This window comes from Shewanella sp., assembly GCF_047975355.1.
Taxonomy (GTDB): Bacteria; Pseudomonadota; Gammaproteobacteria; order Enterobacterales; family Shewanellaceae; genus Shewanella.
In genome coordinates this window covers 57672-107837 of sequence record NZ_JBKEDJ010000040.1, presented here as the reverse complement: position 1 = coordinate 107837, position 50166 = coordinate 57672, and the positions used below count along the sequence as shown (strand labels likewise).

General features: G+C 49.1%; 44 protein-coding genes and 1 rRNA gene (1 of these 45 cut by a window edge). 13 read left to right on the top strand and 32 right to left on the bottom strand.

Going from position 1 to position 50166, the window contains the following annotated elements; genetic code table 11:
* The 3 genes from ACK5NH_RS12435 to ACK5NH_RS12425 form a co-directional block, all read right to left on the bottom strand.
* Window positions 1-149: ribosomal RNA gene (locus ACK5NH_RS12435) — 16S ribosomal RNA — on the bottom strand; the annotation flags it as partial.
* Between the two features lie 648 nt (window positions 150-797).
* A complete protein-coding gene (gene secA, locus ACK5NH_RS12430; protein ID WP_011718491.1) occupies window positions 798-3524 on the bottom strand; it encodes a preprotein translocase subunit SecA in 2727 nt (908 codons plus the stop codon).
* A gap of 60 nt (window positions 3525-3584) precedes the next feature.
* Complete coding sequence (locus tag ACK5NH_RS12425) at window positions 3585-4484, bottom strand: M23 family metallopeptidase (protein WP_011624932.1); 900 nt, start codon at window positions 4482-4484, stop codon at window positions 3585-3587.
* Between the two features lie 27 nt (window positions 4485-4511).
* On the opposite strand from ACK5NH_RS12425, the gene ACK5NH_RS12420 reads away from it, so the two are divergent.
* Window positions 4512-4958: a DUF721 domain-containing protein gene (locus ACK5NH_RS12420; protein ID WP_011718492.1), complete on the top strand. Its 447-nt coding sequence runs from the start codon at window positions 4512-4514 to the stop codon at window positions 4956-4958.
* 13 nt (window positions 4959-4971) lie between these two features.
* Here the strand turns inward: ACK5NH_RS12420 and lpxC are convergent, their stop codons facing one another.
* The 15 genes from lpxC to mraZ all read right to left on the bottom strand — a co-directional run bounded on the left by lpxC (window position 4972) and on the right by mraZ (window position 21945).
* Window positions 4972-5892 carry a UDP-3-O-acyl-N-acetylglucosamine deacetylase gene (gene lpxC / locus ACK5NH_RS12415; protein ID WP_374923586.1) on the bottom strand — a complete coding sequence of 307 codons (921 nt, stop codon included), beginning with the start codon at window positions 5890-5892 and terminating at the stop codon, window positions 4972-4974.
* Between the two features lie 180 nt (window positions 5893-6072).
* Entirely contained in the window at window positions 6073-7254 is a 1182-nt protein-coding gene (ftsZ, locus tag ACK5NH_RS12410; protein ID WP_416920496.1) for a cell division protein FtsZ, read from the bottom strand.
* Window positions 7255-7281: 27 nt separating this feature from the next.
* Window positions 7282-8517: a cell division protein FtsA gene (gene ftsA / locus ACK5NH_RS12405; RefSeq protein WP_011073897.1), complete on the bottom strand. Its 1236-nt coding sequence runs from the start codon at window positions 8515-8517 to the stop codon at window positions 7282-7284.
* The gene (locus ACK5NH_RS12400; protein ID WP_416920493.1) at window positions 8498-9247 is read right to left on the bottom strand and encodes a cell division protein FtsQ/DivIB; all 750 of its coding nucleotides are present in this window, start codon (window positions 9245-9247) and stop codon (window positions 8498-8500) included. Before ACK5NH_RS12400 ends, ftsA begins: the two co-directional genes overlap by 20 nt.
* A gap of 151 nt (window positions 9248-9398) precedes the next feature.
* Window positions 9399-10865 carry a UDP-N-acetylmuramate--L-alanine ligase gene (gene murC / locus ACK5NH_RS12395; protein ID WP_416920491.1) on the bottom strand — a complete coding sequence of 489 codons (1467 nt, stop codon included), beginning with the start codon at window positions 10863-10865 and terminating at the stop codon, window positions 9399-9401.
* A gap of 2 nt (window positions 10866-10867) precedes the next feature.
* Complete coding sequence (gene murG / locus ACK5NH_RS12390; protein ID WP_416920489.1) at window positions 10868-11956, bottom strand: undecaprenyldiphospho-muramoylpentapeptide beta-N-acetylglucosaminyltransferase; 1089 nt, start codon at window positions 11954-11956, stop codon at window positions 10868-10870.
* Entirely contained in the window at window positions 11956-13167 is a 1212-nt protein-coding gene (ftsW, locus tag ACK5NH_RS12385) for a cell division protein FtsW (protein WP_011624927.1), read from the bottom strand. Before ftsW ends, murG begins: the two co-directional genes overlap by 1 nt.
* A complete protein-coding gene (gene murD, locus ACK5NH_RS12380) occupies window positions 13157-14476 on the bottom strand; it encodes a UDP-N-acetylmuramoyl-L-alanine--D-glutamate ligase (RefSeq protein WP_011624299.1) in 1320 nt (439 codons plus the stop codon). The genes ftsW and murD overlap by 11 nt, the downstream gene beginning before the upstream one ends.
* A 6-nt stretch (window positions 14477-14482) precedes the next feature.
* Window positions 14483-15565: a phospho-N-acetylmuramoyl-pentapeptide-transferase gene (gene mraY / locus ACK5NH_RS12375; RefSeq protein ID WP_011624300.1), complete on the bottom strand. Its 1083-nt coding sequence runs from the start codon at window positions 15563-15565 to the stop codon at window positions 14483-14485.
* Window positions 15566-16948, bottom strand: a complete 1383-nt coding sequence (locus ACK5NH_RS12370) for a UDP-N-acetylmuramoyl-tripeptide--D-alanyl-D-alanine ligase (protein WP_279770429.1) — start codon at window positions 16946-16948, stop codon at window positions 15566-15568.
* Window positions 16945-18426, bottom strand: coding sequence for a UDP-N-acetylmuramoyl-L-alanyl-D-glutamate--2,6-diaminopimelate ligase (gene murE, locus ACK5NH_RS12365; RefSeq protein WP_416920486.1), 1482 nt, complete (start codon window positions 18424-18426; stop codon window positions 16945-16947). Before murE ends, ACK5NH_RS12370 begins: the two co-directional genes overlap by 4 nt.
* Window positions 18423-20174 (bottom strand): peptidoglycan D,D-transpeptidase FtsI family protein, encoded by a 1752-nt coding sequence (locus ACK5NH_RS12360; protein ID WP_416920484.1) that lies wholly within the window; start codon window positions 20172-20174, stop codon window positions 18423-18425. Before ACK5NH_RS12360 ends, murE begins: the two co-directional genes overlap by 4 nt.
* Before the next feature lie 13 nt (window positions 20175-20187).
* Window positions 20188-20502, bottom strand: a complete 315-nt coding sequence (gene ftsL / locus ACK5NH_RS12355; RefSeq protein ID WP_011624304.1) for a cell division protein FtsL — start codon at window positions 20500-20502, stop codon at window positions 20188-20190.
* A 12-nt stretch (window positions 20503-20514) separates the two neighbouring features.
* On the bottom strand, window positions 20515-21456 hold the full coding sequence (gene rsmH, locus ACK5NH_RS12350; protein ID WP_011624305.1) for a 16S rRNA (cytosine(1402)-N(4))-methyltransferase RsmH: 942 nt from the start codon (window positions 21454-21456) through the stop codon (window positions 20515-20517).
* A gap of 30 nt (window positions 21457-21486) precedes the next feature.
* The gene (gene mraZ, locus ACK5NH_RS12345) at window positions 21487-21945 is read right to left on the bottom strand and encodes a division/cell wall cluster transcriptional repressor MraZ (protein WP_011624920.1); all 459 of its coding nucleotides are present in this window, start codon (window positions 21943-21945) and stop codon (window positions 21487-21489) included.
* A 518-nt stretch (window positions 21946-22463) separates the two neighbouring features.
* Here mraZ and ACK5NH_RS12340 point away from each other — a divergent pair.
* From ACK5NH_RS12340 to ACK5NH_RS12330, 3 genes are all read left to right on the top strand, one after another.
* The gene (locus ACK5NH_RS12340; RefSeq protein ID WP_416920481.1) at window positions 22464-23171 is read left to right on the top strand and encodes a peptidase; all 708 of its coding nucleotides are present in this window, start codon (window positions 22464-22466) and stop codon (window positions 23169-23171) included.
* The gene (locus ACK5NH_RS12335) at window positions 23168-24247 is read left to right on the top strand and encodes a PepSY domain-containing protein (protein ID WP_416920479.1); all 1080 of its coding nucleotides are present in this window, start codon (window positions 23168-23170) and stop codon (window positions 24245-24247) included. Before ACK5NH_RS12340 ends, ACK5NH_RS12335 begins: the two co-directional genes overlap by 4 nt.
* A 96-nt stretch (window positions 24248-24343) precedes the next feature.
* On the top strand, window positions 24344-24664 hold the full coding sequence (locus ACK5NH_RS12330) for a hypothetical protein (protein ID WP_416920477.1): 321 nt from the start codon (window positions 24344-24346) through the stop codon (window positions 24662-24664).
* Between the two features lie 73 nt (window positions 24665-24737).
* Here ACK5NH_RS12330 and glpK read toward each other — a convergent pair whose 3' ends face one another.
* The 6 genes from glpK to leuA all read right to left on the bottom strand — a co-directional run bounded on the left by glpK (window position 24738) and on the right by leuA (window position 33055).
* Window positions 24738-26222, bottom strand: a complete 1485-nt coding sequence (glpK, locus tag ACK5NH_RS12325) for a glycerol kinase GlpK (RefSeq protein WP_416920475.1) — start codon at window positions 26220-26222, stop codon at window positions 24738-24740.
* A 187-nt stretch (window positions 26223-26409) separates the two neighbouring features.
* On the bottom strand, window positions 26410-27759 hold the full coding sequence (locus ACK5NH_RS12320; protein ID WP_416920473.1) for an outer membrane protein transport protein: 1350 nt from the start codon (window positions 27757-27759) through the stop codon (window positions 26410-26412).
* 527 nt (window positions 27760-28286) lie between these two features.
* Window positions 28287-28892: a 3-isopropylmalate dehydratase small subunit gene (gene leuD, locus ACK5NH_RS12315; protein WP_416920471.1), complete on the bottom strand. Its 606-nt coding sequence runs from the start codon at window positions 28890-28892 to the stop codon at window positions 28287-28289.
* Window positions 28893-28916: 24 nt separating this feature from the next.
* Window positions 28917-30341, bottom strand: a complete 1425-nt coding sequence (gene leuC, locus ACK5NH_RS12310) for a 3-isopropylmalate dehydratase large subunit (protein ID WP_416920469.1) — start codon at window positions 30339-30341, stop codon at window positions 28917-28919.
* Window positions 30341-31435 carry a 3-isopropylmalate dehydrogenase gene (gene leuB, locus ACK5NH_RS12305; RefSeq protein ID WP_220054048.1) on the bottom strand — a complete coding sequence of 365 codons (1095 nt, stop codon included), beginning with the start codon at window positions 31433-31435 and terminating at the stop codon, window positions 30341-30343. The genes leuC and leuB overlap by 1 nt, the downstream gene beginning before the upstream one ends.
* Window positions 31436-31486: 51 nt before the next feature.
* Window positions 31487-33055 carry a 2-isopropylmalate synthase gene (gene leuA, locus ACK5NH_RS12300; protein WP_011718510.1) on the bottom strand — a complete coding sequence of 523 codons (1569 nt, stop codon included), beginning with the start codon at window positions 33053-33055 and terminating at the stop codon, window positions 31487-31489.
* A 496-nt stretch (window positions 33056-33551) separates the two neighbouring features.
* On the opposite strand from leuA, the gene ACK5NH_RS12295 reads away from it, so the two are divergent.
* Complete coding sequence (locus ACK5NH_RS12295) at window positions 33552-35339, top strand: hypothetical protein (protein WP_416920466.1); 1788 nt, start codon at window positions 33552-33554, stop codon at window positions 35337-35339.
* Here the strand turns inward: ACK5NH_RS12295 and recQ are convergent.
* Complete coding sequence (gene recQ / locus ACK5NH_RS12290; protein ID WP_416920464.1) at window positions 35321-37144, bottom strand: DNA helicase RecQ; 1824 nt, start codon at window positions 37142-37144, stop codon at window positions 35321-35323. The two genes, ACK5NH_RS12295 and recQ, sit on opposite strands and share 19 nt — an antisense overlap.
* 263 nt (window positions 37145-37407) lie before the next feature.
* Here recQ and ACK5NH_RS12285 point away from each other — a divergent pair, with 263 nt between their 5' ends.
* Both ACK5NH_RS12285 and rarD read left to right on the top strand, forming a co-directional pair.
* A complete protein-coding gene (locus tag ACK5NH_RS12285) occupies window positions 37408-37872 on the top strand; it encodes a thioesterase family protein (protein WP_416920462.1) in 465 nt (154 codons plus the stop codon).
* A gap of 215 nt (window positions 37873-38087) precedes the next feature.
* Complete coding sequence (rarD, locus tag ACK5NH_RS12280) at window positions 38088-38975, top strand: EamA family transporter RarD (protein ID WP_416920460.1); 888 nt, start codon at window positions 38088-38090, stop codon at window positions 38973-38975.
* Window positions 38976-39033: 58 nt separating this feature from the next.
* Here rarD and ACK5NH_RS12275 read toward each other — a convergent pair whose 3' ends face one another.
* The 5 genes from ACK5NH_RS12275 to radC all read right to left on the bottom strand — a co-directional run bounded on the left by ACK5NH_RS12275 (window position 39034) and on the right by radC (window position 42514).
* Window positions 39034-39552, bottom strand: a complete 519-nt coding sequence (locus ACK5NH_RS12275) for a PH domain-containing protein (RefSeq protein ID WP_416920458.1) — start codon at window positions 39550-39552, stop codon at window positions 39034-39036.
* A 102-nt stretch (window positions 39553-39654) separates the two neighbouring features.
* Entirely contained in the window at window positions 39655-40974 is a 1320-nt protein-coding gene (gene argA, locus ACK5NH_RS12270; RefSeq protein ID WP_416920456.1) for an amino-acid N-acetyltransferase, read from the bottom strand.
* Between the two features lie 323 nt (window positions 40975-41297).
* The gene (gene rpmG, locus ACK5NH_RS12265; protein ID WP_006079871.1) at window positions 41298-41471 is read right to left on the bottom strand and encodes a 50S ribosomal protein L33; all 174 of its coding nucleotides are present in this window, start codon (window positions 41469-41471) and stop codon (window positions 41298-41300) included.
* Window positions 41472-41477: 6 nt separating this feature from the next.
* Complete coding sequence (gene rpmB, locus ACK5NH_RS12260; protein ID WP_006079870.1) at window positions 41478-41714, bottom strand: 50S ribosomal protein L28; 237 nt, start codon at window positions 41712-41714, stop codon at window positions 41478-41480.
* Window positions 41715-41836: 122 nt separating this feature from the next.
* Window positions 41837-42514, bottom strand: coding sequence for a RadC family protein (gene radC / locus ACK5NH_RS12255; RefSeq protein ID WP_011624904.1), 678 nt, complete (start codon window positions 42512-42514; stop codon window positions 41837-41839).
* Window positions 42515-42634: 120 nt separating this feature from the next.
* On the opposite strand from radC, the gene coaBC reads away from it, so the two are divergent.
* The 5 genes from coaBC to folE all read left to right on the top strand — a co-directional run bounded on the left by coaBC (window position 42635) and on the right by folE (window position 47990).
* Window positions 42635-43864: a bifunctional phosphopantothenoylcysteine decarboxylase/phosphopantothenate--cysteine ligase CoaBC gene (gene coaBC, locus ACK5NH_RS12250; RefSeq protein WP_416920499.1), complete on the top strand. Its 1230-nt coding sequence runs from the start codon at window positions 42635-42637 to the stop codon at window positions 43862-43864.
* On the top strand, window positions 43865-44323 hold the full coding sequence (gene dut / locus ACK5NH_RS12245; RefSeq protein WP_416920452.1) for a dUTP diphosphatase: 459 nt from the start codon (window positions 43865-43867) through the stop codon (window positions 44321-44323). It begins immediately after the preceding gene.
* A 31-nt stretch (window positions 44324-44354) separates the two neighbouring features.
* The gene (slmA, locus tag ACK5NH_RS12240) at window positions 44355-44948 is read left to right on the top strand and encodes a nucleoid occlusion factor SlmA (protein ID WP_416920450.1); all 594 of its coding nucleotides are present in this window, start codon (window positions 44355-44357) and stop codon (window positions 44946-44948) included.
* Between the two features lie 135 nt (window positions 44949-45083).
* Complete coding sequence (locus ACK5NH_RS12235; protein ID WP_416920448.1) at window positions 45084-47072, top strand: alpha/beta hydrolase family protein; 1989 nt, start codon at window positions 45084-45086, stop codon at window positions 47070-47072.
* 267 nt (window positions 47073-47339) lie between these two features.
* Window positions 47340-47990: a GTP cyclohydrolase I FolE gene (folE, locus tag ACK5NH_RS12230; protein WP_416920446.1), complete on the top strand. Its 651-nt coding sequence runs from the start codon at window positions 47340-47342 to the stop codon at window positions 47988-47990.
* A 95-nt stretch (window positions 47991-48085) separates the two neighbouring features.
* Here the strand turns inward: folE and pyrE are convergent, their stop codons facing one another.
* Complete coding sequence (pyrE, locus tag ACK5NH_RS12225; RefSeq protein WP_011624328.1) at window positions 48086-48733, bottom strand: orotate phosphoribosyltransferase; 648 nt, start codon at window positions 48731-48733, stop codon at window positions 48086-48088.
* Between the two features lie 97 nt (window positions 48734-48830).
* On the bottom strand, window positions 48831-49544 hold the full coding sequence (gene rph, locus ACK5NH_RS12220; protein WP_416920443.1) for a ribonuclease PH: 714 nt from the start codon (window positions 49542-49544) through the stop codon (window positions 48831-48833).
* A gap of 213 nt (window positions 49545-49757) precedes the next feature.
* On the opposite strand from rph, the gene ACK5NH_RS12215 reads away from it, so the two are divergent.
* Window positions 49758-50166, top strand: the 5' end (the start) of a protein-coding gene (locus ACK5NH_RS12215) for a YicC/YloC family endoribonuclease (protein ID WP_416920441.1). 455 nt of this gene lie beyond the right edge of the window; 409 of the gene's 864 nt are visible here — the first part of the coding sequence; it begins with the start codon at window positions 49758-49760; the stop codon falls past the right edge of the window.

Below are 50166 nucleotides of genomic sequence, written 5' to 3'. Positions count from 1 at the left end.
TCCCCCTCGACTGGGCAGATCCCTAGGCATTACTCACCCGTCCGCCGCTCGCCACCTCAGAAGTAAACTCCCTTGTGCTGCCGCTCGACTTGCATGTGTTAGGCCTGCCGCCAGCGTTCAATCTGAGCCATGATCAAACTCTTCAATTAAAAGTTTTGTGAACCCTAAGGTTCGACTCAATGAATTCTGATTTGTCGTTTCAACTCGAAAGTCAAAACAAACTGTACATATTGCTATGAACACTCATTCATTGATTTAAATTTTGATTACTCGCCAAACGGCAGAGTAATTTCGATTAACTCAACACCTGTGAGTGTCCACACAGATTTGCTTGATAAATTGTTAAAGAGCGTTGACCATCGCCTTATCACAAGTGATTTCAGCGGGTCAGGGCTGCGTATTCTACGCATTCCCGTTTTTGCGTCAAGTAGTTTTTGAAACTTTCTTTTCGCTCATCGAGGAGTGAATCACTCGATGAACTGGCACTTGAAATTGCGTATCGCTGTCCGCCGTGTCAGTGGATGCGCATTATAGGCAGCAGAACTTTTTGTGCAAGGGCTTTTTTCGGTTTTTTTGATCTTTTTTCAATAGTTTCAGTTAGTCACAAAATACCCACTATTTATCCTCAAACTTATCCACAAAACAGATAAAAGCGATTAATTTTAGTGCAGCTGAACTCGTTAGAATTTATAGCCGAAGGGTTTTATCGTCGGTGGAGAGTTAAAGCACTTGTTAAGCTGCAGGTATGAAAAAGGCGACTATCACAGTCGCCTTTTAGAATGAGTTCACGGATTGAATTAACTTAGCTTGCCGTGACACTGCTTATACTTACGGCCTGAGCCACAAGGACAAGGATCGTTACGACCCACTTTATCGCCATCGCGGATCATTGGCGTGTGAGCCATCATCTCGTCGCTACCATCATCTCCACCGACTAAGGCTTCGGCTGCTGCATGTTGATAGTCGCGTTGGATCTTGGCATCTTCTTCACGACGACGCGCTTCCATCTCTTCTACGTCTGACTGTGCTTGTACTTGTACCTTAGATAGCACGCTAATGACATCATGCTTTAAGGTCGACAGTAATTGTTGGAACAGTTCGAACGACTCGCGCTTATATTCTTGCTTTGGATTCTTCTGCGCGTAACCACGTAAGTGGATACCTTGGCGTAAGTGATCCATTGCCGCTAAGTGTTCTTTCCACAGACCATCGAGGGTTTGTAGCATGACGGCTTTTTCGAACTGGCGCAGTACTGGCGCACCGACCATTTCTTCTTTTGCTTTATATGCATCAGACCAAGAAGTGATGATACGCTCACGCAATGTTTCTTCGTGTAAGTCGTCTTCTTTATCCAGCCATTCTTGGATTGGCAGTTTCAGCATAAATTCTTGCTGTAAACGTTGCTCTAAACCAGGAACATCCCATAACTCCTCCACTGATTGTGGTGGAATGTATTGGTCAATCACCGCACTGATCACATCGTCTTGGATGTTTTTAATGGTGTCTTCGATGCTTTCGGCATCCATTAACTCGTTGCGCTGTGCGTAAACCACTTGACGCTGGTCGTTTGCGACGTCGTCAAATTCGAGCAGTTGCTTACGGATATCAAAGTTACGCGCTTCCACTTTACGTTGTGCGTTTTCAATCGCACGGGAAACCCATGGATGTTCGATCGCTTCACCTTCTTCCATCCCCAGTTTCTTCATCATGCCTGAGACACGATCCGAGGCGAAGATACGCATTAAGCTATCTTCCATAGAAAGGTAAAAACGTGAAGAACCCGCGTCACCTTGACGACCCGCACGACCACGTAGCTGGTTGTCGATACGGCGAGATTCGTGGCGCTCAGTACCTAAAATGTGTAAACCACCGGCGGCGACCACGGCATCGTGGCGCTCTTGCCAGTCGGCCTTAATTTTAGCTTTTTGCTCAGCGGTTGGATTCTCGAGGGCTTCGATTTCCATATTCCAGTTGCCGCCTAACACAATGTCGGTACCACGACCCGCCATGTTAGTAGCAATAGTCACAGCGCCAGTACGACCCGCTTGGGCAACAATTTCGGCTTCTTTTTCGTGGAACTTAGCGTTAAGCACTTGGTGCGGGATCTTCTCCTTCACCATTAAGCGCGCTAACAGCTCAGACTGTTCGATAGACACTGTACCCACTAGGACAGGTTGGCCACGTTCACGGCAATCTTTGATGTCTTTAATGATCGCTTGGTATTTTTCATTGGCGGTGAGGTAAACCAAATCCGCCATATCCTTACGCACCATAGGACGGTTGGTTGGCACAACCACAGTATCTAGACCATAGATGTGTTGGAACTCAAACGCTTCGGTATCGGCAGTACCTGTCATACCCGCTAACTTCTCATATAAACGGAAGTAGTTTTGGAAGGTAATCGATGCCAGGGTTTGGTTTTCGTTTTGAATACGAACGCCTTCTTTGGCTTCAACGGCTTGGTGTAAACCTTCTGACCAGCGACGACCTGGCATAGTACGGCCAGTGTGTTCGTCAACGATGATCACTTCGCCATCTTGAACGATATAGTCAACGTCACGCTCAAACAGGGTATGCGCACGCAGTGCGGCGTTCACATGGTGCAGCAGAGAAATGTTGGCCGCTGAATAGAGTGAGTCGCCTTCGGCTAACATGCCGCGCTCAATCAACAGGTTCTCAACCTTCTCTTGCCCACGCTCGGTGAAGTGCACTTGTTTGGCTTTTTCATCGATGCTGTAGTCACCCTCACCCACATACTCTTCTGAGTCTTCTTTATCTTGACGGATAAGACTTGGGATTAAGGTGTTGATCTTGATATATAGCTCAGAGCTGTCTTCCGCAGCACCAGAGATAATCAGTGGCGTACGAGCTTCGTCGATAAGGATTGAGTCGACCTCGTCGATCAGAGCATAGTGCAATGGACGTTGAACACGCTCTTGTGGCGAGAACGCCATGTTGTCGCGCAGATAGTCGAAACCAAATTCGTTGTTGGTACCATAGGTAATATCAGCGTTGTAGGCGTCTTTTTTCGCCTGCTGACCCAAACCTGCGACGTTAATGCCGACAGTTAAGCCTAAGAATTCGAACAGTGGGCGGTTATTCTCCGCGTCACGACGAGCCAAATAATCGTTGACGGTAATGACGTGCACACCTTTACCCGTTAGGGCATTTAAATAGGCAGGCAGAGTCGCGGTTAAAGTTTTACCTTCACCGGTACGCATTTCGGCGATGCGGTTACTGTCGAGCACCATACCACCGAGTAACTGCACGTCGAAGTGACGCATTTCGAACACACGCTTCGATGCTTCACGCACGGTCGCGAAGGCTTCCGCCATAATGCTCTCTAACGACGCTCCGGCCGCTAAACGCTCGCGAAACTCGGCGGTTTTCGCTTTAAGCTGTTCATCGGTTAATTTTTCATAATCGGCTTCAAGCGCATTAATCTTATTAACTACTTTTTGTAACCCTTTGAGGGTACGGTCGTTGCGACTACCAAATACTTTTGTCAGTAATTTACCAAACATCTGAATCACTTATTTTCTGTAGGCCAAGTCCATGATGGAAACTAGAAGCCAATGTTTCAATTAACCTGCCTTGCGGTAGACAAACTTCTGTGGATCTATCTGCTGTCCGCCACGCAACACTTCATAATGCACGTGAGCCCCTGTTGAGCGCCCAGTGCTTCCCATACTGGCGATGGTTTCACCTTTCGCGACCACATCACCTACAGCTACTGACAAAGCTTTATTATGACCATAGCGAGTACGTAAACCGTTACCATGGTCGATTTCGACCAATTCGCCATAGCCAAACATATTCCCAGCCCAAGTCACCACGCCTGCAGCAGTCGCGACAACTTTAGCCCCTTCTCGACCGGTAAAATCGATCCCTTTATGCATGGTTCGACGACCGTTAAAAGGGTCATTACGTAATCCGTAGGGCGACGATAACCAACCTTTATCGAGTGGGAGCCCTGATACATAACGTTCAGCATCTATATGGTGGTTAGATGACACTGTTTCAAGTAGTGATAGTTGAACATTATTGTTGTCAATTCGTGACGCCAGTTTATCCATATCATCGATAAGCTGACCAAGTTCGATATTCGAGCCTAATTCGCTCAAGCCACCCACACCCACTTCAGAGGAGAAATCAAAGTCTTCATCCAATTTGTTTTGTTTAGCGACTTGTTGACCTAAGGCCTCGAGACGGGTGATTTTGGCTTGCATGCGTGCAACATGGGTCGCCAGCATGGCTAGCTGTGACTCTGTGGCACTCTTTAGTTCTAAGACTTGCTTCTTTTGTTGTTCGCGTTGGATCCGATCGTTATCGACACTGGCTTGCTGATTTTCAAATTTAGCAGAGTTGTGTTGATAAATACCGGCACCAGTAGCCAACAATAGCATGGGAAGGAGCAACCAGCGTTTACTGGGTTGCCAGCGCGTGACGCCATTCCGACCTTGAATAAATACTGTTACACTCATAGCCTAATTCAGCCATCTTATTATCATATGAAAAAGCCCCCTCAGGATCTCAGCCAATTACTACACCAGTCAGGCACATTGCCCGATATAGCTGAGAAAGCGGAACTACTTTTATATCTGGATCAGCACGTGAAGCAGATTGTCGCAGGTCCTGTTGCGGAGCAGCTGAAAGTCGCCAATTTCCGCCAGGGTGTTCTTGTGGTTGAAACCACTTCGGCAGCATGGGCTGCACGGATTAATTTCCAAAAGCCGAAACTACTAGCGCAGCTTCAAGCAGAAACGCTCCCAATCCTTACCGCAATTGAAGTTAAAGTCAACCCGAGATTAGCATTGTATGACGCAAAGCCGAAACAGGCGCACAAGCAACTCAGTCCAGCTGCGGCAGAACATATTGCTGCGCTTGCAGAAAATGTGAGCGGAACACTAGGCGAAAAACTAAAACGGCTGGCCACATTGGCCAGCCGTAATAAGTAAACATCAAGCGCTATTAAGCGTAAACCGCGCCACCTGGCACAGTAAAGCTGACGGGAACATCGGCTTCTTTCTCAAAGCTCACCAGCTCCCACGCATCCTGCTGCGCCAATAAGGCTCGCACTAATTGGTTATTCAGTGCATGACCCGTTTTATAGGCAGTAAACTCACCAAGAATGGCGTGTCCTGCCACGTAGAGATCACCAAACGCATCTAAAATTTTGTGCTTAACGAACTCATCCTCATAACGCAGGCCGTCGGGGTTGAGGACGCGATATTCATCAAGTACAACCGCGTTTTCCATGCTGCCACCTAATGCTAGGTTGTTCGCACGCAGATACTCAATATCACGCATAAAACCAAAAGTACGGGCACGGCTGATGTCTTTAACAAAAGCAGAAGTAGAGAAGTCCATCACCACATGCTGTTGACTGCGAGCAATTTCTGGGTGAGCAAAGTCAATCTTGAAGTTGACTCTAAAGCCTTTGAATGGCTTCAGCTCGGCCCACTTATCACCGTCTTCAACACGCACTGGGCGTTTAATCTTTAAGTACTTCTTAGGTGCAGTCTGCTCTTTAATACCTGCAGACTGAAGTAAGAAGACAAATGGGCTCGCACTGCCATCCATGATTGGGATTTCAGGCGCGTCCACTTCGATTACGGCGTTATCAATGCCTAAACCAGCTAGGGCTGCAAACAGATGCTCAATAGTCGAAATACGAATACCTTCATCATTGACAAGTGCCGTGCACATAGTGGTTTCGCGAACTTGTTCCGCCTTTGCTGGAATAGCAACGGCAGGACTCATATCGGTACGCACAAGTACGATCCCTGTATTGACTGGTGCGGGCATAATGCTCAAGGTGACCTTGTTCCCAGAGTGCAAACCGACTCCGGTAGCTTTCACCATTTTTTGAACAGTTCGTTGAAATATCATTCAGTTACCCGTTTAGATTTCAATAATTAAGCCTAATATTTGCACACGCAGCGGCAGCAAAACGACCACATAGGTTCGACATGGTAACATAAGTTGACCATGTCATACAAATGTAGTCATTGGATGGTATTACCTCGCTAAGCAAGACACCACCCAAAACGCTGGACTCAAATACCCGTTTTAGTCAGCTTGCTTACGCAAAAACGCTGGGATATCTAAGTAATCCAATTCATGCTTTGTTGAAGGTGCAGGCGCCGGAGCTGGCGATGCAGGTAACACATTACCTTTTGGCGCCGCATAGCTCACATGAGTTGCCTCTTCGACATAAGCTTCTGCTTTTGGTTCCACAACGACTGGCTCTGGACGAGGCGCAGGCTTAGAAACCAATTGAATATCAGGACGCTTTTCAGCACCGATACCGGTTGCAACTACAGTTACACGCAGCTCGTCGCTCATTTCAGGGTCGATAACCGCGCCCACAACCACTGTCGCGTTGTCAGAAGCATAAGCTTTAACATGGTTACCCACGGTTTCGAATTCTTCGATGCTCATGTCCATACCTGCGGTAATGTTAACTAATACACCACGGGCACCGGCTAAGTCGATGTCTTCTAATAATGGGCTTGCGACAGCGGCCTCAGCGGCCTCTTCCGCACGGTCTTCACCACGTGCAACACCCGTACCCATCATGGCATTACCCATTTCGGACATAACGGTTTTCACGTCCGCAAAGTCGACGTTAATCAGACCTGGGCGAGTGATAAGCTCGGCAATACCTTGTACTGCACCGAGTAACACGTTATTCGCTGCGGCAAACGCATCGAGTAATGACGTACCACGGCCCAATACTTTTAATAATTTTTCGTTAGGGATAGTGATTAACGAATCCACGTGCTTAGCCAGCTCGCTAATACCTTGCTCGGCATAAGCCATACGCTTCTTGCCTTCGAAAGGGAAAGGCTTAGTCACAACGGCAACTGTTAAGATGCCTTCTTCGCGAGCAATTTGCGCAACCACAGGAGCCGCACCTGTACCCGTACCACCGCCCATACCGGCGGCGATAAAGATCATGTCTGAGCCTTTGATCGCCGCACGAATATTTTCGCGGTCTTCTTCAGCCGCGGCACGACCCACTTCTGGGTTGGCGCCAGCGCCAAGACCTTTAGTGACATCTCGACCTAATTGAATCGTTGAGCCAGCGCCTGATTTACGTAGCGCCTGTGCGTCTGTGTTGGTAACGACAAACTCAACACCTTCAATGTTGTGTTTGACCATATGTTCGACAGCATTACCGCCGCCGCCGCCAACGCCGATGACTTTAATCACCGCGTCGTCTGAGTGAGTGTCCATGATCTCAAACATTGTCTGATCTCCGTGTTGCCTGCGTTATTAAAATTCACCCTTAAACCAGCTTTGGACCCGATTCCAAGCACTGGTAACCCCTTGACGCTCAGGACGCTCGAATTGACGCTCAAGCACCCGTCTTGCACCGTAATGGAGCAATCCAACTCCAGTGGAGTAAATAGACTGATCCACGTATTCGTATAACCCTTTAACTGGCAATGGTGAGGCGACGCGAACTGGCATCCCAAAGGTTGCCTCCGCAATGTCCACCACGCCTTGAATCGACGCCGTACCGCCTGTTAGCACGATACCTGCGGCGATTTGATCTTCTAAACCACTGTCTTTCAGCTCCTTGAGCACTAACTCAAACAGCTCTTGATATCTCGGCTCAACCACTTCAGCCAGAGTGTGGCGCGACATGCTGCGTGATGGGCGACCACCGACCGATGGCACTTCGATACTGTCTTCGCGGCTCACCATGGAGCTGCGCGCACAGGCGAACTGCACTTTAATTTGTTCAGCATGTGACGAAGGTGTGCGGAAAATCTTCGCGATATCGTTGGTCACTTGGTTACCCGCAACTGGCACAACCGCGCAATGACGCAGTGCACCATTGGTGTACACGGCGATATCCGTCGTACCACCGCCGATGTCGACGATACACACACCTAAGTCTTTTTCATCGAAGGTTAATACCGCATCCGCCGACGCAATACCGGAGAACACTAAGTCATCGACCTTCAAACCACAGCGCTCGACACTCTTAGTGATGTTCTTCGCCATATCATTGGCGCAGGTCACTATGTGTACCTTGGCTTCCATCCGCATGCCTGACATGCCGATAGGGCTGCGAATGCCGTCTTGTACGTCAATCGCGTATTCCTGTGGTAACACATGCAGAATGCGACGTTCGGTCGGGATCTTCACCGAGCGAGCGGTGTGGATCACGTTGTCGACGTCTTCCTGTGTCACTTCTTCATCGTTAATCGACACCATGCCATTTTCGTTTTGACAGGCGATATGTTTACCGGAAATGCTCAGGTAAACCGATGATACTTGACAGTCTGCCATTAATTCCGCTTGATCGAGCGCGCGTTGCACACTGCGCACGATGGAGTCTAAATCGTTAACGCCACCTTTATCCATGCCCCTTGAAGGATGGTTACCAAGGCCGACTATGCTGATTTCGCCATCGGGCAGAACTTCGCCTATGATCACTGCGACTTTAGAGGTTCCTATGTCCAATCCGACGATCAGATTTCTATCTTGGTTTTTGGTCATTAATTATCGGCTCTCTTGTTTGTGCATCGCCCCAGCCTACGGCCAACCCTGTGTCGTAGCGCAAATCCACTCTGGCAATCGGTTTATCTTGTTTCGCCAATAGCGGATAAACAGTGATAAACCTTTGTATCCTTGCCATTTTATCTTCTCGACCTAGGTCTAAAACAATACCGTTACCTAGTGTCGCGTGCCACGCATGCCGTGGCGTTAAACTCAAATTGGCCAAGGTAAAGCCATTAATCTTCAGTAGCGAGTTAACCTGCGCGTAGGCGGTTAACACTTCGGTCCCCATATCATCTGGCCCAGATAAATAAGGCAGATGCTCTAGCTCAGGATGCGATGGTGCTTCAAACACTTCACCATGCACATTGAGCCAAGCGGTGCCATTCCAATGGGCGACCGGTTGTTGCTCCTGTAAATACACCCTGAGTTTCGCTGGCCATTCACGCCTCACTGACGCGCGATATACCCAAGGTAAGGCTTCTAACGCCTGTTGCACTAAGGTGATGTCTGCGCTGAAAAAACTCCGCTGCATTAAATCCTGTAGTGCAATTTGTATATCTCTATCCGTGGTGTAAGTCCGTTCACCTTTGATGGCCACAGCTTCAATGGGCAACGTATTGGCATCACTTAAAAATTTATGCAGTTGGTAGCCACCAAAGACAAAACTCCCAATGACTAACCATAAAAACCCAATTCCGCTCCACAGGTACCAATTAACCTGTGACATCCTCGCCCACCAGTGTCGCCTCTTATCACTCCAAGACACGTTTGTTTCCACCTTTCAACGACACTACTAAAAACCACAGAAAATCGGCCATTATATAGAGCTAAAGCCTCGGGTCAAAATTTCCTTTAAACCCGAGTTGTCCCGCAATACATCAAGGTTTTACCTCGGTTGTCGCAGCAGTGCTAAAGCCCAATTCAGAGGCGGCTAACTGGCGCGACAGGGCGCCTATATTACCCGCACCTTGGGTCAACAATAAATCCCCCTCCTGCAACACATCGGGTAGCACTTCGGCTAACTGATCTGGGCTGGCGATAAAGATGGGATCTAACTGTCCGCGCAAACGAATCGAGCGGCACAGTGCACGGCCATCGGCACCGGGGATCGGCGCTTCACCCGCGCTATACACCTCGAGCAATAACAAGCAATCTACTTGAGATAACACTTCAATAAAGTCTTCGTACAAGTCACGGGTACGAGTGTATCTGTGTGGCTGGTAGGCCATCACTAAGCGCTTGTCTGGCCAGCCAGCACGCGCCGCTTTAATGGTCGCCGCCACTTCGCTGGGGTGATGACCATAGTCGTCCACTAACATCACTTCGCCCTTTGGCGTCGCGAACTTGCCTAAGTGTTGGAAACGACGGCCAATACCCTGGAATTCAGCTAAGGCTTGAATGATGGCGCTATCATCGATTTCATCTTCTGTCGCCACGGCAATCGCCGCGAGCGCATTTAATACATTGTGCTGACCCGGCAGGTTAAGCAGCAGATCTAAATCTTCTTTGCCTTTACGTCTGACGGTAAAGCGGCATTGGTGACCCTGCTGATGGAAGTTCAGCGCCTGCACGTCGGCATCATCACTGAAGCCATAGGTGATCATATGGCGGCCAATACGCGGCATAATCTCGCGCACCACTGCATCGTCGATACACACCACAGCCACGCCGTAGAATGGCAGGTTATGTAAAAAGTCCACGAAGGTCGATTTGAGCTTTTCAAAGTCACCGCCGTAGGTGTCCATATGGTCGGCTTCAATGTTAGTCACCACGCTGACCATAGGTTGCAGGTGCAAGAAGCTGGCATCACTCTCATCGGCTTCGGCGATAAGATAACGACTCGTGCCTAAGCGAGCGTTAGTGCCTGCGCTGTTGAGCAAGCCGCCGATCACGAAGGTCGGATCGCGACCCGCTTGACCATATACACTCGCAATCAAACTGGTGGTCGTAGTTTTACCGTGAGTCCCCGCAATCGCCACACCATGGCGATAACGCATCAACTCGGCCAACATCTCGGCGCGGCGCACGATAGGAATACGCAATTCCTTCGCCGCAATAATCTCTGGATTCTCAGGATTAATCGCGGTCGAGACCACAACCACATCGGCTTGCTGCACGTTATCGGCTCCATGGCCGATATGAATTTTCGCCCCAAGCAGACAGAGTCTATCGGTGACTGCGTTTTGCGCTATGTCAGAACCACTGACTACATAACCTTCGTTTACTAATACTTCAGCGATCCCGCCCATACCCGCGCCGCCAATGCCGACGAAATGAATACGCTTAATCCGGCGCATTTCTGGGATCATACTTCTTAGCTGTAAGTATCTTTCTGTCTTAGTCATACTTATCCTTTCTCGGCGAGAGCGATACACACTTGGGCCACCTGCTCGGTCGCATCCAACACGGCAACATATCTCGCTCTTTGGCCCATTTGGGCTAATTCTGCTCTGTCATTGGCGAGTAACTGTAATTTACTCACCAGCTTATTCACGTCCAAGATGGCCTGCGGCAATAGGAAAGCGGCGCCAGCCTCAACCAATACTTGGGCGTTACGGGTCTGATGATCATCCACAGCATGGGGATAAGGCACCAGAATACTCGGTAGCCCCACCGCCGCTAACTCGGATACCGTCAGCGCGCCGGCTCGGCACAATACCACATCCGCCCAGCGATAGGCGGCTTCCATATCATCAATAAATTCGGCAACGTTAACGCCGCCATCCTGTCCCTGCTGTTGATAAGCCGACTTAACTCCAGCCAGATTATCCTTACCCACTTGATGCCAAACCGTAATCGACTGCTGTTTACTCAGCGCGGCAACCACTTCGGGCATTAAGTCGTTAAAGACTTTGGCGCCTAAGCTGCCACCAACCACTAAGACTTTTAGAGCATCATCCGCGGTTTGCTTAGGCTCGGCACCTAAGGCAATTAACTCACGGCGGATTGGGTTACCCACTACCTTTGCCTTGACCTGGGTAAAGGTATTTTTAAAGGCACACAGTACTTGGCTAGCAATCCGCGAGAGTAACTTGTTGGTCATTCCCGGAATGGCATTTTGCTCATGTAGCACTAAGGGCACACCCGCCAATTTAGCGGCCACACCACCTGGGCCACTGGCAAAACCGCCCATACCCAGCACCACATCGGGTTTAAATTCGGCAATCACGGCCTTAGCTTGCAGAATCGAGCGCACCACTTTAAAAGGCGCCGCCAATTTACGCACTAAACCATTGCCACGCACACCCTTGATGTCGATAAAATCGATATCGAAGCCATACTGAGGCACTAAACGCGCCTCCATACGGTCGGCGGTGCCTAACCAACGCACTTGCCAACCTTGCTGCGCTAAATATTTTGCCACCGCGAGCGCCGGGAACACATGTCCGCCCGTGCCGCCAGCCATGACTAAAATACGTTTACCTGCATCGGTCATTACTTCAATCTCCCTTGCACGGCCTGAACTAAACTCATACGCCGCTCATAATCGATGCGCAGCAATGTCATTGCCGCCGCCGTCATGACCCATAGACTACTACCGCCGTAACTCACAAAGGGCAGTGTTAACCCTTTAGTTGGTAACATACCAATGCTTGCGCCCACATTAACGACGGTCTGGAAACAGATCCAAATCCCGATGGCATAGGCCAGATAACCTTCGAAGGCTTTGTCCATCGCCAGGCATAAATTGCCGAGGCGAATGGCCCTCAATGCCACAAACAGCAGCACAGATAACACTGCGATAATGCCGATAAAACCTAACTCTTCACCGATCACGGCAAAGATAAAGTCGGTATGTGCCTCGGGAAGGTACTCCAACTTCTGAATACTGTTACCTAGGCCCTGACCAAACCAATCACCCCGGCCATAGGCCATTAGCGATTGCGTTAACTGATAGCCACTGCCGAACGGATCCTGCCAAGGATCTAAAAACGAGGTCACCCGGCGCATACGGTAAGGCTCGAGCAGAACCAGCGCCACGAATGCCAACACCCCGGCAAAAATCAGCGCGAAGAAGTCCAGCAAACGCGCGCCCGCGAGGAACAACAGCCCCACAGTACCGACGAACAACACAACCACAGTTCCTAAGTCGGGCTGCATCAGAATCAAAATCGCATAGATTGCAAATACCGCAATCGGCTTATAGAAGCCCTTAGCATTTTCACGCACTTCCTGATGCCGACGCACAAGATAGCCCGCCATGTACACAGAGAACGCAAACTTAGCGACCTCGGCCACCTGAATACGGATGGGACCTATGGATAACCAACGGGTCGCACCGTTGACTGTGGTCCCCACAACCAGCACCGCCAGCAACATCAAAAACACGCCTAGCAACATGATGGGGCTCATCCGCTGCCAAGTTTGCATCTCGACCCTCAGCACAAAAGCGGCAATCACTAAACATCCCAACAGATAACCCACATGGCGGGTCATAAAGTGGAAGGGATTGCCCGTCAGCGTTTGCGCCTCAGGCATAGAGGCCGACATAACCATGACAAAACCAAAGCCAATCAAAGACAGCACGGCCGTGAGTAAAGCCCGGTCGTACAATTGCACGCCCGGCACCTCGTTATCACGTTGCCAGTTAGGCAGTGCGTTCAGCACTCGCCCAAAAAGGCTGAGCTGTCTTGCATCACTCGCCATCGAGTTGCTCCACTTGGCTTCTAAAATCATCCCCACGAGCCATAAAGTTGCTGTACATATCTAGACTCGCACAGGCTGGCGATAGGAGTACGATATCGCCCGAAGTGGCTAACTCGGCGGCCTTAGCCACCGCAGCCGCCATAGAGTCCACCTTGATGGCCCCTTCCTTCAATGCGGCTATCTTATTACCATCGCGGCCTAAGGTGATGAGGTGTGTCACTTTCGTTAACGGCTCGACCAACGGACTGAAATCCGCCCCCTTACCATCACCACCGGCAATCAAAATAATGTCACCTAAGTGGTCGCTTAACCCATCGAGCGCCGCGACGGTGGCGCCAACATTGGTCGCCTTAGAGTCGTTCACATAGGTCACGCCCGCTTTCACACCGACCACTTCACAGCGATGAGAAAGACCTGTAAAGGTACGAGCCACTTTAGCCATGACTTGTTTATCCACACCCACCGCGTAGACCAAAGCCATTGCAGCGAGTAAGTTGGCATGGTTATGACTACCAATCAGCGATACTTCGGTGATCGGCATAATTTCACTGTGACCGTGATAAATCTTGCTATCACAAATGCCCCACTCGTCGCCCTCTGGCGGCGCTAAACCAAAGCTGTTTTGGTTCATCGGCTCAGTCGGGATAGTCAGCGCATCATCACGGTTAAAGATGATGGAGCGGCTTTGATGATACAGACGCAGCTTGGCCTTGCGATAGGCATCCATATCGCTGTATCTGTCCATATGGTCTTCGGTCACGTTCAAACAGGTCGACGCCACGCAGTTCAAGCTGTGGGTGGTTTCGAGTTGGAAGCTCGACAGCTCAAGCACAAAAATATCGGCATTTTCCGTCAGCAGATCGAGCGCCGGAATACCAATATTGCCACCCACTGCCACTGCCATGCCTGCTTCACGCAGCATTTCACCCACTAAGGTGGTGACGGTCGACTTGCCGTTTGAGCCAGTAATCCCAATCACACAAGGTTTACGGTCGGCAATCTCACGGGCAAATAGCTCTACATCGCCAATGACTTCAATCCCCATATCCAGTGCAGCGCGCACCTCAGGCGTATCAATCGCAATACCTGGGCTGATAATGATTTGCTTTGCTTGCACTAAGTAACGGCAATCGAATCCGCCCGCAATCAGCTGCACCTCAGGGAATGCGCTGGCAAGGGTGTCCGCACCTGGAGGTTGGCGACGGCTATCCATCACCAAGGGTGTGATCCCTTTTCCACACAAATAGCGCACTACCGAGAGCCCGGTGGCACCCAAACCTAACACTATGTGTGAATACTGACTTTGCATGAGCGATTACCTTAACTTCAACGTGGCTAAGCCGAGTAACACTAAGAAAATCGAGATAATCCAAAAGCGGACAATCACGCGTGGTTCAGGCCAACCTTTTAACTCATAGTGGTGATGGATAGGCGCCATGCGGAAAATGCGCTGACCACGTAATTTGTAAGAACCGACCTGCAGGATCACAGATACAGTTTCCATCACAAACACACCGCCCATAATCACTAATAGGATTTCTTGGCGAACTAGAACCGCAATCGCGCCTAAGGCTGCGCCTAAAGACAGCGAGCCCACATCGCCCATAAAAACCTGTGCTGGATAAGTGTTAAACCATAAAAAGCCTAAGCCTGCGCCCACAATCGCAGTACAGACGATCACTAGCTCACCCGAACCGGGTAAATGCGGAATGTGCAGGTAATTAGCAAACTGAGCATGGCCAGACAGATAAGCAATCAAGGCGAATGCCGCGGCCACCATTACTGTTGGCATAATCGCCAAACCATCGAGACCATCGGTTAGGTTCACCGCGTTGCTCGAGCCAACAATAGTGAAATACGCCAATACGATAAACACAGCGCCAAGCTGTGGCATCACATCCTTAAAGAAAGGCACGACTAACTGGGTTTCACCCGGGTTAGACGCGGTGGTGTAGAGGAAGAAGGCAATGATCAACGCCGCTAAGGATTGCAGAATATACTTCCAACGCGCGATCAGTCCCTTAGTATCTTTACGCACGACTTTGCGGTAATCATCAATAAAACCGATCATGCCGAAGCTGCCTAATACAAACAGCATCACCCACACATAACGGCTACCGAGATCGCCCCACAACAGCACACTGATAAAGATGGCACCTAAAATCATCAGGCCGCCCATAGTCGGCGTACCGCGTTTACTGAAATGCGACTCTGGCCCATCGTTACGCACGACTTGACCAATCTGCATTAACTGCAAACGCTCAATCAGTTTAGGACCCCACCATAAACTAAACATTAATGCGGTTAACAAGCCTAAAATGGCTCGAAATGTCACATAGGAAAATACGTTAAACCCAGTATGAAAACGGGTTAAATACTCGGCCAGATACACCAGCATCTACACTAACTCCCCACGCCCGAAGGCTACTGTTAGGCCATCCACGACCCGCTCCATTGCGGCACTACGTGAACCTTTAACTAAAACCGTCACCTGTCCCGGCAACTGGTTGATGTGTTTTATGAGTTTTTCTACTAACGTCGCCACGCTGTCATGGTGCTCCGCCCCGAAAGCTTGGCTAGTGTGCTGAGTTAAGGTGCCGGTACAGAACAGAGCATCGATGCCCTGTTGCTTTGCCAGTTGTCCCAGTTCAGCGTGTAAAAGGGGCGCATTGTCGCCTAATTCGCCCAAATCTCCCAGTACCAAACAGCGATTTTCAGAAATTTCCTTTAACCAAGCGATAGCCGCCCCCACTGACACGGGATTGGCGTTATAGCTATCATCGATTAAGCGAACGCGTCCTAATTGAGTTGGTTGCATGCGCCCCTTAACAGGGGTCAACTGGCTCAAGCCTTCAGCGATTTCCTTCAGGCTCAATCCCAAAGCAATACAAACACTTGCCGCAGCTAGCGCGTTGCTGACTTGGTGACGACCCGCGAGAGGCAGAGTCACTTCGCAGGACTCTCCCGCGTAGTTGAGGATGAAACGGTAACAGCCTTCGCTATTGGCTTTGTGGCCAGTGGCAATCACATCGATTTGACGTTTAGCCGCGCCTTCCTGCTGGGAGAAGCTTAATTGCTTATATTGTTTCGCTTTCACCCGCATCACATCGGCAAAGGCATCATCGGCATTGATAATTGCCGTGCCGCCGGGTTGCAGATGGTTGTAGATTTCCGATTTGGCCTGAGCGACACCCGCCTGTGAACCAAAGCCTTCTAAGTGGGCGCTGCCAACGTTATTGACTAACGCTACGTGAGGACGCACCAAACTCGAGGTGTAATCAATCTCACCTTTGTGGTTAGCACCAAGTTCAAACACCCCATACTTATCCTCAGGCGTTAAGCGCAGCAAGGTGAGTGGCACACCGATTTCATTATTAAAATTACCTGCGGTGTAAAGCACTTGATGCTTCGCCGATAAAATCGTGGCGATCATTTCTTTCACGCTGGTTTTGCCATTGGAGCCGGTTAAGGCCACACAAATGGGATCCACTTGGTCACGTACATAGGCACCAATCGCGCCCATGGCTTTTTGGCAATCGGCAACAATAAGCTGCGGCACATCGAAGGCCAATTGACGTTCAACCAGCAGTGCAACGGCACCATTTTCAATTGCCGTGGCCGCAAAATCGTGGCCGTCGAAACGCTCGCCCTTTAAGGCGACAAACAGGGTCGCTGGGCCGATTTTACGGCTATCGCTGCTTAATGCTTGGATGGTGACATCGTCACCGACTCGATGCGCACTTAAGTGTTGGCTCAGCGCCTCGAGAGAAATTGGGATCATTGGCTTTGCTCCGATAACTGACGTGCCAGGGCGCGCTCATCATAGTCATGACGCACACCTGCCGCCTCTTGGTAAGTTTCATGGCCTTTGCCCGCAAGCAGAATCACATCCCCAGGTTTAGCCTGTGCCACGACGCGTTTAATCGCAGCCACACGGTCAACCTCGGTCAGCGCACGCTCTGGGTGAGTCAGCCCTTGGATAATATCGGTAATAATTTGGTTAGGATCTTCGCTACGAGCATTATCGCTGGTCACCATAATGCGGTCGGCAAATTGCTCCGCCGCTTGTCCCATAAGCGGACGTTTGCCCTTATCACGGTCGCCGCCACAGCCAAATACGCACCAGAGCTCTCCAGCACAGTGACGACGCAGAGCATTCAGCGCCTGCTCAATCGCATCCGGGGTGTGGGCATAATCGACGACTAAGGTGATGTTGTCCGCGGTAGTAAAACGTTCCATACGGCCAGCCACGGGCACTAAATAAGGCACTTTGGCGGCCAGGGCACGCATATCCACGCCCTGTAAATACAAGGCAGATAAAGCAGCGAGTAAATTCGAGAGGTTAAAGGCACCTAATAAAGGAGAACGAATGTCGATTTCGCCCTCGGGCCAGACTAATGTCGCCTGCACGCCTTGATCGTTAAATTGGGCATTCTTAGTGTAAAACGCCGCCTCGGTATGCGCTTCAATGCTAAAGCCCCACATTTTCGCGGGGACATTTGCCAGCTCGGATAACCAAGCGGCTCCCACGGGATCATCAAGATTCACTAAGCCGTGACGCAGGGCCTCGAAACGAAACAGCATTTGTTTGGCCGCGGCATAGTTTTCCATATCGCCGTGGTAGTCCAAGTGATCACGGGTCAGGTTAGTGAATACCGCCACATCGAAGGGCACTGCATCAACTCGACCTTGGACTAAACCATGACTTGAGACTTCCATCGCACAGGTATTAACGCCTTTGTCTGCAAACTCATGTAGTTGGCGCATCAGAGTAATGGCATCGGCGGTCGTATTACCGCTATCGACTAACTCGCCCCACAGGCCATTACCGAGCGTGCCCATCACCGCCGCTTTACCTTCAAGCAACGTCACTAATTGCGCGCAGAGCTGACTGGTAGAGGTTTTACCGTTGGTGCCGGTGATCCCGACAATGCCCATAGACTGGCCTTGGACAACGGGATAACGCACTGCGGCAACCGCTGACACTCGTTTCGCTAACTGATAAAAATAAATCTGTACGCCTTGCTCAGTCGCAATCACCTTGCCTTGTTCTTCAATGCTATCCGTATGCACTAACACCGCAGTCGCACCTTGGGCTAAGGCCTTATCGATAAATTGACGACCATCGACCTTATGGCCAGGCAGCGCTAAAAACACATCGCCGCGACGTATTGCGCGGCTATCTAAAGTCAAATCTAAGAAGGTTTGTTCGCCCGCATAGGGGAACCAAGGCGCTAATAGATCCCTTAATAACATCATTCAGTTCTCCCGGCGAGTCCCGCCAATTGCACCTGTTCTTTATCGGAAATGGGTTCGACATTTAACATTTGCAGTGCGCCTGACATCACCTTAGCGAATGCAGGCCCTGCCACTGAACCACCATAATAGAGATCGCCCTTTGGCTCGTTCACCACGACCACGATCGCGAGTTTAGGATTATTCACGGGCGCCACGCCAGCAAATAACGCAACATAATCATCGCCATAACCACCGGCTACTGCCTTACGACTGGTACCCGATTTACCCGCTACTGGATAACCATCGATATGGGCAAGCGTACCTGTACCGCCTTTTTCGGTCACACCCACCATCATTTGCAGCACATCGTGAGCCACTTCTTCTGAGATCACTCGCTCACCTTCGGGCGGCTTTTTCAGTTTTAAAATCGATACTGGATATAAGGTGCCGCCGTTACCTAAAGTCGCGTACATCCGCGCCAATTGCAGCGTTGTAGCCGTTAAGCCGTAGCCGAAGGATAAAGTCGCGCGCTCAAAATCAGACCAGCGGTGGCGGTCTTGGATCAAACCCGCGCTTTCACCCGTGAGGTTAATCCCCGAGAAGCTGCCTAAGCCCATGGATTGATAAGTGCCTAATAACTGCTGCACTGGAATAGACAGGGCAAGTTTACTGATCCCCACGTTACTGGATTTCGCCAGAATACGTGCCAGCGTCATATCGCCATAGTTTGCCGCATCCCGTACTTGGCGACCGCCTAAACGCATCCAACCCGGAGAGGTTGGGATCACATCGGTAGACTTAACCGTGCCCGCTTCTAATGCCGCAGCAACCACAAAAGGTTTAATGGTCGAGCCTGGCTCGAAGGTGTCCGTCATAGCGCGGTTACGCATTCTGAAGGTTTGTAGATTGTCGCGCGAATTAGGGTTGTAGGACGGCGTATTCACCATAGCCAAGACTTCGCCAGTATGGATATCGAGCACCACAATCGAGCCAGAGGTCGCTTGGTTCATCTCGGTAGTGCGCTTTAACTCACGGTAAGCAAGTTGTTGAATACGTTGGTCGATACTCAACACAAGATCATTTGGACTCTCGCCTTCCTGAACGATATCGAGGCGCTCAACCACATGGCCATCGCGGGATTTACGCACTTTTTGCTTGGAGGGTGTACCTGTAAGCCAACTGTTGTAGGCGTTTTCGACCCCTTCAATACCGACATCGTCGATATTGGTAATGCCAATTAGCTGGGCGGTGATCTCACCACCGGGATAGTAGCGGCGTGACTCGGACTTTAAAAACACCCCAGGCAATTTAAGCTGAGTGATGTAGTCAGCTACCGCGGGAGTCACTTGGCGTTTTAGGTAGGTAAAACGTTTGGTTGGATTGCTGCGCACCTTTTCGAGCACATCTTCCACGGGTTCGTGCAATACGTCCGCCAGCGCTTGCCAGCGGCGCATATCGGTAAAACCATTGTTATCATTGACTTGTTTAGGGTCGGCCCACACGGCACGCACCGGCACACTCACCGCCAGCATATCGCCGTTACGGTCGGTGATTAAGCCACGCTGCACCTCACGACTGGTGGTACGCAAGGTACGCATGTCGCTCTCGTGACGCAATTTATCGGGCTCAATAATTTGAATATAAGCAGCACGACCCACAAGGCTCGAAAACATCGCAAATACAAAGCCAACCACGACGTATAAACGCCAGTGGATCAGTTGTGGCTTTTGCTTTTTGCTGGCCTGTTTGGTTTTTGCTTGCCTAGTCATATCTTCCCTATGTTCACGGCACCTTTACCACAACTTCTTCGCTGGGTAAGGGTCGACTCATGTTGAGATCCTTTGATGCAATCCGCGTGATCCGGCTGTGCTCGGTCTGGGATTGCTCTTCCAATAATAAATTGCGCCACTCGATATCTAATCTGTCACGCTCCTGCAGTAGCTGATCCCATTGGGTGGTGAGCTTACGGCTCACATGGCTGGTATAGACAACAGCCACAGCATTACTGAGCACGAGCAGTGCGAGTAACAAGATCCATTTGTGTTGCCACAGGTCGTTTAATACTATCCGTGGCAGATTTAATGAGGGCTTACTCACTTTGTTTGCCCTCTAGTAATCTAATCGCTCGGCAATGCGTAACACTGAGCTGCGCGCTCTGGCATTGCGTTCAATTTCCTCATCGGAAGGCATAATCGCCTTACCTATGGCGCGCAATTTACGCGACTTGTTAATTTGATCTTCGGTGATTGGCAGACCGTGAGGCACGCTCTCACCTTGGCTATGGCGACGAATAAAACGTTTTACGATGCGATCTTCCAGAGAGTGGAAGCTGATAATCGATAAACGTCCCTGTGGCGCGAGTACGGTTAATGCACCTTCAAGCGCTTGATCAATTTGATCTAACTCACTGTTGATATAGATACGAATCGCCTGAAACACCCGAGTTGCAGGGTGTTTGTTACGCTCTTTATTTTTGGTGATCCGCGCAATCAAGTCGGCTAAATCTTTGGTACGTAAAAACGGGGTTTTATCACGGTCAGCCGCAATACAGCGGGCAATGTGGCGCGCATTTTTCTCTTCGCCATAGGTTTTAAATACCCACGCCATGTCTTCAATTTCGGCGCGCGCTAACCACTGGGCCGCCGTTTCGCCTTGGCTATTATCCATGCGCATATCGAGTGGACCATCGCGCAGGAAACTAAAGCCACGTTCGGCATCATCGAGCTGCGGAGAAGACACGCCTAAGTCGAGTAACACGCCATCAATCTTGCCAACCAGACCAAGCTCTTCGACGTAATCGGCTAGTTGGCCAAAACCACCATGTACGATTTGAAAACGGGGATCATCGGCGAATTGTTTAGCCGCTTCAATGGCTTGAGGATCACGATCGATCGCAATCAAACGTCCGTTTTCACCCAGTCTTTGCAGCACTTGTCTTGAATGACCACCGCGGCCGAACGTGCCATCGATATAGATGCCATCGTCTTTGATGTTCAAACCGCCGACCGTTTCTTCGAGCAGAACGGATAAATGGGCAAATTCTTGACTCATTACTCTCTTCTTATTTAGTTATGCGACTCGTTAGAGTGAAAAATCCGCCAGACGCTCGTTATTCGCGAGCTCCTCGCTTCGAATCGTTTCCTGACACTCATCAATTTGCTGCAGCCATGCTTGCTCATCCCACAGCTCAAACTTGTTTAACTGTCCCACCAGCATGATGCGCTTATCTAAATTGGCGTATTGCCTTAGCGGCGGTGGCAGTAATATGCGCCCGTTGCCATCGAGTTCCACCTCATGGGCATAACCCAGCAACATGCGCTTAAGGGACCGTTGGGTTTTGTCGGTATCTGAAAGCTTGAGTAACTTAGCTTCGATCAATTCCCACTCGTGGAGGGGATAAAGGAGTAAACACGCAGATTGAATATCAACTGTGATGACGATGCGGCCTTGGTGCTCTAGCTGCAAAGGTTCGCGGTATCGCACTGGAATAGCGATCCGTCCCTTTGTATCTAAGTTGATAGCACTGGCTCCACGAAACACGCTAATTCATCCTATCCTTTGATTTTTGATCCACAAATATCCACTATTTCCCACAAATGCTAAGTTTAGGGATAGTAGACAAGCATTGTCAAGGGATGGGATCCTTTTATAAAGCCAGTCGGCAAGCGGGTTAGCAGCATGTTGGTCCCATAACTTAGCGACAAAGTTTTGACAAAAAGATCAGCTTAAAATCTGTTAAACGGTGGAAACTACAGGAATAAAAAGCGGACAAAAAAACAGCAACCTTTTGCTTTCAGGCAGTTGCAGTGAAATATTTACCCTAACGTTTCGTTAAATGTGGGATTTTACCCCCTAGGCAAATCACGCTAGACTCATAGAGCACAACAAAATAGACTCAATTCTTACATCCACATAAGCTTATAGACCGTCAATTTTTAGCATAAATCGCTGAAATATTATTTTTTATTGCGGATTTATTCTGCAATTTAGGAATACTTTTATTTCACGATTGCGAGGAAGATCAAAACTCCCATGGGATTAACTCAAAGTATGACGCTATGACAACCACTCAGATCCGTACCTGCCACAAGTGGTTTGCACTGATTGCCGCGATGCAATTGCTGATCTGGTTAGCAACTGGCGCTTATATGGTGTGGATGGATATTGAATTTATTCGTGGCAAGCCACTGGTAAACAAGGCAAACACTGCCATGTACCAAGTGAAGGCACCCGCTTACAGTTTCGCGGACTTCTTCAAGACTCACCCCGATGCCACAGAGATCAGTCTATATACTTATCAAGACACACTCTATTATCGCGCCAAAATAGCGGGGAAATTACAGCGCTTTAGCAGCGAGACTGGTGAAGTATTACCGCTACTCGATAACCAGCAAGCGCTCGCCGCCGCAGAGCTGGTCTATACCGGCAAGGCTAAGTTTGCCCACTCAACACTCATAGAGCAGAGCGCACCGAGTGAAATCCCTACACGTGTTCTGCCCGTTTGGCAGCTGGAGTTAGACGATGCCATGCACTCGACACTCTATATCTCAGCAGTTACAGGGCAAATGGTGAGTGCTCGCCATGATTATTGGCGACTCTTCGATATTATGTGGATGCTGCATATCATGGACTACGAGACTCGGGAGAATGTGCAGAATCCGCTACTCACGATAATGAGTACACTCGCCCTGCTAACAGCACTCTTCGGTATCGCCTTGGCTTATATCAGTTTTAGAAGCATCCCATCCCGTGAGGAGCAAATATGAGCTTCTCAAATAAGTTGAATGCGAGCACAACAGGTTCTAAGCGCCCAATTAGTTTAGTGCTGCAAACCTTACATAAATGGTTAGGGCTTATCCTTGGCCTGCAATTATTCATTTGGATCGTGACAGGGCTGACCTTTAACCTGATCGACGAGCCGTTTCTGGATGCTAATCAATATCGCACCGCCGAGAAGGCGTCGAGTATCAGTACAGCACTCGCCCCCACGGCGAGCCTACTGCAGATATATCAAGCCGAAGGTATTATCGAACTTAAATTAACCTCAGTGCTCGGCCGCGCCGTGTACACACTCACAACAACCCAGCAGACCCGCTGGGTTTGGGCTGACTCCCTCGAGCCGCTATCCTTAACCAATGCAGAGATACTCACCCTGGCCAAGGAGAGTTATTCTGGCCCCGGTGAACTCAGTACACCACAGATTCTCAACCGCGAAACGCCATTCGATGCCAGCGGCCCGGTGGTAATGCTGACAGCCTCAGACGAAGTCGGAACACGCATTTACATAGATACGGCCTCGGGTACGGTTCTTGCCCACCAAAATCGCCAATCGGATCTCAAAGATTTACTCTTTATGCTGCATTTTATGGACTATTCCCCTGACAACGGCATTAGTTTTAACCACTTATTGGTACAACTCGTCAGTATCGGCGCACTGTTTTTAGGTCTTTCGGGGATTTACATCCTTGGGCATAAATTCCATCAAGGTCAGCTATCTCTTCCATTCTTAAGACGAAAAACCGCCATAGGAAAGCTGGCGCTTTATACTCAAGACGCTCAACCACTTGCCGAGTTTACCGATCTCAATGGCACCTATTTAGAGAGCATTAATCAAGGGCAGGAAAGATTAAGAACCCAATGCGGCGGTGGCGGACGTTGTGGTCTATGTAAACTGAGGTTTGTCGAAAAGCCACCTGCGCCCAACGACTATGATCTGGATAAACTCACCGCCACCGAGCTAACACAAGGTATCCGCCTGAGCTGCCAACACGAGGCAAGTCCTAGCAAACTTGCACTAGTCACTAAGGCGCAACACAGATATTGGCCGCAGTCAGAACACTAGAGGAGTGTCGCATACAGGCCTAAAACGGCGTATAGTCTAAATATTAATCAATCCCAGCCGATAAAGGGTTAAGAGGTAGCAAACCAAGGAGGCGCTATGAGTGGATTGGACAGTCTTTACGCTATGCTGGCACAGCCAGTAAAACCCGTATTTACCCCCAAACGGGTCGTCGATCAGGTTAGCGGTGCGACAGCCAATGCGCCCGATAGCCATGAAACACCGCAGTCGCAATTACCCCCAACCTTAGATGTCAAAGTCAGGGAAAGACGCAAAAACAACAATGCCAGCCGCAATAAAAAACGCCGCGCCTCGGACAAACAGCAAGACTTGAAAGAGGGTATGGTGTTTGAAGTCACCGACGATACCGCTGACACAGCGCAACCGCCAAATAAACACATTATCGATATCGAAGTTTAACGTACTGGCGTTAAATGAATAAGGCGCAACCTTAGGGTGCGCCTTATTCATTTCAATCTATTAATATCAATAGCTAAGAGCGCGTTCTTGCCACCGCATCCTGCCAGCCCGTATACAACCGCTCCCGCTGAAGCGTATCAATATTGGGTCTAAAGTGTTTGTCGATACAGGCTTTATGCTCGAGTTCGGTCACTGAGGTCCAAAATCCAACCGCCAGCCCCGCTAAAAAGGCTGCGCCAAGGGCAGTGGTTTCGCACACACTCGGTCTTAACACTTCAACATCGGTAATATCCGCTTGAAATTGCATGAGAAAATCATTTGCAACGGCGCCACCATCCACTTTAAGGGATTTAAGCCGCTCACCGCTGTCCTTAATCATGGCATCGAGTAAATCCTTACTCTGGTAGGCAATCGACTCTAATGCCGCGCGGATAATATGATTACGGTTAGCGCCACGCGTTAACCCAAACAATGCGCCACGGGCATTGGGATCCCAATAGGGTGCGCCAAGCCCCACAAAGGCTGGCACTAAATACACACCATTGGTATCCGCAACTTTAGAGGCAAAATATTCGGTATCACTGGCATCGCGAATCAATCCCAGCTCATCCCGCAACCATTGAATCGTCGCGCCGCCCATAAATACAGAGCCTTCGAGGGCGTAGTTCACTTCACCTTGGGCGCCTACCGCTACTGTGGTTAATAATCCATGGGATGAACGTACGGCTTTATTGCCTGTATTCATTAATAAAAAGCAGCCAGTGCCATAAGTATTTTTAGCCATTCCCGGCTCGACACAAAGCTGGCCAAAGAGCGCCGCCTGTTGATCGCCCGCGATCCCCGCGAGTGGAATTTCACTGCCCTCCCCGGCAATACGAGTTGTACCATAGACACTGCAGGAAGGTTTGACTTCGGGCAACATAGCCGCAGGAATATCGAACGCCTCGAGCAGTGTTGCGTCCCAACTTAGGCTGTGGATATTAAACAGCAGCGTACGGGCGGCATTGGTGGGATCGGTCACATGCACTTTGCCTTCGGTGAGTTTCCACAGCAACCAGGTATCGACTGTGCCGAATAAGAGCTCGCCTCGTTTGGCTTTCGCACGCGCATCCGGCACATTATCGAGGATCCATTTGATCTTAGTGCCTGAAAAATAAGGGTCGAGCAGGAGTCCCGTATTCTCCCGCACATAATCTTCTAAGCCTTGGGCCTTGAGTTGCTCACAGATCTCTGAGCTGCGGCGACACTGCCACACAATGGCGTTATAGACGGGTTTGCCAGTGGCTTTTTCCCAGATAATGGTGGTTTCGCGCTGATTGGTGATACCAATGGCCGCCACTTCATCGCTGTGAATACCCGCTCTGGCAAGGGATTCGATCAACACCGAACTTTGGCTCGCCCAGATCTCCATGGGGTCATGCTCCACCCAGCCGGGGTTTGGGTAAAGCTGAGTAAACTCCCGCTGCGAGACGCTGACAATATTGGCATCGTGGTCAAACACAATCGCCCTTGAGCTGGTTGTGCCTTGGTCTAACGCCACTACGTATTTTTTCTGCACACGACTATCCTATTTGTCCTCTGCCATATTCAAATCGGCAGATTCTTAATGACTCATTGATTATGCTCTGAATATATTCGCAATTGGCGGCCATGACTAGCCAACATCTGGCAAATGCGCATCAAGCCACGTTATTTTAGGCACAAAAAAGCCCTGAAAATTCAGGGCTTTTTCATCAGCTAGATGATTACATCTTGTAGCTCATTTGGATACCGGCTAACCAAACATCACCGCTCGCATCACCGTTGAAACTCACTGTAGCAAGGTTAAGCAGATTTTGCTGTTCGTTGATTGGCGCATCACCCGTTGCACGGATATAGGTCAGTGCGAAATCGACATTCAGATTCTTAGTTGCCTGATAACCCACACCGACAGAGAACCACAGACGGTCTGAGTCAGGGATAGTCGTAGTACGCCATTCATTAGTGGCCGCCGTTTTATCCAAGGCCACACCCGCGCGCACTAACCATTCATTGCTGACTTGATAGGTGGTACCTAAGGCAAAGCGCCAGTTATCTTCAAAGTGCTCTTCTTTGACTAAGTCAGACTCTAAGTCACCCTTTGGTTTAACTTCACCAGGGAAGTAAGCCACTAACTGATCGAATACGCTCCAATCGGTCCAGTTAACGCTGGCATGCATTGCCCAGTTATCCGTTAATTGGTGATAAGACGACAGCTCGGCAAACGCAGGCAGTTCGAGTGGGATATAACCTTCAATTGACAGATTTTGGCCACCATCGTAAATCACACCTGATGCATGACCTTCTAAATCAAGCTTTACGCCGCTGTGATACGCCAGACCGACACGGTGTGCTGGATTAATCTGCCAGCTCGTGCCTAATTGCCAGCCGTAGCCAATGTCGTCACCTTTCATGCTTTTCAGCTCAGTACCACCCGGCGGTAGCATGGCAGACACTTGTGCTGGTAATGCGGGCTTAATGCCATCGACCCAACCCGGTAACGAGGCACCGATTTCACCTTCACCGTAAACGATACGTACACCACCACCGACGCTCACAGCATCATTTACGCGGTAAGCGATGTTAGGGTTAAACTCAACAGTGGTCACCGCAGTTTTATTACCAAAAATCGCCGCGGCGTGGGTTTTAGGTAACTCGGTAGACAGACCATAGTTTGAGTTAACCGCCAGACCCCAAGTCCATTGGTCGTTTAACTGGTTGGAATAATAGAAGTTAGGCACTAACGCATCATCGGCCACATCTAAGGCATCACCACCTTTCATTTCAACGGGATTTGGACCCAGTAATGGTGAGCTTAAGCTCACATCACCTTTAACATCCACATTAGGCATAACATAGATACCACCAGCAGACAGCTGACGACCTTCTAAATAGGTCAGCATTGCTGGGTTGCGGCCTTGTACTGAAGCGTTATCGGCAATCGCGGCTTCACCGGCGAAGGCGCGGCCTAAACCCGTCGCTGAGTATTCAGCCAGTTGGAAACCCGCAGCTTGGACTTGAGTCGTTGTGCTTAATAAGGCCGCAGTCACAGCCAAAGTCAGAAGACGTTTTTGCATTGTTATTCTCAGAAAATATTATTGTTATCTGTGCCAGTAACTTGGTCACAATGGCGTTCACACAAAATAGAGTAAACACTCCAGATTGAATGCGAGGCAGTTTACCGATGCAGAAGATGTTTGCAACAAGCGGGAATAAAACAGACAAAAAAACTAGCCATTAAAAGACATTCAATATTTTTAGTGAGATAAATCACTTTTAAAACAAGAATAATAAGTGAAAACGCGAAGCATCATTTGCTAAAAACATTTTTCAAGTGACTGCGCATACAATTAAATCAATTTAAAAACAATGCATTAATAGACGAAAAACCTATAAACACTTGTAAGCCATTTTACCCATTAAAATTCAGCATAAATCACTAGCAATCATTTTGATTGCGATACAGGAAAGACTACATTCATTTTAAATCAATAAATACAATAAATTAGGCTTAAGTGCTTAAGCGTAGACAATAAAAACGCCTAGTTTTCGAACTAGGCGTTTAAGATTAATATCCATTAAGGTACAAGTGTTCGCCGAATGCTTAGCGGCGCCAACTTGGGATTTGTGATTCGTACTCGCCTATCTGCGCCCCGTGGGACAAGGTCAAGCCAATGGCATCTAAACCATTCAGCAATTTATGCCGCGCCGACTCGGCCAGTGTAAAACTAAACTCAGCTCCCGAAGGCGATGTCACCTTACGAGTCGTTAAGTCCACGGTGATTTGTGCGCCTTCTTCGCTCGCCACCTCATCCATTAACTGACGCACTTCATTCGCGCTCAGCTTCACCGGCAACAAACCGTTATTGATGGAGTTTCCATAAAAAATATCGGCAAAGCTCGGGGCGATAATGGCGCGCAGGCCAAAATCCGCCAGTGCCCATGGGGCGTGTTCACGGCTGGAGCCACAGCCAAAGTTTTCCTGTGCCAGCAGAATCGACGCACCGCGATAGCGAGGCTTGTTTAGAGTGAAATCAGGATTAGGCACATCCCCGGCATCATCGAGATAACGCCAGTCGTGGAATAAGTGCACACCGAATCCATCCCGCGTCACCTTAGATAAAAATTGCTTCGGGATAATTTGATCGGTATCGATATTGGCGCTGTCGATCATGACCGCAAGCCCGGTATGGCTAGTAAAAGGTTGCATTAACTTCTCCTCTTGGGATTACGGTTAGTAAGGTTTGCGGATATCGACAAAATGCCCAGCAATCGCCGCCGCTGCCGCCATCGCTGGACTCACCAAATGGGTACGGCTACCACGACCTTGGCGCCCCTCGAAGTTACGGTTACTGGTCGAGGCGCAGCGATCGCCCGCTTCTAATCTGTCATCGTTCATCGCCAAACACATAGAGCAGCCCGGTAAACGCCATTCGAATCCAGCCTCGATAAAGATTTTATCTAAACCTTCGGCCTCGGCCTGTGCTTTCACTTGGCCAGAACCCGGCACTACGATTGCCGTAACGCCCGAAGCCACTTTACGCCCTTTGGCCTGTTTCGCAGCGCTGCGCAAATCTTCAATCCGCGAGTTAGTGCAAGAACCAATAAAGACTTTGTTAATCGCGACGTCTGTCATCGGCGTGCCTGCGGTCAAACCGATATAGTCCAAGGCCTTTTCCATGCTAGCGCGAATTGTTGGATTCACCTCATCGGCAGGATTAGGCACGGGCGCATCGATGGCCACCACTTGTCCAGGGTTAGTGCCCCAAGTCAGCTGCGGCGCGATATCGGCGGCATCCAACACGACGGTGGCATCAAATTCGGCGCCAACATCGGTTTTCAGCGCCTTCCAGGCGGCGACAGCTTGCGCCCAATCTTCACCCTTTGGTGCAAACTCACGACCTTCTAGGTAATCGAAAGTGGTTTGATCCGGCGCGACCATGCCCGCCTTAGCGCCCATTTCAATCGCCATATTGCAGACTGTCATGCGCCCTTCCATCGACAGCGCTTCAATGGCCTCGCCGCAAAACTCAACCACATAGCCAGTGCCGCCATCCATACCTATCTTACCGATAATCGCCAGCACGATATCTTTGGCGGTGACGCCATCAGTGACCTGACCACGTACTTCGATTTTCATGGTCTTGGCTTTTAATTGGCGTAGGGTTTGCGTCGCCAGCACATGCTCCACCTCGGAAGTGCCAATGCCGAAAGCCAAGGCGCCAAAGGCACCGTGAGTCGCGGTATGGGAATCACCGCACACAATCACTGTGCCGGGTAAGGTAATCCCAAGCTCAGGCCCCATCACATGCACAATCCCTTGATTAGGATGGTGAATGTCATATAAGCGCACGCCGAAGTCTTTACAGTTTTGCGCCAAGGTCTCGACCTGAGTCCGCGCCATAGGGCTTAAAGCATCTAGGCTAGCACTGCGCGTCGAAGTGTTGTGATCCATGGTCGCGAAGGTTTTCTCTGGAGCGCGTAACTTACGCCCAGCCACTTTTAAGCCACTAAAGGCTTGGGGTGATGTCACTTCGTGAACCAAATGTCTGTCGACATAAATGATCGGCGCTTCGCCCTCTGGGGTTGCCACAACGTGGGCATCCCACACCTTTTGATACAGGGTTTTCGGAGCGGTTGATGTTGAAGGAGTACTCATTACACACCTGCCTTAACTGCATCGGCGATAAAGTCGCCCATTTCGACTGTCGATTTGGCCTTATGGCGTTGGTCGCTACTTAATAGCTCACCGGTTAAATAGCCAGAATTGAGCGCCTTACTCACGGCACGTTCAATCGCGCTTGCAGCTTCTTCTTGCTTTAAGCTGTGGCGTAGCATCAGCGCGGCCGACAGAATTTGTGCAATCGGGTTAGCAATACCTTTACCCGCAATATCCGGCGCACTGCCACCAGCGGGTTCAAACAAACCAAAGCCAGTGCTATTCATACTCGCCGAAGACAACAAGCCCATAGAACCGGTCAACATGGCAATTTCGTCCGATAAAATGTCGCCAAACAGGTTAGAACACAGCATAACGTCAAACTCATCGGGGCGGCGCAGCAACTGCATGGTCGCGTTGTCGATATAAATGTGTTCCAGCTCAACATCGGGGAAGTCAACTGCAACTTCTTCTACTACTTGGCGCCACAGTACCGAGCAAGCTAAGACGTTTGCCTTGTCGACCGAAGTGACTTTTTTACGACGACCGCGGGCGGCTTCAAAGGCAATGCGTGCAATACGGGCAATCTCGCGGCGGCTGTAACGCATGGTATCGAAGGCTTCTTCGCTCTCACCTTCACCTTGGCGCCCCTTAGGCTTACCAAAATAGATCCCACCCGTTAACTCACGCACGCAAAGAACATCGAAACCTCGGGCAGAAATATCGCTGCGCAGCGGTGACATATGCTCTAAACCATCATGCAATTTAGCTGGGCGCAGGTTACAAAACAGTTCGAAGTGACCACGTAATGGCAATAATGCACCACGCTCGGGTTGTTCATTCGGCGGCAGTTTTTCCCATTTAGGACCACCGACTGAACCGAATAGAATGGCATCAGCCGCTTCACAACCTTTCAGTGTTGCCTCAGGCAATGGACAACCGTGATTGTCGATGGCGATACCGCCGACATCATATTCAGAGTATTCAATGTTAAGACCAAAACGTGCCTCAACCGCCTTTAACACCTTACGCGCCTCGGCCATCACTTCAGGCCCAATACCATCCCCGGCTAATACTGCAATTTGATAACTCATACGCCCGCTCACTCCTTCAATGTGAAAACTTTATGCTCGATAGTGCTTGGGCTATACGCCGCCCAGCTCTCTGTTTTTATGCATATTCTGTTTGTAATCTGCGACCTTATCGGCGCGGCAAGTCAGGTTCATCACGTGCACTAACGCACGGGCTGATGCCTCAACCACGTCGGTCGCTAAGCCGACACCGTGGAAATTTTGTTCATGGTAAACCGCGGTAATGTCGACTTGGCCTAGGGCATTTTGTCCCTCACCCTTAGCGCCCAATTTGTAGCTGATAATATCGATACGACGGTCCGTCGCACGGGCAATGGCGTTATAGGCGGCATCAACGGGACCATTACCCGTCGCGGCTTCGGTTTTAATCTCTCCGCCGACATCGATGCGTACAGTAGCCGTGGCAACACCTTCGGTGGAGTCGGACTGCACCACTAACTGCTGTAATTGATAGAAGTTATCTTCCGCCGCTTGCGCTTCCATAAAGGCTAAGGCTTCTAAGTCATAATCGAAGACTTGACCCTTTTTATCGGCCAAATGTAAAAACTGTTCGTACAGGGCATCCAGATTGAAATCCTGCTCGCTGTAGCCCATTTCCTCCATACGATGCTTAATCACATGGCGACCTGAGCGCGAGGTCATATTCAGGTTGTTACGGTTTAGGCCGATGCTCTCTGGCGTCATGATTTCATAGGTGTTTTGCGCCTTTAACATGCCATCTTGGTGAATACCCGAAGAGTGGGTAAAGGCATTCGCGCCCACAATCGCCTTATTCGACTGGATCGGCATATTGCACAACTGGCTGACCAGATTCGACGTGCGGTGGATCTCCTTGGCATTGATCCCAGTTTCAACTCCCAACAGATTCTTACGCGTCGCTAAGATCATAGCGATTTCTTCTAGGGAGCAGTTACCTGCACGTTCACCAATACCGTTCATGGTACATTCAATTTGGCGAGCACCATGCTGCACGGCGGTGATCGAATTGGCCACCGACATGCCTAAGTCGTCATGGCAGTGAACCGAAATAATGGCTTGGTCGATATTCGGTACGCGATTAAACAGGGTTTGGATAATGCCCCCAAACTCGCTTGGCACTGTGTAACCCACAGTATCGGGGATATTGATGGTACGAGCCCCTGCGTGAATCGCCGCTTCCACCATACGGCACAGATTGTCGATTGGTGTGCGTCCAGCATCTTCGCAGGAAAACTCCACGTCATCGGTAAACCGACGGGCATATTTCACCGCGCCCACCGCCATCTCCAACACTTGCTCGAATGAGCGCTTTAACTTGCTCTCCACATGGATAGTCGAGGTGGAGATAAAGGTATGAATACGGAACTGTTCGGCCACCGATAATGCTTGGGCGGCGGCATCGATATCTTTTTCCAAGGCGCGGGATAAGGCGCACACACGGCTATTTTTGATGGTACGGGCAATGGTCTGCACCGACTCAAAATCACCGGGTGACGACACAGGGAACCCCACTTCCATCACATCCACACCGAGACGTTCTAACGCCATGGCGATCTGTAACTTTTCTTTGACCGACAGGCTTGCCGCTAACGCCTGCTCGCCATCACGTAAGGTGGTATCAAATATAATTACTCTGTTAGACATCTCGTTTCTCCATGGAACGTCACCGTTCATTATTTAACTTTTGCCGTATTCAGATACAAAAAACCCCGCAACATTGGTGCGGGGTTTGTGAATGCTTTGCCTATCTATCGAGCGAGCAACACTAAGACCTCCGCGTTTGTGGCGCGAGAGAGAGAAGGAGGAGGTCGAGTTTGCTGCTAATTCTATTCATTTAAATTAAATATTTATTCTATTGGCTCAAAATAAGGACGGTTAATATTTAACTCGCTTGCCTAAGTGTGTCAACCCCAATTTTTTTCATGTTCTGCGAGTTATTTGCTGCAAAATAGCAAAACAGGGGGATTAACCGTCACAGTGAACCCGATTAATCCCTTGTTGATAGAGAAAAATCTACAAAATGCGACAACTCAAAATTTAAACAAAAAAATCATTTTTTATGCAAAAAAACCTTGATACACGTTATAATCCTCGCCCGCGGTTACGGATAGTTGAATCAATTTAGGGTATGGAGCAAAAAATGGATTTTCGTGTCTTAGCGCTAAGCCTGTTGTTATGGCTTTGCCCTTTATGGGTCAGTGCTAACGACCAGTTAGATTTAGATGCGCTCACTGAGCAAGTTTACCAGTATCCCACTAAGGCATTTGCGCAAATCACCGCTTTAGAAAAACTGCAAGAAACTGATAAATATAACGATATTAATAGACTTCGCCTTAGTATGCTCAAATGCCAGAGTTTGTTGCAACTAGGGGAAAATGAAGCTGCAATCAACCTTGCCCAGCTCGGCGAGGCCAGCGCTAAACAGCTAAAACTCGATCAAGCACGTCCCTATTTTCTGAATTGTCAGGCAGATGCCAATCTGAACTACGACAACATTCAAGAAGCCTTGCCACTACTCGATTCCGCTATAACCCTTGCCAGACGTTATCAGCAGCCCCAAGCACTCATCGATGCACTCAGGCTCAGGGGCCAACTCGATACCAATACGGATAACTTTTCCTCCGCCATCGAAGATCTACGTATCGCTATCGATATCTATCCCGATATCAATTCGCAAACCCAAAATTGGGTGTGGCCACCACAGGCTTATGTCTATGCAGCTATGGGGAACTTACTCTATGCTACCAACGACTTACCCCAAGCCATGTATTACACTAAGCTGGCGTTAAAAAGCGAAGATACCAAAGGAAAAGTACGGCACGAACTACTGCGTAACGCCGCTCGTATCGCACTGGATAATGGTGAACGGGATTACAGCGACCAATTAGAAAAACAAGCGAAAACTCTGCTACCTGAAATCGGCTCGCCACTCGAACTCGCCTATAGTTATGCCATTTTGGCATCGCTTGCCCTCGATAAAGGGAAAATCGACACGGCCGAAGAATATATCTCGATTGCGATGAATACCTTTAAGCAACAAAACCAGCGGGTCGCCATGATGCGCTCGACCCGTTTGTTAGCTCAGATTCGCTTTGCTCAGCATAGAGATGACGCCGCACTGACACTGATGGATTCCGCTATCGAACAAGCAGACGCACTAAGACAATACTCTGATCTCAAATGGTTTTATGGCATTTTAAGTGATTATTATCAAACTCACGGCAACTACAAACTCGCCTATGAGTTTGTCCAAAAGCGTTTCGATGCCGCGGAGCAGGCCAACGAGTCGATGAATAACACTCGGATTTTGCAGTTCAAAGCCAGGTTAAATCAGCAAGGTTTACAGCAACTCAACGACGATGAACAACAACACCATAATGTCTCATTGTTAAGTGAACTCAATGTCGACTGGGCCTACAGCACACTATTTTTAGTCGCTATGGGGATTCTCGGGGGCGCGATCTGGTACTTCATCGATAAACAAAATAACCGCGCGCCAGCGTCCGATACAGCCTCCCCAGATCTTCCTCCGCTGGAGCAACTTGAGCTGACACTGCACAGTGCTAAACAAGGGGCTTATCCGCTGTCATTATTGCTGTTTAATGCCAGCCAAATACGCCAAGTCGACCTGCCCCCCTTACTAGAGAAGCTGCAAGACAAGCTACGTGAACAGGACACACTGCTGCGTTATTCGATAGATGACATCGTTATTGTGCTGCCCTATACCTCAGCAGTCGGCGCACAGAAGGTCGTTAGCCAGATAACGCCTACCATCCAGATGTGGCAGGGAACTCACAAGGTGAACATTGGGATTGCAGTGATGCAGCAGTTTGATACTTTGGATTCTTTGGTTAAGCGCGCGAGCATCAATCAATTAGGTAAACTCAAGGGGAGCGACCCACAAAGCGATTATTCCCCTGCTAAATAAGCGGCAATTTCATCGAGAAAATCGTCGCCAAATCGGCTGAGTTTGCGCTCACCGACCCCGTTAACCGCCAGCATTTCACCGAGACTGGTGGGCATCATGGCCGCCATTTCTGCTAAGGTCGCATCGTTAAACACCAGATAGGGCGGCACATCCTGCTCCTCGGCAATCGTACGCCGTAGGGCTTTTAGCCTCGCAAACAGTTTGCGGTCGTAATTCAGCGGTGCCCGCGATTGAGTGACTTTGCGCTTAATGTTGGTCAGCTGAATCCGTGGCTCCGCCAACATTAGCGCCACCTCGCCCTTAAGGATCGGTCTTGCCGAAGGGTTTAAGGTGATAGACGAGCCCCGCGTAATATCTTGGCTCGCCAGCCCCAAATGAATCAGCTGACGGATCACGCTCAGCCAATATTCATGGCTTTTGTCTTTGCCTATGCTCCAAGTGCTGAGCTTATCGTGCCCTCTATCCACAATCGCGGAGCCCTTAGAGCCACGCAAGACTTCAATCAAGTGATTGATACCAAAGCGCTGCCCAAGACGATAGATGCAAGATAGTACCTTCTGCGCATCCTCGGTGCCGTTATAACGTTTAGGCGGGTCGAGACAAATATCGCAGTTCCCACAGGGCTCTAACGCGCTCTCATCGAAGTAATGCAGCAACACTTGGCGACGACAGGTTTGTGCCTCTGCAAATGCAGCCATGGTATTGAGCTTATGGAAATCCACCTGCTGCTGCGGCCCGGGCTCCGACTGCTCGATAAGATGGCGCACCCGCCCAATATCGGCAGGATCGAACAGCATAAAGGCTTCGGCATCGAGTCCATCGCGCCCCGCTCGACCGGTTTCTTGGTAATAGGCTTCGATGCTCTTAGGGATATCGTAATGCACCACAAAGCGCACGTTGGATTTGTTAATCCCCATACCAAAGGCCACGGTCGCAACCACAATATCAATTTGATCTTTAAGGAAGCTATCTTGTACTTCACCGCGCTCTTGTGGCGTCATGCCCGCATGGTATGCCTTAGCATGAAACCCTTGCAGTGTGAGCCGCTCAGCCACCTCATCCACACGGCGACGACTGCTGCAATAGACAATGCCGCTACTACCATTTTGTTGCAGTAAAAACTGTCGTAACTGATTCGCGGCATTGAGTTTTTCCGCAACCGTATAGCGAATATTGGGCCGATCGAAACTCGATAGTAACCTAAAGGGATTAATCCCTAGGCGCTCGCAAATATTTTGCCGCGTCGCCTGATCCGCGGTGGCGGTGAGCGCCATCATTGGCACATGGGGAAAGAGCTGCTTTAACTGACCAAGGGCGGCATATTCGGGACGAAAATCGTGTCCCCATTGACTGATACAGTGCGCCTCATCGATAGCAAACATCGATAGCGGCAGGGAGCGCATACGCTCGATAAAATCGCCAGTAAGTAACCGCTCAGGAGACACATATAACAGTTTTAGCTCGCCTCTATGCAGTTGCCTCAGCACCTCTACACTCTGCTCCCGCGGCTGCGAGGAGTTTAAATAGGCAGCATTGACACCCGTCTGCAACAGACTGTCAACCTGATCTTTCATCAATGAAATCAGCGGTGATACCACGATAGTGATGCCAGGCATCAGCAGTGCGGGCAACTGGTAACACAGACTCTTACCGCCGCCAGTGGGCATGATCACAAGGCAGTCCTCACCACTGCATACACGTTCGATAACTTCGCGCTGACCGTCCCTAAAGTCACGGTAGCCAAACACCTGCGCTAGGCGTTGCGACAGCGGATCATCATGTATGTCGAGTAACTGAGTTTCCATGGATCTTCTAGCTAAAAAGTAAGGGCGCCTATTCTAAAGGACAGAATCGCTCCTGTCTTGCGCCATCTTGCCCTAAACCGATTCGGTACTAACAACTTTTGGATAGGCCTACTGCTCATCACAACGTCTAAGACAATTGCCCGCACTGCGGCTTAAGTTGCATTCGGCATAGGCTTAGCTGTAGATTAATTGCTCTAAGTCGAACGCCATTGAGCGCCTCGACCCTATTCTAAGAAGCCCAACAGCCTACAAGGACGAACAGCATGACAAACCCAATTCAAGCCGAAGTACTCAAACGTGTCGCCGAAGTGTTTGATCAGCACGTGCCATTTCATAATTTATTGGGTCTGGATATTAAGCGCTATGACATAGATGGCGTTGAAGTGGTGATCAATATGAAGCCAGAACTCATTGGCAATATTCACCAACAAATTCTCCACGGTGGTGTCACGGCCACAGTACTCGATGTAGTCGGAGGCCTCACCGCTTTTGCAGGACTGGTGGCTAGCCGTGACGATTGGACGGTTGAAGAGTTACAACAGCGGCTGCAAACCTTAGGCACAATCGATATGAGGGTCGATTACCTACGTCCTGGACGCGGACAAATGTTTACCGGCACCGGCAGCGTGATCCGTGCCGGCAATCGCGTCTCGGTGTGTCGCATGGAGCTTCACAACGAGCAAGGCACCCATATCGCCTTCGGCACAGGCACTTATATGGTTGGCTAGTCCGTTGTCACACATAGTTTTTTAGAAATTTTTTACCGCATTTAACATCGATAAATTAGAGGGAAACACCTTGATTATTAAGCTGTTTTCCTCTTCTTCATGTTGAGCACTCACCATTAGAGACATCCTGTAACGAAAAAGGCAGCCGCACACACCTTGAGTCGATGCCCATAGCCTCCTACAATCGCCGTCCTGTTGTCCTTCGAAGATGTCTCATGCCTGATACTGAATACCGCAAAGGGATCCTGCTTGCCGTCAGTGCTTACTGTATGTGGGGATTTGCGCCCTTATATTTCAAACTACTCCACCATGTTTCTGCGACCGAAATTTTACTGCATCGGGTGATCTGGTCATTTGTGTTTATGGTGATCATCATGCTGTTTATCGGTGGCTTTGGAAAGCTGCGTCAACTGTTTAAACAGCCAAAGCAGTTACTCGTGCTCACCATCACATCCCTGCTGATTGCCGCCAACTGGTTGATTTTTATCTGGGCAGTGAATAACGATCATATGCTCGATGCCAGCTTGGGTTACTTTATTAACCCCCTACTGAATGTGCTGCTCGGCATGCTGTTTTTAGGTGAAAGATTACGTAAGTTGCAATGGTTTGCCGTCGCGCTGGCGAGTGCTGGCGTGCTTGTTCAGTTGATTTCATTCGGTTCAATCCCCATTGTTTCCCTCGCCTTGGCGGGCACCTTCGGGGTGTATGCGCTGCTGCGTAAAAAGGTCAACGTGGATGCAAAATCGGGTCTGCTAGTCGAAACCGCTATCCTGCTACCGGTCGCATTGGTTTATCTGGTCGCGACTTTAGATAGCGCCACGGCGAATATGCTCACCAACGATTGGCATCTTAATTTGTTGTTGATGGCGGCGGGGATTGTCACCACAATTCCACTATTGTGTTTTGCCGGTGCAGCGGTACGTATTCCATTGTCTATGCTCGGCTTTTTCCAATATATCGGCCCGAGTATTATGTTTATCCTCGCGGTAACCTTATTCAATGAACCCTTCGATGCCGAGAAGAGCATCACCTTTGGCTTTATCTGGAGCGCCCTGTTGGTGTTCACATTCGATATGGCATATAAACGCAAAACGGCGCGATAACATCACGCCGCAGACGACAGTTGCAAAAATAGTGGTTAAGTGAGCATGTACTTAACAGCTATTTTTGTAGCTGGGTAATAAACCTTTCGCCCTCGGGCACAGACAAGAGCAGATTGTAGCCTCGCGTCGTTGGCACTAGCACTAGCTCGGATTTATCCGTCACTGCGACAAATGCCTTCCCCTTCCCTTTTAGATTAAACCAGCCGAGTTGAAACCCTGGCATACCTATGCCATTGGTTTTAAAGCTGGGCGCTAAATCCGCCTCCTGCTTCAAGTCGATAATGCGTGCCTGCTCGACGAGGAGTTCGGAGCGTGCTAACTGCACTTTATAGAAGGGAATATCGAGTTTTAGCTCGGTATCGGTTAACACGATTTCAGCATTATGGGATTGATAAAACACCCAAGAAAATCCGCCAATCATTACTAGCAAGATGCCTAAGCTCGCCGATTTAGCCACTTTCGGCATAGGTTTTACCCACAACATCCACAGCACACCAGCCAAACCTAACAGCAAGATAATGAAGCTTAAAATTGCGGTTTGAGTCAAGGGAGCGAGGGAGAAAAACTGAGTCACCATGATAAGTCATCCGTGAAAGCGAATGCCCTAATTTGCCAACAAAGACATATTATGTCAATAAAAATGCCAGCACTAGGCTGGCATCTTATCTAGCAGAAAAGCTTAAAGATCGAGGGCGAGAATCTTTGAGCGGCGCTGATAGTTATACAGCTGCTTTTTCTTCTGCGGCAATGCCTCAACATCTTCAATCACAAAACCATGCTCTAAGAACCAGTGAATGCTGCGGGTGGTCAAAGCAAACAAACGCGAATAACCGCGGCTACGCGCCTGACCTATGATGTTTTTCAGCAATAAGCTACCTCGATCAGCATCGCGGTAATCTGGATGCACCACGAGACATGCAAACTCACCGGCGTTATCTTCCTCGAAGGGATATAAGGCGGCGCAGCCAATGACTAAGCCATCACGCTCAATCAACATAAACTGCTCGATTTCGATCTCAAGCTGCTCACGACTGCGGCGCACCAAAATGCCTTGTTCTTCCAAGGGACGAATTAAGTTTAGTACCCCGCCAATATCGCTAATTGATGCACGACGCAGACGCTCAGCGCTTTCTGTCACGATTTGCGTGCCTATGCCTTCACGGGAGAACAACTCCTGCAGCAATGCACCATCATCGAGGTAACTGACCAAATGACAACGAGGCACGCCATTGCGGCACGCATCAATACTCGCCTTGAGGAAAGCCATAGTGCCCACACAGGCAGAACCTTGCTCAGCAAGCTTATTAAGAATGTTTTGCGCGTCATTTGGCATTAATTCGGCAATAACATCGCCATTGCGATCGAGGATGCCATTTTGCGAACTAAAGCCAATCATCTTGTCGGCTTTCAGCTTAATAGCAACTTGAGTGGCAATCTCTTCGGCCGTGAGATTAAAGCTTTCGCCAGTGACAGATGCGGCAATCGGCCCCATCAACACAATACAGTGGTTATCGAGCTGACGCTTAAGCCCCTGCGCATCGATTCGGCGTACTTTACCGCTTAAACAAAAGTCGACGCCATTATCGACCCCTAGAGGCTGAGCAATTACAAAGTTACCGCTGACCAAGTTGATTTGCGCACCTTGCATCGGCGTATTGCTTAGGCTCATGGATAAACGCGCAGTGATATCAAACTGCAATGCACCCGCGACCTGCTTGATCACTTTGAGTGAGTCTTCATCCGTGATACGTACACCTTCGTGGTAGGCGGGTTCAATCCCATTAGCGGCTAACGCTGCATCGATTTGCGGCCTAGCGCCATACACCAACACTACTTTAATGCCTAAACTGTGCAACAAGGCCACATCATTCAAAATGCCGCGAAATTGATTTTGTGCTAAAGCCTCGCCACCCAACATCACCACAAAGGTTTTCCCTCTATGGGCATTGACGTAAGGGGCAGAATGACGAAATCCATCAACCAGTTCAGTGGTACGCACGCGTTGTTTACACCTCATATTTGAGCTGGCAAACCCACAATGGCTCACCAGGAGTGAATGACTAAATCACGCGTATAGTATTGCATTTTAATTCACCAATAAAGAATTTATTCTCATTAAAATGCAGTTTTAATACAATAAAGTGCTTATTTTTTCAAAAAAGTGCATTTTTGATAAATGATCACATTTTTTTAACTAACTGTCGTTTCTGAATGCGAGCTTAGTGTGGGATAGATTTATCTCAGCTTGATGACGAAAAGCCGAAAAAAGACCAAAAAAAAGCCCCTTAGATAAGGGGCTTTTCTCGAAACACTAAACAAGGATTACTTGATTTTTGCTTCTTTGTAGATAACGTGCTGACGAATAACTGGATCAAATTTTTTGATTTCCATTTTTTCTGGCATGTTACGCTTGTTTTTTTCAGTTGTGTAGAAGTGACCAGTTTTAGCTGTAGAAACTAATTTGATCTTCTCACGATTACCTTTAGCTTTAGCCATGATCTATTACACCTTCTCGCCACGGGCACGAAGTTCAGCAACAACAACTTCAATACCTTTCTTATCGATCAGACGGATACCTTTAGTAGATACACGTAACTGTACGAAACGTTTTTCTTCTTCTAACCAGAAACGGTGGTTTTGCAGGTTAGGTAAAAAACGACGACGGGTCGCGTTTTTTGCGTGCGAACGGTTGTTACCAACCATCGGCTTCTTGCCAGTAACTTGGCATACTCTTGACATGTCAGTCTTCTCCAAAAAACAATTTTAACGCTCGAGCATTAATGTACCTCGTATGGCCGTCGCCCGAGGCACAAAGAGGGCGCATTTTATACACGATCATAGAGGTAAGATCAAGCGTTAGATTAATTAATCCAGCCTCGTTCCGCGAAGGAAACTATCTCTCGATCACCAACAACCATATGGTCCAGTAAGGATACGTCTATGGTTGCTAACGCATTTTTTAATCGCTCAGTTATTCGTCTGTCAGCCTGACTGGGCTCGGCAATACCAGACGGATGATTGTGACACACTATGACGGCAGCAGCCTTTTTCTCCAGCACTAAGCTCACCACTTCACGTGGATATACCGAAGCTGAATCTATTGTTCCGCGGAATAATTCGACGAACTGAATCACTCTATGCTGGCTATCCAGCAGCAAAATTGCGAACACTTCATAGGAGCGGTCAGCTAATTGTCTCATTAAATAATCCCGAGTTAAATCGGGATTTGTCAAAACCTGACCTCTCTGCAGGTTTTCTTGTGCCACACGCCTCGCTAATTCAGCCGCGGCTTGAAGCTGGGCGTATTTTACAGGTCCCACGCCCGGAAGTCGACACACCTGATGCTTTGGTGCGCAAAGTAAGCTTCTTAATCCACCAAATTCATGAATAAGTGAGCGCGCAAGGTCGACCGCATTCAACCCGCTCAACCCATTACGCAGTAAAACAGCCAGTAATTCGGCATCTGAGAGATGGGCAGCGCCTTTTACTAATAATTTATCCCGCGGCCCTTCACCCTCGGGCCAATCCTTAATAGCCATGCGACCTCCCTGTCTGCGTGTATTTTCACTTTACCAAGTATGGACGAGATTTTTTGAACTGGGACAGTCACGCCAATTAGTCGCTTTGTGGTATGGTTGGCAACATTATTTCAATCTCGGATGATGTCTGTGAGCCTGATAACGAAAAACGTCCTACTAGGTATTGGTGGCGGCATTGCGGCCTACAAAAGTGCGGATTTAGTGCGCCGCTTAAAAGAACGCGGCTTTGATGTACGTGTGGTGATGAGCCAGAGTGCCATGGAGTTTATTACCCCACTCACCTTGCAAGCCTTATCAGGACATCCCGTGGCATCAAGCTTACTCGATCCTGCCGCCGAAGCGGCGATGGGCCATATTGAGTTAGCACGCTGGGCTGATTTGGTGATTATTGCTCCTGCAACCGCGAATTTACTGGCACGGATCAACGCCGGCATGGCTGATGAGCTTATCACGACCACCTGCCTTGCGACTGAAGCGCCTATCGCCCTATGTCCGGCAATGAATCAGCAGATGTATCGCAATGTCGCAACCCAAGCGAATTTAGCGAGTTTACAAGGTCGAGGTTATACTCTGTGGGGTCCCGCCAGTGGCAGCCAAGCCTGCGGCGAAGTGGGGCCCGGCCGAATGCTCGAACCGCTTGAAATTGCTGAGCTGGCGAGCCGCTTTTTTGCAACAAAAGATGTCTATGCTGAACAAGAGACTCAACCACTCGCAGGCCAGTCGGTGCTTATCACCGCGGGTCCAACCCGAGAACCCATCGATCCCGTACGTTATATCTCTAATCACAGCTCTGGCAAAATGGGATTCGCCTTGGCGAAAGCCGCCACCGACATGGGCGCCGCTGTGACCTTGGTCTCAGGACCGGTAAATTTAGCCACGCCAGAAGGGGTAACGCGAATCGATGTCGAGTCAGCCCAAAATATGCTCGACGCTGTTATGGATAACGTTGATAAAAAAGATATTTTTATCGGCTGCGCCGCAGTTGCCGACTATCGCGTCAGCGATATTGCAGATTGTAAGATCAAAAAGTCCGCCGAAGAAATGCAACTTGCGCTGGTGAGGAATCCTGATATCTTAGCGACGGTCGCAAGCTTGGCAAACCGTCCCTTTGTGGTGGGATTTGCCGCCGAAACCCATGATGTAGAAACCTACGCACGCGATAAACTCAAACGCAAAAATTTGAATATGATCGCCGCAAACGATGTATCCGTTGCTGGTCTAGGCTTTAATGCCGATGCCAATGCCCTACGTGTGTTCTGGCCACAGGGTAGTCAAGATTTGCCTGCTACCGATAAACTCACGTTGGCTCGGCAATTACTTTCGTTGATAGTGAAAGAAAAAACAAAATAGATGAAAACACCGATTGAATTAAAGATCCTCGATTCTCGTATTGGTTCTGAATTTCCCCTGCCCGCCTATGCCACACCTGGCAGCGCGGGAATGGATCTTCGCGCCATGATAGATACCACAATGACGATAGCCCCAGGTGAGACTCAGTTAATCCCAACGGGTATTGCCATCCATGTTGCAGATCCTAGCCTTGCCGCTGTGATTCTGCCCCGTTCAGGCCTTGGTCATAAGTACGGTATCGTACTCGGCAATCTAGTTGGGCTTATCGATTCCGATTATCAGGGCCCCTTGATGGTCTCTTGCTGGAACAGAAGCGATGCGCCATTTACCTTAGAAATTGGTGATCGTCTCGCACAACTGGTGTTTGTCCCCGTAGTACAAGCACAATTCAAACTCGTTGATGAGTTCGACAGCTCAGATCGTGGTGAAGGTGGATTTGGCCATTCTGGCACCAAATAACCTGAATCATTATTGAGCGAAGGATACTGCAATGGCTGTAAGCCCAAAAATTAATCGTCGTGAACACATACTGCAATGCCTAGCGCAAATGCTAGAAACCAGCCCAGGGCAACGTATTACCACCGCTAAGCTCGCCTCTGAAGTGGGCGTATCGGAAGCGGCACTCTATCGCCACTTTCCGAGTAAGGCACGGATGTTTGAAGGGTTAATTGAGTTTATTGAAGAGTCATTACTCTCGCGTATCAACATCATCATGGACGATGAAAAAGATACCATGAGACGCTGCCAATTAGTGCTACAACTGTTGTTGATTTTCGCCGAGCGCAACCCAGGGATCTCTCGGGTACTCAATGGTGATGCACTCTTAGGTGAAAACGAGCGTCTACGCAGTCGTATCAGCAGCTTATTTGCCAAAATCGAAACCCAACTTAAGCAAATTCTGCGGGAAAAGACCCTACGTGAAGGCAAAGGCTTTAACTTAGATGAAGCAATTTTAGCCAATCTCCTGTTAGCGTTTGCCGAAGGTCGAATCGCCCAATTTGTGCGCAGTGAGTTTAAACTCAAACCGACGCAACACTTCGACGAACAATGGCGCTTTATTCAGCATCAGCTGTTACAAAGCTAATGATTTTTCAATACAAAGGACGGTAATCACCGTCCTTTGTTTTATCCCCTACTCCTTGTATCAGTATTGCTTTTGTTTTAATCTCGAGCAAACATTTCCAAAACAAAAACCACAATAATATTACAAGGATGTCAGATGAAATCTTTGCCATTTGCTGCGTTGGCCGTAATTTGCTTGCCTATTATGCCTTTCAGCATATTTGCGGCCGAAAATTCGGCGACAAATGCCTTATCCCAATCCCAGTTATTCAGTCGCGGGGATGAGTACTCTAATGTAAAAATCTCGCCTACCGGCAAGTACTTAAGTGCTATCACTAGTGTCGAAGGTAAGAATGTACTCTTAGTTCTTGATGCTCAAACCAAAAAGCTACTCAACGCGATTCGCTTCCCGAGCAATGCCCAGGTAGGCACTTATGAATGGGCCAATAGCGAACGCATCGTACTGGCAAAAGAATACCTTAAGGGGTGGACCGATGTGCCCCAATACTACGGCGAATTAATGGCGGTCAACGCCGATGGTTCCCGCAAAGCCTATCTATTCGGCTATAACAGCGGCGAGCAACAAACCGGATCGAATATCAAGAAAAACACCCCAATGCGCGCCACCGCCTTTATTCTCGATCCCCTGCCTGATGATGAGCGTTATATGCTGGTCAATGCGATTCCTTGGAATAGTGAATCGAGCTTAAACTTTGAATTGTTGCAGGATGTCTACCGCGTCGACCTGTTTAACGGCACACGTAAGCGCATTACAGGCTCCCCCATTGGCCGAGCTCGCTTTATGACAGACCATGAGGGTGAAGTCCGCTTTGTAGCAGGGGAAGACAGCAAAAACATCACTAAAGTTTTTTACCGCAAAGATGGCGAATGGGTGAATACCGACAAACTCAACCTTGGCTTAAGCGATTTTAGGCCCATCTCCTTCGCCGATAATAAAAATAACATTTACGCCGCAGGCCGAGTGGGTAACGAAACCTTAGGCGTCTATCGCATCAACCTAGAAACAGGCGATAAAGCGGAAATCATTCAAGATGAAGTGGTCGATCCAAGTAACTTCTGGATCAATGGTACAAACAAACAACTGTATGCCGTTGAGTTTGAAAATGGTTATCCAAGTTATGCCTTCGTCGATAACAACGATAACCATGCCAAACTGCTTAAGGATTTACTCGCCGCCCTGCCAGGGCACCAAGTGCAAATCGTCAGCGAAACCCGTAATGGCGAACAATTGGTGGTGATTGCATTTAACGATCGCAATCCTGGTGATTACTACTTGTTTGATACGAAAAAGCTCAAGCTGGAGTATCTAGCCGCCGCCCGTAAATGGCTCGACCCAGAAGAAATGGCGGAGGTTAAGCCTATTAGTTTCACTAACCGCGATGGCCAGAAAATCCATGGTTATTTAACCTTACCCTATGGCAAAGAAGCCAAAAATTTACCTTTGATCGTGAATCCCCATGGTGGCCCACATGGCATTCGTGATTGGTGGGGATTTGACCCACAAAATCAATTGCTCGCCCAAAATGGTATGGCAGTGTTACAGGTTAACTTCCGCGGCTCAGGTGGTTATGGCGAGCATTTCGAGCAAGCTGGCTATCAAAAGTGGGGCTCAGATATTCAGCACGACATTATCGACGCAACTCAGTACGTGATTGACCAAGGCTTTGCCGATAAGGAACGTGTGTGTATCGCCGGCGCCAGTTTTGGTGGCTATAGTGCTCTACAAAGCGCGATATTAGCCCCCGATATGTTTAAGTGCGCCGTGGGCATGGCTGGGGTTTATGACCTCGAACTGATGTTTGATGAAGGTGATGTCGCCAGAACACGTTCAGGAACAAGCTACCTTAAAGATGTACTCGGCCAAGACAAAGCCATCCTAAAGGCAATGTCGCCCTCTGAGAACGTTGCCAAGTTAAAAGCGAACCTTTTATTGGTGCACGGCGGTGACGATGAGCGAGCGCCAATTGAACAACTCGAATCACTCGAAAAAGCGCTAAAAGCCCACAAATATCCCTACCAAAAACTGGTGATGGATAACGAAGGTCACGGTTTTTATGACGATAGCCACAGGGCCAAGTATTACGATCAGATGCTGAGCTTCTTAAAAACCAACTTAAAACTTTAGTACTCGCTAAAATAATCGCTATCGTCATCAAGATAATGATGTTTTAGCGCCCTAAGGAGCCGATAATCGATAAGGATTATCGGCTTTTTCATCTTCAGCGTGAGCGTTTTTTGGTATGAATTATCCGCAATTCGCGCTATTCTCCCCCACCTTGTTCTTGTCCAGATAAGAACGAGTCGATTTCTACCTGAGTTCACCCATTGTACAAACTCAGTTTAGGGTGCTAGGTTTTCAGTGATAGCCGCTACTGCAGTAGTGGAGGATAAGATGGCATTAAGTGAAGCAGCAGTAAAAGTACAAGCCGCCCTACAAGAACGCGGACTTGAAACCCCCATGCTCCCCAATGTGTTTACCCCGGATGAGCGTAAGGACAAGATTGAATTCCATATGAAGGAAATCCTGACACTGATGTCACTGGATCTTTCTGACGACAGTCTTGCCGATACTCCGCGCCGCATCGCAAAAATGTATGTCGACGAAATTTTCTCCGGCTTAGACTATGAAAACTTCCCGAAGATCACCGTAATTGATAACAAAATGGGCTTCGATGAGATGGTGCGCGTGCAAGATATCAGCCTGACCAGTACCTGTGAACATCACTTAGTCACTATCGATGGCACAGCGACTATTGCTTATATTCCGCGTAAAAAAATTATTGGTTTATCAAAGATTAACCGCATAGTGCGTTTCTTCTCCCAGCGCCCACAGGTGCAAGAGCGCTTAACTCAACAAGTCCTCGTTGCCCTACAAACCTTGCTTGAAACCAAAGATGTTGCGGTAAAAATGGATGCGGTACATTACTGCGTAAAATCCCGTGGCGTGATGGACTCCACCAGCTCCACCACGACCACCGCCTTAGGGGGAATTTTTAAATCTAACCCCGCCACCCGTGCCGAGTTTTTAAATCAGCCCAAATAAGCTGTTAGATTTAATCAGTGCATAAAAAAACGCTGCCATTCTTGATGAATTGCAGCGTTTTTGTTTTAGCGGTTTATAACGAACTTAGCCCTTGCTTAGGCCTCGATGCCATATTGCTCACGGTACTGACTCACCGCCGCCAATTGCGCTTCCATACCTGGTTTTTCTGACAGATAGCTGATCAGATCCGCAAGCTTGATAATCGCTACAATACCGCAACCAAAATCGCGCTCAACTTCTTGGATTGCTGACAGTTCGCCCTTGCCCTTCTCTTGTCTATCCAGCGCGATTAATACGCCAGCAAGCTGCGCCTGATGAGCCTCGATGATTTCCATCGACTCACGAATAGCCGTACCTGCAGTGATCACATCGTCCACCAGCATCACACGACCTTTAAGTTCGCTACCCACTAGACTTCCGCCTTCACCGTGGTCTTTTTTCTCTTTACGGTTGAAGCAGTATGGAATGTCTATATCGTGGTGTTCACACAGTGCTACCGCCGTAGTGGTCGCAATTGGGATGCCTTTGTAGGCAGGACCAAATAACAGATCGTACTCTATGCCTGAGTCCACTAACGCCGCAGCATAAAAACGACCCAAACGTGCTAAATCACGACCCGTATTGAATAGACCAGCATTGAAGAAGTAAGGACTGATACGGCCCGATTTAAGGGTAAACTCGCCAAATCGCAGCACCTGACGCTCTAGGGCAAATTCAATAAACTCACGTTGATAGGCTTTCACAATCTCTCCTTACGACTTTAACGTTTTGCTTTTTTGTTGGGTAACAGAAATTTTTAAAGTTAATAAAAAGCCCCATTACGGGGCTTTTTAAAGAAAATCAATTCAATGCAGCTTTCTGCACATCAACGATTTCGCGAATGCTGTTTTTAGCTAAACCAAGTAGCTCAATTAATTCTTCGTGACTGAACGGCTCACCTTCGGCTGTGCCTTGAATTTCAATAATCTTACCGGTTTCTGTCATGACCACGTTCATATCGGTTTCAGCGGCGCTGTCTTCGATATATTCTAAATCGCTAATCGCTTCACCGTTGTAGATACCTACACTGACTGCAGCAATCAAGAACTTAAGCGGGTTAGATTTAATGATGCCTTTACCACGCGCCCAGTTCAGCGCATCCACTAATGCCACACAGGCACCTGTAATAGACGCGGTACGGGTACCGCCATCGGCTTGGATCACATCACAATCGATAACGATTGTGTTTTCGCCAAGGGCTTTCATATCGACACAGGCACGCAGTGCACGACCAATCAGGCGTTGGATCTCTTGAGTACGACCAGATTGCTTACCGCGAGCCGCTTCACGGTCCATACGGCTGTGGGTTGAACGTGGCAACATACCGTATTCCGCCGTAACCCAGCCTTGTCCCTGACCTTTAAGGAAACGTGGCACACCCTCAGTAAAACTGGCGGTACAAAGCACTTTCGTTTCGCCAAATTCCACTAACACAGAACCTTCGGCGTGGGCCGTAAACTGGCGAGTGATAGTGATGGGACGTGTTTGTGCTGGCGTTCTATTACTTGGACGCATGCGAGATTCCTGTATTCTGAGTCATTGACTGATTTTGGCTGCATATTATAGGGATTTGTGCCTGAGGATGCCATGCCTAGGGCAATTCTCTGACAAACTCCTCGGCCCGCAATGCAAGCTTTCCCTTAGCAGTATACTGTATGCCTTTAATCCTAAAGCCATTGACTCTATAATCGCCTATCAATATGACGATTCAACCATTAGGACAATCCCATGATCCAAAGCATGACAGCCTACGCTCGCATCGAGCACAAAGCACAATGGGGCACCGCCTCTTGGGAAATTCGCTCAGTCAACCAGCGTTACCTCGAAACCTACCTGCGTCTGCCAGAACAATTCCGCAGCTTCGAGCCAGTACTGCGTGACCGCCTGCGTAAACGCTTAAGCCGTGGTAAAGTCGAAGTCAATTTACGCTACGAGTTAGCCGACAACAGCAATAACGAACTGAAATTAAATCAAGGATTAGCTAAACAGCTGCTAGACGCCGCGAGCTGGTTAAAACAGGAAGCCGGACAAGGCGAAGTCAACCTCACCGATATTTTGCGCTGGCCAGGCGTGCTCTCAAGTGCAGAGCAAGATATGGATGCCATTGGCGCCGATTTAATGACCGCATTCGACTTAG

Bases quoted from the DNA above. Each gene is read 5' to 3' on its own strand.
- secA (WP_011718491.1), bottom strand. From the start codon at position 3,524: ATGTTTGGTAAATTACTGACAAAAGTATTTGGTAGTCGCAACGACCGT.
- ACK5NH_RS12425 (WP_011624932.1), bottom strand. From the start codon at position 4,484: ATGAGTGTAACAGTATTTATTCAAGGTCGGAATGGCGTCACGCGCTGG.
- ACK5NH_RS12420 (WP_011718492.1), top strand. From the start codon at position 4,512: ATGAAAAAGCCCCCTCAGGATCTCAGCCAATTACTACACCAGTCAGGC.
- lpxC (WP_374923586.1), bottom strand. From the start codon at position 5,892: ATGATATTTCAACGAACTGTTCAAAAAATGGTGAAAGCTACCGGAGTC.
- ftsZ (WP_416920496.1), bottom strand. From the start codon at position 7,254: ATGTTTGAGATCATGGACACTCACTCAGACGACGCGGTGATTAAAGTC.
- ftsA (WP_011073897.1), bottom strand. From the start codon at position 8,517: ATGACCAAAAACCAAGATAGAAATCTGATCGTCGGATTGGACATAGGA.
- ACK5NH_RS12400 (WP_416920493.1), bottom strand. From the start codon at position 9,247: ATGTCACAGGTTAATTGGTACCTGTGGAGCGGAATTGGGTTTTTATGG.
- murC (WP_416920491.1), bottom strand. From the start codon at position 10,865: ATGACTAAGACAGAAAGATACTTACAGCTAAGAAGTATGATCCCAGAA.
- murG (WP_416920489.1), bottom strand. From the start codon at position 11,956: ATGACCGATGCAGGTAAACGTATTTTAGTCATGGCTGGCGGCACGGGC.
- ftsW (WP_011624927.1), bottom strand. From the start codon at position 13,167: ATGGCGAGTGATGCAAGACAGCTCAGCCTTTTTGGGCGAGTGCTGAAC.
- murD (WP_011624299.1), bottom strand. From the start codon at position 14,476: ATGCAAAGTCAGTATTCACACATAGTGTTAGGTTTGGGTGCCACCGGG.
- mraY (WP_011624300.1), bottom strand. From the start codon at position 15,565: ATGCTGGTGTATCTGGCCGAGTATTTAACCCGTTTTCATACTGGGTTT.
- ACK5NH_RS12370 (WP_279770429.1), bottom strand. From the start codon at position 16,948: ATGATCCCAATTTCTCTCGAGGCGCTGAGCCAACACTTAAGTGCGCAT.
- murE (WP_416920486.1), bottom strand. From the start codon at position 18,426: ATGATGTTATTAAGGGATCTATTAGCGCCTTGGTTCCCCTATGCGGGC.
- ACK5NH_RS12360 (WP_416920484.1), bottom strand. From the start codon at position 20,174: ATGACTAGGCAAGCAAAAACCAAACAGGCCAGCAAAAAGCAAAAGCCA.
- rsmH (WP_011624305.1), bottom strand. From the start codon at position 21,456: ATGAGTCAAGAATTTGCCCATTTATCCGTTCTGCTCGAAGAAACGGTC.
- ACK5NH_RS12340 (WP_416920481.1), top strand. From the start codon at position 22,464: ATGACAACCACTCAGATCCGTACCTGCCACAAGTGGTTTGCACTGATT.
- ACK5NH_RS12335 (WP_416920479.1), top strand. From the start codon at position 23,168: ATGAGCTTCTCAAATAAGTTGAATGCGAGCACAACAGGTTCTAAGCGC.
- ACK5NH_RS12330 (WP_416920477.1), top strand. From the start codon at position 24,344: ATGAGTGGATTGGACAGTCTTTACGCTATGCTGGCACAGCCAGTAAAA.
- ACK5NH_RS12320 (WP_416920473.1), bottom strand. From the start codon at position 27,759: ATGCAAAAACGTCTTCTGACTTTGGCTGTGACTGCGGCCTTATTAAGC.
- leuD (WP_416920471.1), bottom strand. From the start codon at position 28,892: ATGCAACCTTTTACTAGCCATACCGGGCTTGCGGTCATGATCGACAGC.
- leuC (WP_416920469.1), bottom strand. From the start codon at position 30,341: ATGAGTACTCCTTCAACATCAACCGCTCCGAAAACCCTGTATCAAAAG.
- leuB (WP_220054048.1), bottom strand. From the start codon at position 31,435: ATGAGTTATCAAATTGCAGTATTAGCCGGGGATGGTATTGGGCCTGAA.
- leuA (WP_011718510.1), bottom strand. From the start codon at position 33,055: ATGTCTAACAGAGTAATTATATTTGATACCACCTTACGTGATGGCGAG.
- ACK5NH_RS12295 (WP_416920466.1), top strand. From the start codon at position 33,552: ATGGATTTTCGTGTCTTAGCGCTAAGCCTGTTGTTATGGCTTTGCCCT.
- recQ (WP_416920464.1), bottom strand. From the start codon at position 37,144: ATGGAAACTCAGTTACTCGACATACATGATGATCCGCTGTCGCAACGC.
- ACK5NH_RS12285 (WP_416920462.1), top strand. From the start codon at position 37,408: ATGACAAACCCAATTCAAGCCGAAGTACTCAAACGTGTCGCCGAAGTG.
- rarD (WP_416920460.1), top strand. From the start codon at position 38,088: ATGCCTGATACTGAATACCGCAAAGGGATCCTGCTTGCCGTCAGTGCT.
- ACK5NH_RS12275 (WP_416920458.1), bottom strand. From the start codon at position 39,552: ATGGTGACTCAGTTTTTCTCCCTCGCTCCCTTGACTCAAACCGCAATT.
- rpmG (WP_006079871.1), bottom strand. From the start codon at position 41,471: ATGGCTAAAGCTAAAGGTAATCGTGAGAAGATCAAATTAGTTTCTACA.
- rpmB (WP_006079870.1), bottom strand. From the start codon at position 41,714: ATGTCAAGAGTATGCCAAGTTACTGGCAAGAAGCCGATGGTTGGTAAC.
- radC (WP_011624904.1), bottom strand. From the start codon at position 42,514: ATGGCTATTAAGGATTGGCCCGAGGGTGAAGGGCCGCGGGATAAATTA.
- coaBC (WP_416920499.1), top strand. From the start codon at position 42,635: ATGATGTCTGTGAGCCTGATAACGAAAAACGTCCTACTAGGTATTGGT.
- dut (WP_416920452.1), top strand. From the start codon at position 43,865: ATGAAAACACCGATTGAATTAAAGATCCTCGATTCTCGTATTGGTTCT.
- slmA (WP_416920450.1), top strand. From the start codon at position 44,355: ATGGCTGTAAGCCCAAAAATTAATCGTCGTGAACACATACTGCAATGC.
- ACK5NH_RS12235 (WP_416920448.1), top strand. From the start codon at position 45,084: ATGAAATCTTTGCCATTTGCTGCGTTGGCCGTAATTTGCTTGCCTATT.
- folE (WP_416920446.1), top strand. From the start codon at position 47,340: ATGGCATTAAGTGAAGCAGCAGTAAAAGTACAAGCCGCCCTACAAGAA.
- rph (WP_416920443.1), bottom strand. From the start codon at position 49,544: ATGCGTCCAAGTAATAGAACGCCAGCACAAACACGTCCCATCACTATC.